Below are 54,953 nucleotides of genomic sequence, written 5' to 3' on the forward strand. Positions count from 1 at the left end.
TCCCCCCCCCCCACCCCCCCCCCCCCCCCCCCCCCCCCCCCCCCCCCCCCCCCCCCCCCCCCCCCCAGGCTGCTCCCGGCACCTCCGGGGTACGGGTCAGGCGTTGCGCTGGCCGGGGAAGACCCCGGCCCTGCTGTCGCCGCTCACCGGCTGGCCAGGCCGTCCGGCCACCGGGCGCGCCTGCGGCACACCGGGCGACAGCTGATCGGTCCGCCCGCCCTCGCGCGCGGGGCCCTGCACCTGCCCCTGCGCGGGGGCGCGGCGCGCGCCGTAGCGGCGGTGCACCGCCTGTTTGGTCACCCCGAGCGCCGAGCCCACGGCGTCCCAGGAGAACCCGAGCGAACGGTCGAAGTCCACCGCGGCCGTGACCAGGGCCTCCACGCTGTCGCGGAGTTCCTGCGCGAGCCGGACCGTCGGGGCCGGCGCGCGGCCGTAGACGACGAACCCGGCGGACGGGCCGGTGCGGCGGGGACGGTAGACATTGCCCAGCTGTGCGGTGAGCGTACGCAGCGCGTCAACCTGTCGGCGCACCCGCTCGATGTCCCGCACCAGCAGGTGCAGACTGGCCCGTGCCTGAGCGTCGGGGGTGGCGTTGTCGGCCATGAACAAGCCTCTCGAACCGGTGTCTAGGGGAAGGAACGGGCCTGACCGGGCCCGTCTCGGTCAATCTCCTTTGACCAACGCGCCATGCGTGCAGGAGTCACGCAAAGGGCGCGCTTCGTCAACCCCGTGAGGTCCGCGCCGCGTGCGCGTCCCCCGCGCGGGCGGCCGGGAGGCGCGCCGGGGAACGGACATAGACTGGCCCGCCGGCCGTCAGCCGCCACCACCGGGAAAGCCCCCTGCCCGCAGGCCGTTTCCCCTGTACGAGAGGTCGCACATCCCGATGAGGCTCGTCTTCGCCGGTACCCCCGAGGTCGCCGTCCCCGCCCTGGACGCCCTGCTCGCGTCGGACCGTCACGAGGTCGCCGCCGTCATCACCCGTCCGGACGCACCGGCGGGCCGCGGCCGCCGCCTGGTCGCCAGCCCGGTCGCCGAACGCGCCGCCGAGGCCGGGATCGAGATCCTGCGCCCGGAGCGCCCCCGCGACCCCGGCTTCCAGGAGCGGCTGCGCGCCCTCGCGCCCGACTGCTGCCCGGTCGTCGCGTACGGCGCGCTGCTGCCCAAGCCGGCCCTCGGCATCCCCCGGCACGGCTGGGTCAACCTGCACTTCTCGCTGCTCCCCGCCTGGCGCGGCGCCGCCCCCGTGCAGCACGCCGTCATGGCCGGTGACGAGGTGACGGGCGCCAGCACGTTCCTCATCGAGGAGGGCCTCGACTCGGGCCCCGTCTTCGGCGTCCTCACCGAGGAGATCCGCCCCCAGGACACCAGCGGTGACCTGCTCACCCGCCTCGCGCTCGCGGGCGCGGGCCTGCTCGCCGCGACCATGGACGGCATCGAGGACGGCACCCTCCAGGCCGTGCCGCAGCCGACCGAGGGCGTCACGCTGGCACCCAAGCTGACGGTCGACGACGCCGCCGTGGACTGGTCGGCGCCCGCCCTCGCGGTCCACCGCCGGGTGCGCGCCTGCACGCCCGCGCCCGGCGCGTGGACGACGTTCCGCGGCGAACGGCTCAAGCTGCGGCAGGTGACCCCCGCCCCCGACCGGGCGGGCGGAGCGCCCGGCGAGATCGAGGCGGGCAAGCAGCACGTCCACGCCGGCACCGGCTCGCACGCCGTCGAGCTGGAGTGGGTGCAGCCGCAGGGCAAGAAGCCGATGCGCGCCGCCGACTGGGCGCGCGGCGTCCGCGTCGAGCCGGGCGAACGCCTGGGCGGCTGACCCGCACGGCCCCCGCCGCCGTAGGCTTGACCATCCGAGCGGGACCAGCCCGCGCACCCACCGGAGTGACCCCTCACGTGAGCAGCCGGCAAAGCCGCCAGCCCAGGCCCTACCGCCGCCCCCGCCGCGACCCGGTCCGCGTCCTCGCCTTCGACGCCCTGCGCGCCGTCGCCGAACGCGGCGCCTACGCCAACCTGGTGCTCCCGCCGCTGCTCGCGCGGGCGAAGGAGGAGGCGCCTGGCGACGGCGGCTTCGACGCGCGGGACGCCGCCCTCGCCACCGAGCTGGTCTACGGCACGCTGCGCCGCCAGGGCACGTACGACGCGATCCTCGCCGCCTGCGTGGACCGGCCGCTGCGCGACGTCGACCCGCCCGTGCTCGACGTGCTGTCCCTGGGCGCCCACCAGCTGCTCGGCACCCGCATCCCGTCCCACGCCGCCGTCAGCGCCACCGTCGAACTGGCCCGCTGTGTGGTGGGCGACGGGCGCGCCAAGTTCGTCAACGCGGTGCTGCGCCGCGTCGCCGCGCACGACCTCGACGCCTGGCTCGACCGCGTCGCGCCGCCGTACGACGACGACCCCGAGGCCCACCTCGCGCTCGTCCACGCCCACCCGCGCTGGGTCGTCTCCGCCCTGTGGGACGCGCTCGGCGGTGGCCGGGAGGAGATCGAGGCGCTGCTCGCGGCCGACAACGAACGGCCACTCGTCACCCTGGCGGCCCGCCCCGGCCGCAGCACCGTGGACGAGCTGCTGAAGGAGCCGAGCGCCGAACCCGGCAGCTGGTCCCCGTACGCCGTGCGGCTCGCGGACGGCGGGGAGCCGGGCGCGCTGCCCGCCGTGCACGAGGGGCGGGCCGGGGTGCAGGACGAGGGCAGCCAGCTCGTCGCCCTCGCGCTCGCCGACGCGCCGCTGACCGGCCCCGACACCCGCTGGCTCGACGGCTGCGCCGGCCCCGGCGGCAAGGCCGCGCTGCTCGCCGCGCTGGCGGCCGAACGGGGCGCCGCCCTGGTCGCCGCGGAGCGGCAGCCGCACCGCGCCCGCCTCGTCGCGCGCGCCCTGGCGGGCAACCCGGGGCCCTACCAGGTCGTCACGGCCGACAGCACCCGTCCCGCGTGGCGGCCCGGCTCGTTCGACCGCGTCCTCGTGGACGTCCCGTGCACCGGCCTCGGGGCCCTGCGGCGGCGCCCCGAGTCCCGCTGGCGGCGGCGCCCGGAGGACCTGGACGGACTCGTCGCCGTCCAGCGGCGCCTGCTGCGCGAGGCCCTGGCCGCCGTCAGGCCGGGCGGCGTCGTCGGCTACGCGACGTGCTCGCCGCATCTGGCCGAGACCCGGTTCGTCGTGTCCGACGTGCTGGACGAGCCCGGCGGTACGGCGGCCGAACGCATCGACGCCCGGCCGCTGCTGCCAGGCGTCCCCGGCCTCGGCGAGGGCCCGGACATCCAGCTGTGGCCCCACCGGCACGGAACCGACGCGATGCACCTGACCCTGCTGCGCCGCACCGCGTGATCACCCGGCGCCGGAAGCCCACGCACTGCGGGGATACTTGGCCCATGGCACAGATCAACCCCAGCTTGCTGTCCGCCGACTTCGCCAGGCTCGCCGACGAGGCCGAGGCCGTCCGGGGCGCCGACTGGCTCCACGTCGACGTCATGGACAACCACTTCGTCCCCAACCTCACGCTCGGCGTCCCGGTCGTCGAGGCCCTGGCCAAGGCCACCGACATCCCGCTGGACTGCCACCTGATGATCGAGGAGCCCGACCGCTGGGCGCCGGCGTTCGTGGAGGCGGGCGCCGGGTCCGTCACCTTCCACGCCGAGGCCGCCGCGGCGCCGGTGCGGCTCGCCAGGGAGATCCGCGCCAAGGGCGCGCGCGCCTCGCTGGCACTGCGGCCCGCCACCCCGATCGAGCCCTACGAGGACCTGCTGCCCGAGCTGGACATGGTGCTGATCATGACGGTCGAGCCGGGGTTCGGCGGGCAGGCGTTCCTCGACATCATGCTGCCGAAGATCCGCCGCACCCGGCAGCTCATCGAGCGCCACGGACTGCCGCTGTGGCTCCAGGTGGACGGCGGCGTCTCGGCCACGACCATCGAGCGCTGCGCCGAGGCGGGCGCGGACGTCTTCGTCGCCGGGTCGGCCGTCTACGGCGCCGACGACCCGGCCGCCGCCGTCGGCGCGCTGCGGCGCCAGGCCGAGGAGGCGGCGGTCCGGGCCACCGGGGGGTGACCGGCGGACGTCGATCCGGCTGCGCGCCGCCCCCGCCGCGCCCGGTACGGACCAGGCGCCCCGCGGATCTGCGATGCCCCTCGAATCTGCGAGGATGGGGACGCGGTGTGTGAGCGGGGACACGGGAGCGGAGGACAGTGAGGTGAGTGCGGTGCCGACCGGGAGGTCAGCCCCACGGATGGGGCCCGCCGAACTGATGCAGGCGGCGGCCATGGCACGCCGCTTCTATCTGGAGGGCAAGTCCAAGATCCAGATCGCCGACGAGTTCGGCGTGAGCCGGTTCAAGGTGGCGCGGGTCCTCGAATCGGCCGTGGAGCACGACCTGGTCCGCATCGAGATCCGGGTCCCCGCCGAGCTGGACGCGGAGCGCTCCGACGCCCTGCGCGCCCGTTACGGCCTGCGGCACGTCGTCGTCGCCGAGTCCCAGGCGGACACCGCCGACGACACCCCGGACCCCGAGCACCTCGGGGAGGTGGCGGCGGAGTTGCTCGGCGAACTGGTCAGTGAGGGCGACGTCCTCGGCCTCGCCTGGGGCCGCTCCACCATCCACATGGCGCAGGCGCTGCGCTCGCTGCCGCCCTGCACGGTCGTGCAGCTGACCGGCGTGTACGACGCGGGCACCGCCGAGCGCGGCTCCGTCGAGGCGGTGCGCCGCGCGGCGGCGGTGTCCGGCGGCGAGGCGCACCCGATCTACGCGCCGATGCTGCTGCCCGACACGACCACGGCGGCGGCGCTGCGGCGGCAGACCGGGATCGCGTCGGCGTTCGAGTACTTCGACAAGGTCACCATCGCGGCCGTGTCCATCGGCTCCTGGGAGCCGGGCGTCTCCACGGTCCTCGACATGCTGGGCGACGCCGAGCGGCGGCACTACGCGTCGCTCGGCATCGCCGCGGAGATGTCCGCGCACCTCTTCGCGGCGGACGGCCGCCGCATCGGCCGGGACCTCGGCGAGCGGTGCATCACCGTCGAGGCGGAGCGCCTGCGGCGGATACCCGAGGTCGTCGCGATCGCCGGCGGGCGGCGCAAGGCGGACGCGATCGGCGCCGTGCTGCGTTCCGGCTTGGTGACCAGCCTGGTCACCGACGTCACGGCCGCCGACCGGCTGCTGGCCCAGCCGCCCGGCCGCCGCCCGGCGCTGGAACGCGTGGACCCCGACGCGGCCTAGGTGTGCTGTCCCGTGAGGTCGGGGACGCGGCCGGCGGGTGGTTGGCCGCCGATGCCGGTGTGGGTCGGTGGTAGCTGTACCGATCCGGCCAGTCGGGAAACGCTGTCTGCCGTTCGTCGTCTGAGGTGTAAGGCCGCTGGTGGGCCCATTCTTCGAGCAGGGTGCGGTGGAAGCGTTCGGCCTTGCCGTTGGTCCGGGGCCGCCAGGGCCTGGTCCAGCGGGGGCTGATGTCCAGGTCGTGGCTGGTCTGGTGCCAGGTGTTCTTGGTGGAGGCCCAGGCGGATGCGTCACAGCGCCGCGGTTCGCACTCTGCTCCGTCCGGGCGATGTGACGGCACAGCAACTGCTGCCCGGACCGAAGGGGCCGTGGCCGGGCGCCGCCGTGCCGTGTCGTGCCAAACGCCGGATCAGCTCGTGAGCCGTTCGGCGGCGGGACGGCGGTCACCGCGGCGGTCGGAGACCGCCTGCCCCGCTCCGTCGTGCAACTGCCTCGCCGGTTCCGCCGTGGACTCCGGTCGCCGCGCACAGCCCGCGCCGGTCGGTCCCCGGCAGGCGAGAGCGCCGGACCGGGGCGGTTCGGCGCGTTCCCGTGCGTCCCGGACCGGGCCCGGCCCGGCGGCCCCTGAGATGGCCGTGGCCGTGGACAGGCCGCAGACCCGCGGCAGGTGTCGCCGGCGTCCGCGCCCCGGCCGCGCGCTCCACGGCCGTGCGCACCGCGGCGACGGCGTCTCAGCCGGCGCGCGCGGGCACCGTCCGGTGCTCTGCGAGGACCGGCTCGATGATCTCCTCCGCCACCCGGTGCGCGGCGGACGCCGGGAGGGGCAGTGTCAGGCTCAGCACGATGTGGCCGAACCCGGCGTCCACCAACTCCCGCACGGTCGCGCGCGTCCGCTCGGGGTCGGCCCAGAACACATGGGTCTGGACCGAGCGCACGATGTCCTCCGGCGGCCTGCCGATGTCCGCGCAGTGCCGGTCGAGCACGGCCGCGCGCTTCCGGAGGAACGCGACGTCGTTGTGCGGCGGGCCCGGCGCGTTCCACACGTCGGCGTGCTCGGCGGCCACGCGGAGGGTACGGGTGCCCGTGCCGCCGACGAGCAGCGGCAGGTGCCGGGCGGGGCGCGGCTCGCAGTGGCCACCGGCGAGCCGGTAGTACGCGCCGTCGAAGTCCACCCGCTCCTCGGTCCACAGGCGCCGCAGGATCGCGCACGACTCGGCGAGCCTGGCGACGCCCTCGGCCGGGCCCACCGGCGTGATGCCGTACGCCGCGTACTCGTCCACCGCCGCGTTCTTCGCCGGGACGCCGCCGCTGCCGCCGGCCGCCCGCCTGGTCGCCCCGACGCCGAGGCCGACGGTCAGCCGCCCGCCCGCGATCACGTCGACGGTCGCGGCCATCTTGGCGAGCAGCGCGGGCGGCCTGACACGGTTGCCCGAGACGAGGAGACCGAGGCCGAGCCGCTCGGTGCGCGCGGCGAGCGCGGACAGCAGCGTCCAGCCCTCCAGCACCGGGCCGTCCGCCGGGCCGAACATCGGCACCAGGTGGTCCCAGAGCCAGGCGTGCTCGATGGACGGCACACGGTCGGCCTCGCGCCACACGCGCACGATGTCCTCGTACCCGATGTGCGCCGGGGTGGTCTTGATGCCGAAGCTGAGCCGGCGGGGGTGTGCCTGTGTACCGCTCATGTCGCTGCGCCTTTCCGTCCCCTGGTGCGCCGGCCGCCGTTCCACCGGCCGCCGATGCCTACCCGGCGCGTCCACGGGCCAGACTCACCCGAACGGGCGATGACGACCGGTGCCCCTTCCGCCCGGCCGGTCCCGAATCGGCCATATCAACCGTTCGTCCGTCTGTACGGTCATCGGTGATAATGGCGTAGGAGCCGCAGCTCCCCACCCGCCAGAACGAACCAGCAGCAGGTGAGAGAGCGAGCATGAAGTTCCTGAACGACTCCGTACCCCCGTACGACCTGACCTACGACGACGTGTTCATGGTCCCGCGCCGCTCCGCGGTCGGCTCCCGCCTCGCCGTGGACCTCGCCACCCCGGACGGCACCGGCACCACCATCCCGCTCGTCGTCGCGAACATGACGGCCGTCGCGGGCCGCCGGATGGCCGAGACCGTCGCCAGGCGCGGCGGACTGGCCGTGATCCCGCAGGACATCCCGCTCGACGTGGTCACCGAGGTCATCGGCTGGATCAAGCGGCGCCACCTCGTCCTCGACACCCCCATCACCCTCGCGCCGACGCAGACGGTCGGCGACGCGCTCGCCCTGCTGCCCAAGCGGGCGCACGGCGCGGGCGTCGTCGTCTCCGCCGAGCGGCCGGTGGGCATCGTCACCGAGTCGGACCTGACCGGCGTCGACCGCTTCACGCAGCTCGGCGAGGTCATGTCGAAGGACCTCCTCGTCATCGACGCGGCGCTCGACCCGCGCGAGGCGTTCGGCATCCTGGACGCCGCGCACCGCAAGATCGCCCCCGCGGTCGGCCCCGACGGCCGCCTCGTCGGCATCCTCAGCCGCAAGGGCGCCCTGCGCGCCACGCTCTACACACCCGCCACCGACGCGGGCGGTCGGCTGCGCGTCGCCGCCGCCGTCGGGATCAACGGGGACGTCGCCGGGCGTGCCGAGGCGCTGCTCGCGGCCGGGGTGGACACCCTGGTCGTGGACACGGCGCACGGCCACCAGGAGTCGATGCTCGCCACGCTGCGCGCCGTCCGCGCCCTCGACCCGGCGGTCCCGGTCGTCGCGGGCAACGTCGTGTCGGCCGAGGGCACGCGCGACCTGATCGAGGCGGGCGCCGACATCGTCAAGGTCGGCGTGGGCCCCGGCGCCATGTGCACGACGCGCATGATGACCGGCGTCGGCCGCCCGCAGTTCTCGGCGGTGCTTGAGTGCGCCACGGAGGCGCGGCGGCACGGCAAGCACGTCTGGGCCGACGGCGGTGTGCGGCACCCGCGCGACGTGGCCATGGCCCTCGCGGCCGGCGCGTCCAACGTGATGATCGGCTCCTGGCTCGCCGGGACCCACGAGTCGCCCGGCGACCTCCAGCAGGCGGCGGACGGGCGGCTGTACAAGGAGAGCTTCGGCATGGCGTCGGCGCGCGCCGTGCGCAACCGCACCAGCGACGAGTCGGCGTACGACCGGGCGCGCAAGGGCCTGTTCGAGGAGGGCATCTCGACCTCCCGCATGTTCCTCGACCCCGCGCGGCCCGGCGTCGAGGACCTGATCGACTCGATCGTGGCGGGCGTCCGCTCCTCGTGCACCTACGCGGGGGCGGCGACGCTGGAGGAGTTCGCCGAGCGGGCCGTCATCGGCGTGCAGAGCGCGGCGGGCTTCGCTGAGGGCAAGCCGCTGCACGCCAGCTGGCAGTGACCCCTCGCGGGTGAACACCTGGGCCACGCCCGGTACTTCCGTGCCGCGCGTGGCCCGTGGTGTGCTGGAGCGCATGGACGGAAACCAGCGCCCCGGGTACGGCGGGACCGGCCCGGGTGCCATCACACCGGACGGCTGCGCCGTCGAGATGTACCTCCGCGTCGCGCCGGGCGACGAGCCCGAGGTGATCGCCTCCGCCGTGCCGCCCGGCGCGACGCTCCTCGAACTCGGCTGCGGCGTCGGCCGGATCACCCATCCGCTGGTGGAACGCGGCCTCACCGTCACGGCGGTGGACGAGTCACCTGAGATGCTCGCCCACGTGCGCGGCGCCAGGACCGTGCGCTCCGCCATCGAGACGCTCGACCTGGGCGATGAACGCTTCGGCGCCGTGGTCCTCGGCTCCTTCCTCGTCCACAACGGCGACCCCGCCGTGCGGCGCGGCATGCTGCGGACCTGCCGCCGGTACGTGGCGGAGACCGGCTGCGTGCTGATCCAGCGCGAGGGCGCGGACTGGCACCTGGACGTGCCGCGCGAACGCCGCACCGGCGACGGGCTCGTCCGGGTCGCCGCGGCGGACCCGGCGGGCCCCGCCCTGTCGTCGGTCCGGGTGGAGTACGAGTTCCCCGACGCGACGTGGACGCAGACCTTCCTGTCCTACCGCTGGACCGACGAAGGGCTCGAACGGGCGCTGGCCGAGGCGGGGTTGGCACTCGACCGGTATCTCACGCCCGACCGCACCTGGCTGCGGGCGCGCCCGGCCGCCTGAGCGCGGCACGGCCCGGCGAGGGGGGCGTACCCGGTCGCGATCGCAACGGCGGTCCTGCGTACGGCGGTTGCGCGGCGTACGGCACCGGTGTCGCGCGCCCGGAGTTCTACGCGAGTCCAACTGTTGTGCACGTCCAGGGGGTTGAGCATCGGGTTACCGCCCCGTAGCTTCGGAGGCCGGAAGCGCGGCCCGTTGCGGCGGGCCGTCCCGACTCCCGGAGGTCCCCCCATGCGCGTACGCCGCCGGCTCGTCACCGCTCTCACGACCGCACTCCTCTCCCTCGGGGCCGTAACCGCCTCGACCGGTCCCGCGACCGCCGCCCCCGCCGACAAGCCGCAGGTGCTGTCCGGCTTCACCCAGACCAGCGCGGCCAGCTACAACTCCTGGCTCTCCGCCAGGGGCAGCCAGTCGTCCTGGGCGTCCTACGCCTTCGACTGGAGCACCGACTACTGCTCCACCTCGCCGGACAATCCGTTCGGCTTCCCCTTTGAAGTGTCATGCGCACGGCATGATTTTGGTTACCGGAACTACAAGGCGCTCGGCACCTTCGCCGCCAACAAATCCCGGCTCGACAGCGCGTTCTACGCCGACCTCCAGCGGGTCTGCGGCCGCTACTCGGGAGCGACCGGCACCGCCTGCGACGGACTCGCCTGGACGTACTACCAGGCGGTCCGCGCCTTCGGCTGACGCGGTACGGGGGCCGGCGCGGGCGACCGCCGGCCCCCGTTGCCGTCAGCCCGCCACCCGGCGGCCGTCGTCCGCCGCGCTCCGGTCGGACGCGACCGGGGCCCCGCCGCGCGCCCCGGTGCCCAGGACGCCCGCCGCCAGCCCGAAAACCGCCACACCCGCCGTCACCACCGCGAACGAGGCGCGCAGCGAGGCCAGATCGCCGATCATCCCCATGAGCGTGGGCGCGATCAGCCCGGTCGTGTAGGTCACCGTCGCGACACCGGCGATGGCCTGGCTCGGGTTGGGCCCGCTGCGGCCGGCGGCGGCGAAGGCCAGCGGCACGACCACCGCGATCCCGATGCCGAGCAGCGCGAAACCGGCCGTGCCCTGCACCGGGTTCCCGGCGGTGACGATCAACAGCCCGCCGGTGACGGCCAGTGCGCCGCTGAAGCGCACCGTGCGCACGGGGCCCATCCGCCGTACCGCCGCGTCTCCGGCCAGCCGCGCCAGGGCCATCGTGCAGGCGAACGCGGTGAAGCTCGCCGCCGCGATCGTCTCCGAGGCGTCGGTGATGTCCCGCAGGTAGATGCCGGACCAGTCCATGCTGGCGCCCTCGGCGAGGATGGCGCACATCCCGACGGCCCCGATGAGCAGGGCGGAACGCGGCGGCAGGGCGAAGCGCGGCGGGGGCTCCTCGTCCGGCGCCGGGCGGGTGTCCAGCAGGCTCCGGCACGCCAGGGGCACGGCCGCCGTCAGCAGGAGTGCCGCGAGCGGCAGGTGGACGCGCGCGTCCAGACCGGCGTGCACGGCGCCGACGCCGACGGCGGAGCCGAGCAGGGCGCCGACGCTCCACAGGCCGTGCAGTCCCGACATGATCGACCGGCCGAAGCGCTGCTCGACCTCGACGCCCTGCGCGTTCATCGCCACGTCGGCCATGCCGGCGGTCGCGCCGAAGGCGAACAGGGCCAGGCAGAGCGCCGGCATGTTCGGCGCGAGCGCCGGGAGGGTGAGGGCGCAGGTCCACAGGGCGAGCAGCGCGCGGACCGCCGCCCGCGCGCCGAAGCGGTGCATGACCCTGCCGGCCAGCGGCATCGCGAGGGCGGCGCCGATGGCGGGGAAGGCCAGGGCGAGGCCGAGGGCGGCGGTGCTCAGGTCCAGCTGGTCCTTGAGCCAGGGGAGGCGGGTGGCGAAGCTGCCGCTGACGGAGCCGTGGAGGGTGAACACGACGCCGACGGCCAGCCGGGCGCGGCGTGTCCGGTCCCGGTCGGGCGCGGCGAGGGGCTGCGACATGAGGCGTTCGACTCTCTCGTGAGGGCGTGGAGCGACCGGTGCGCCGGCCGGAAGTAAACTATCAGGAAGCTTTCCTGATAGAAAACCCGTTCAAGTCTGCGAGGATCACCGCATGACCGCGCACACCGCGACGCCCAGAACGGCCCGCGCCATCAACGACCGCATCGCCCTCGACCTGTTGGCCGAGGAGGGCCCCCTGACGGCGGCCAGGCTGCGGGACCTGACGGGCCTGTCACGCCCCAGCGTCGCCGACCTCCTCGGCCGCCTCGGACGCGACGGCCTGGTCCGCGACGTCGGCGAGGCGGGGGAGGAGCGCCGCGGCCCCAAGGCGCGGCTCTACGGGCTGGCGGCGGAACGCGCGCACGTCGCGGCGTTCGACGTGCGCACCGACAGCGTCGCCTTCGCCCTCGCCGACCTCGCGGGGCACACCGTCGCCCGCCGCACCCTGCCCGTGCCCCCGGACGGCGACGACCCGGGCGCGTCCACGATCGGCACCGTCCTGGCCGCGCTGGCGGAGACCCTGGACGGCCTCGGCATCCCCGCCGTCCACACCGCCGTCCTCGGCGCCCCGGGACTCGCCGACCCGGCCACCGGCGCGCCGCGCCCGTTCACCTGTCTCCCCGGCTGGCACGCCGCGCTGCTGGCCGAACTCCGCGCCCAGCTCGACGGCCCCGTCCACCTGGAGAACGAGGTCAACCTCGCGGGCATCGCCGAACACCGCGTCGGCGTCGCCCGCGACCGCGAGACCTTCGCCCTCCTGTGGCTCGGGCACGGCCTCGGCGCCGCTCTCGTCCTGCGCGGCGCCTTGTGGCGCGGCGCATCGGGCGGCGCGGGCGAGGTCGGATTCCTCCCCGTCCCCGGTACCGGCGGGATGCCCTCCGCGACCGACTGCGAAGCGGGCTTCCACGCGCTCGCCGCCGCCCCCGCCGTCAGGCGGATCGCCCGCGCGCACGGCCTCGACGCGCCGGGCGACGAGGTGACGGCCGCCGAGACCGCCGTCCGCGAGGCCGCCGCCGCGCCCGGGGGAGGACCGGCGGGCGCGTTCCTCGACGAGCTGGCCGAACAGGTCGTCACCGGCATCACGGGCCTCGTCGCCGTCCTCGACCCGGGCTGCGTCGTCCTCGGCGGCGAGATCGGCCGCGCCGGGGGCCGGGCGCTCGCCGACCGGGTGTCCCTGCGCCTGCGCGCGCTCTCGCCGCTGGAGACGGAGATCCGCCCCGCGACCGTCAGCGGCAGCGCGGTGCTCGCCGGCGGCCTCGTGACGGCGCTCGACGCGGCGCGCGACGACCTGTTCGGCCCGGCCGTCACCCGCTGACCGGGCCCGGCACGCCCACTGCCGCGCCGCCGCCCGTACGGTCTGCTCCAGCGGCACGGCGCTCGTCATCGGTCCGACACCGCCGGGCACCGGCGTGATCAGCGACGCCCGGCGCGCCGCCGACTTTTCCGGTTGACCACGGCGGCCGCGCAGGAACCGCGGCTTCCCGACCGCCGCGACGAGCACGTCCGCCTCCCGCTCGCGCGAGGCCAGGTCCGCTCCCCGCGAGTGGCGGTACGCCACCGTCGCGTCCCTGCCGAGCAGCAGCATGCCGACCGGCCTGCCCGGGATCGGGCCGCGCCCGACCACCACCGCGTGCTTCCCGGCCGGTTCCACGTCGTACCCCTCCGGCAGCCGCATGATTCCGGCGGGCCCGCGCGAGGCGAAGCCGGGCAGGCCGAGGCCCGCGGTGGCGAACGGACGGGCCGTCACCCCGTCCGCGTCCTGCTCCGGCGCGATCGCCCCGAAGCCCGCCCGCTCGTCGATCCCCGCGCCCACCGGGTGCGGGAGCAGGATGCCGTGTACCGCCGGATCACGCGACAATTCATCGATGAGCGCGATCAGTTGATACGCCGTCACCGAGCGAGCAGCGCCGCGGGCGCGCCGCATCCGCACGTATGTCACCGACATGGGTCCTCGCCGACCAGCACGGTCGCCAGGCGGGGCGCGGTACCCGTCAGGCGCGCGATCCGGGCCGCTGCCGCCGCGCTCCCGGCCACGATGCGGCGGGCCGGTCCTGCGCCGTCCACGGGACGGGCGGTGGCGGGCGCGGAATCCGGCGTCATGGCGTACTCCCGGGCCCCGTCACGAGTCGCCCAGGCGCACGGCGGCCCGGCAGGCGGATGCCGGGCCGCCTCCCGGTGGCCCACGCGCGACCTCACGAGGTCGTCTGTGACGCGGACCACACGCCCGCATGGCCGCGTGCCGCGCGTGGCAGACTGGAGGCGTACCAGTGACGAACGCGCACTCCGGGGTCGGTGAAAGTCCGAACCGGCGGTTACAGTCCGCGACCCGGCCGCTGCCAGCGGCCGGTTGACCAGGTGAGATTCCTGGACCGACGGTTAAAGTCCGGATGGGAGGCAGTGCGCGGCGGAAGCAGGTGCGGTGTCCGCCGTGACGCCCCGGGTCCGCCCGGTGGCTCCCGCGTGGCCCCGCGTCCGTTCCGTCGGTCAAGGAAGCCCCGGAGTCGTGCCCTGAGAGGCAGGAGACCCGGTGGCCGCCCCAGCAGCGCAGCCCCCCGCGGGCCCGGAGGCCGAGGCGATGCGGCGCGCCGTCGCGCTCGCCGCGCGCGGCCTCGGTGCCACCAGCCCCAACCCCGTCGTCGGCTGCGTCGTGCTCGACGCGCACGGCGTCCCGGCCGGGGAGGGATGGCACCAGCGCGCCGGCGGCCCGCACGCCGAGGTCCACGCCCTCGCGGCGGCGGGCGGCCGCGCCCGCGGCGGCACGGCCGTCGTCACCCTCGAACCCTGCGCCCACACCGGGCGTACCGGCCCCTGCGCCCATGCCCTCGCCGCCGCCGGGATCGCCCGCGTCGTCTACGCCGTGGCCGACCCGAACCCGGTCGCGCGCGGCGGCGCCGCCCTCCTCGCCGAGGCCGGGATCGACGTGCGCGGCGGCCTGCTCGCCGACGAGGCGGAGGCCGTGAACGCCGCCTGGCTCACCGCCGTCCGCCTCGGCCGCCCCCACGTGCGCTGGAAGTACGCCGCCACGCTCGACGGCCGCGTCGCCGCCGCCGACGGCACCAGCCGCTGGATCACCTCCCCCGAGGCCCGCGCCGACGTGCACCGGCTGCGCGCCGAGGCCGACGCCGTGCTCGTCGGCTCGGGAACGGCCCGCGCCGACGACCCGCACCTCGCCGTCCGCGGCGTCCCCGGCGCCCGCCGGCCGCTGCGCGTCGTCACCGACACCGAGGCCCGCGCCGTCCCGCCGGGCGCCCGCGTCCTCGACGGCGCGGCCCCGACCCTGGTCGCGGTCGCCGACGACGTGCCACGGGACCGTACGGACCACCTCACCGCGCACGCCGAGGTCGTCCGCCTGCCGCGCGCCGCCCACGGCCCCGGCCTCGACGTCACCGCGCTCCTCGCCGCGCTGCACGAGCGCGACGTCCGCGCGGTCCTGCTGGAGGGCGGCCCCACGCTCGCCGGGGCGTTCGCCGCCGCCGGGGCCGTCGACGCCGTCACCGCCTACCTCGCCCCCGCGCTGCTCGGCGCGGGGCCCACCGCCCTGAACGGCGCGGGAATCACGACGATCACCGAGGCGTTGCGCCTGCGCGTGACCGACGTCGCCCGCGTCGGCCCCGACCTGCGGGTCACCGCCGCCCCGCTCGCCGCCGCCGCTCCCACCCGCCACGAGCCCGCCAAGGAGAACTGACTTGTTCACCGGCATCGTCGAAGAACTGGGCGAGGTCATCGCCCTCGAACACATCGGGGACTCGGCCAGGCTGCGGCTGCGCGGCAGCGTCGTCACCCAGGGCAGCGGCCACGGCGACTCGATCGCCGTCAACGGCGTCTGCCTCACCGTCGTCGAGCCGGGCGAGCACGCGTTCACGGCCGACGTGATGGCCGAGACACTCCGCCGCTCCACGCTCGGCGGCCTCGCGCCCGGCGACCCCGTCAACCTCGAACGCCCCGTCGCCCTCGGCGGCCGGCTCGGCGGCCACCTGGTGCAGGGCCACGTGGACGGCGTCGCGACCCTCCTCGACCGCACACCGGGCGACCAGTGGGACAGCGTCACCGTCTCGCTCCCCGCGCACCTCGCCCGCTACGTCGTGGACAAGGGCTCCATCACGGTGGACGGCGTCAGCCTCACCGTGGTCGAGGCGGGCACCGACCGCTTCACCCTCGGCCTCATCCCCACCACCCTGGCGCTGACCACCCTCGGCCGCAGGCAGCCGGGCGACGCGGTGAACCTTGAGGTGGACGTCCTCGCCAAGTACGTCGAACGCCTCCTGGCCCACGGCGCGCAGGCGCCCGCCCACCCGTACGACGCGGCCGTGCCCGAGGGGAACGTGCGGTGAGCTTCGTCGACTCCCTCAACTCCACGGCGTTCGAGGCGTTCGGCCAGCACGTCATCTGGTCCGACATGACCGGCAACCTGGCCGGCCTCGCCGCCCTCGCCCTCGGCTGGCGCCGCTCCGTCCTCACCTGGCCCGTGCAGCTGCTCTCCGGCGTCATCCTGGTCGCCGCCTACACGTCGGCGAACCTCGGCGGCGGCGTCGGCAAGCAGCTCGTCGTCATCACCGTCGCCCTGTGGGGCTGGCGGCAGTGGCGCGCCGGACGCCGGGACACGGGCGACGGCGCGATCACCGTACGCTTCGCCACCTGGCGCGAGCGCGCGCTGCTCCTCGCCGGGGCCGCGGGCGGTACGGCGCTGGTCGGCGGCCTGTTCACCGCCTACCCCGACCTGTCGTGGAACCCGTGGCCCGACGCGTACATCTTCGTCGGCACGCTGGTCGCGATGGTCGCGCAGGCGCGCGGCCTGGTGGAGTTCTGGTTCGCCTGGCTGCTGGTCGACCTCGTCGGCGTCCCGCTGAACTTCCACAGCGGGCTCGCGTTCTCCGGCCTCGTCTACATCGTCTACTTCGTCCTCGTCCTGTGGGGCATGCGCGACTGGTGGCGGCGCTCCCGTACCGCCGCACAGCCCGTGCACGCACCGCTGGAGGGAGCCCCCGCATGACCACCGCAGCCCCGCACCCCGCCGCACCCGGCGACCCGGCCGAGGCCCCCCTCGACCCGGTGGAGCGCGCCGTCGCCGACATCGCCGCCGGACGCCCCGTCGTCGTCGTGGACCGCGCCGACCGGGAGAACGAGGGCGACCTCGTCGTCGCCGCCGAGCGGATCACGCCCGAGACCGTCGCGTTCATGATGTCCGAGTGCCGCGGCCTGATCTGCGTGCCCATGGAACCGGACGACCTCGACCGCCTCGACCTGCCGCAGATGGTCGACAAGAACACCGAGTCGATGGCCACCGCCTTCACCGTCTCCGTCGACGCGACCGCCGCCCACGGCGTCACCACCGGCATCTCCGCCGCCGACCGCGCCGCCACCATCCGCCTCCTCGCCGACCCCGCCGCCGACCCGGGCGACTTCGCCAGGCCGGGACACGTCTTCCCGCTGCGCGCCCGCACCGGCGGCGTCCTCGTCCGCCCGGGACACACCGAGGCCGGCGTCGATCTCGCGCGCCTCGCGGGGCTGCGCCCGGCCGCCGCCGTCGTGGAGATCGCGGGCGAGGACGGCACGATGCTCCGGCTGCCCGCCCTCCGCGCGTTCGCCCGCAGGCACGGCCTCGCCCTCATCTCCATCGAGGACCTCATCGCCCACCGGCGCGCCCTCGCCGACGGTGCCGAGGCCACGCCCGCCGTCCGGCGCGAGGCCGAGACGTCCCTGCCGACCGAGCACGGCCCGTTCCGCGCGTACGGCTACCGCGCCGCCGCCGACGGCGCCGAGCACCTCGCCCTCGTCGCGGGCGACATCGGCGACGGCGAGAACGTCCTCGTCCGCGTCCACTCCGAATGCCTCACCGGCGACGTCCTCGGCTCCCAGCGCTGCGACTGCGGCCCGCAGCTGCGCGCCGCCATGGAACGGGTCCAGGCCGAGGGCCGCGGCGTCGTCCTCTACCTGCGCGGCCACGAGGGGCGCGGCATCGGCCTGCTCTCCAAGCTGCGCGCCTACGAACTCCAGGAACGCGGCCGCGACACCCTCGACGCCAACCTCGACCTCGGCCTGCCCGCCGACGCCAGGGACTACGCCGCCGGTGCCCGCATCCTCGCCGACCTCGGCGTCCGCTCCCTCCGCCTGCTGACCAACAACCCCGACAAGGCCACCGCCCTCACCCGCCACGGCCTGCGCGTCACGGGCCGCGAGCCCGTGCCCGTCACCCCCGGCGAGCACAACCTGCGCTACCTGCGTACCAAGCGCGACCGCATGGGCCACGACCTCCCCTGGCTCGACCAGGCACCCGCCCCCGCATGCGCCTGCGCCAACCAGTGACCCCACCCACCCCATCCACCTCACCCAGCCCCACCCAGCCCCGAGGAGAAGCCGTGAGCGGCAAGGGAGCCCCCCAGATCACCCCCGACACGACCGGCGCGGCGTCCCTGCGCGTCGGCATCGTCGCCGCCCAGTGGCACGAGACCGTCATGGACGGCCTGCTCGCCGGAGCGCGCCGCGCCCTGGACGAGATCGGCGTCGCCGAGACCACCGTCCTGCGCGTGCCCGGCAGCTTCGAACTGCCCGTCGCCGCCGAGGCGCTGGCCCGCGGCGGGTACGACGCCGTGGTCGCGCTCGGCGTCGTCATCCGCGGCGGCACCCCGCACTTCGACTACGTCTGCCAGGGCGTCACCGAGGGCCTGACCCGCGTCAGCGTCGAGCACGCCGTCCCGGTCGGCTTCGGCGTCCTCACCTGCGACACCGAGGAGCAGGCGCTCGCCCGCGCCGGACTGCCGGGCTCCGCCGAGGACAAGGGCCACGAGGCCGCCACCGCCGCCGTCGCGACCGCCGCGCTGCTGCGCGAGCTGCCCCGACCCGCGCGCGTCGCGGCCGCCGGCAGGCCGTAGGGTTGGACCCACCATGGCCAACAAGACTTTCGACGAGCTGTACGCCGAGCTGCGGCACAAGGCCGCCACCGCGGACCCCAGGACCTCCCGGACGGCCGAACTGGTGGCCGCCGGGGTCCATACGATCGGCAAGAAGGTCGTCGAGGAGGCGGCGGAGGTGTGGATGGCCGCCGAGCACGAGAGCGCCGACCGCACCGCCGAGGAGATCTCCCAGCTCCTCTACCACCTCCAGGTCATGATGGTCGCCCGGGGCATCTCCCCGGCCGACGTATACGCTCACCTCTGAGCCGTCCGGCACCCCTCAGCACCGTTCTCGCCACGCGAAGGAAGAAGCCCGTCCATGCTGCGCATCGCCGTTCCCAACAAGGGGTCTCTCTCCGAGCCTGCGGCGGCCATGCTCCATGAGGCGGGCTACCGGCAGCGCAAGGACCGCAGGGAACTGGTCCTCATCGACCAGGAGAACCAGGTCGAGTTCTTCTACCTGCGGCCACGCGACATCGCGATCTACGTCGGCTCAGGCCGCCTCGACATCGGCATCACCGGGCGCGACCTGCTGCTCGACTCCCGCGCCGACGCCGAGGAGATCATGCAGCTCGGCTTCGCCGCCTCCACGCTGCGGTACGCGACCCGGCCGGGCGGTGTGACCGACGTCCGCGAGTTCGGCGGCCTGTCGATCGCCACCTCGTTCGCCGGGGTCGTCGCGGGCCACCTCGCCGAGCACCAGGTGGACGCGTCCGTCGTCCACCTCGACGGCGCCGTCGAGACGGCCATCCAGCTCGGCGTCGCCGAGGTCATCGCCGACGTGGTGGAGACCGGCACGACCCTGCGCAACGCGGGTCTTGAGATCATCGGCGCGCCCATCCTGGAGTCCGAGGCGGTCGTCATCCGCCGCGTCGGCGGGGAGTCGCAGGAGGTCAAGGTCCGCCAGTTCCTGCGCCGCCTCCAGGGCGTCCTCGTCGCGCGGCGCTACGTGATGATGGACTACGACATCCGCGCCGAGCTGGTCGACAAGGCCGTCTCCCTCACGCCCGGCCTGGAGTCCCCGACCGTCTCGCCGCTGCACGACCAGGGCTGGCTCGCCGTCCGCTCGATGGTCCCCGTGCAGGACGCCCAGCGCGTCATGGACGAGCTGTACGACCTCGGTGCCCGCGCCATCCTGACCACCGGCATCCACGCCGCCCGCCTGTGAACGCCCCGGCCGCCGCCGCACCGCTGCCCGTGACGTTCCGGCCGACCGTGACGCGGATCGTCCTGCTCGCCATCGGCTTCGGCGTCCTCGCCGTCATGACGCTGATCGCCTTCCTGCTGCCCGCCGAGGGCGCCGTCGTCTGGGGTACGGGGGACCGCGCCGCGTTCGTCGGCAGCGGGCTGCTCGTCCTCGGCGTGACGGCCCTCCTGGCCAGGCCGCGGGTCACCGCCGACCGCGACGGCGTCACCGTCGTCAACCTCACCACGACCCGGCGGCTCGCCTGGGCCCAGATCGTCCGCGTCACGCTGCGGCCGGGCGATCCCTGGGTGACGCTCGACCTCGCCGACGGCACGGTCCTCGCCGTCATGGCGATCCAGCCGGGCGTCTCGCGCGCACGCTCCATGGCACAGGCCCGCACCCTCCGCGCCCTCGCCGAGACCGGCGGCACGTCCTCCCGGGACTGACGGCAGCGACCGGCCGGGCGGCGGGAGTTCACCGGGACGGGCGGCACGTACTCCCGCCGCCGGTCCGACCGCTGGCCGCATGTCCCGTCACGCCGGTCCCTCCCGCGCGCACGCTGCGGACTTCCGCCGAGGCGGGCGGTACGTGCCTCCGGGACTGACGGCGCCGCCGCTGCCGGTCCGGGCTGGTCGCCCCACCGGGCCGGCGGCGCGGGACTGCTCCCTGCCGCGCACCCGGCCCGGCCGGGCTGAGCGGCGCGCATCGTCTCCGGGCGGGTGGTACTGCCGTCCGTCCCGCGCGCGTGCTCCGTGGAGCAGGCCCCCTGCACGGCGCGCTCCCGCCGAGGCAGGCGGTACGTGCCTCCGCGGTCGACGGTGCCGCCGCCGGTCCCGGCCCACGGGCGGGGGACGCCGCCCGTTCCCGTCACGCCGGGCCGAGCGGCGGGAGTTCGCCTTCGGGTGGGCGGGTGGTCCTGCCGCGCGCCGGCAGCACCTCGCCGTACGCCTGCATCAGGTCGGGCAGCCGCAGCGTGGACAGCTCCTGGCGCGTGGGCGCCCCGCCCGACTCGGACAGCCGCATGTCGCGGAACGCGCAGGACGTCTCGTACAGCGTGCGGAGGAAACGGCCGTTCCCCAGCTCGTCGATCCACCCCTCGGCCACCACGTGCCCGGCGATGCTGCGCAGCTCCTCCAGCGCCTCCGCGTCCCACACATCGCCCTGCCCGGAGGCCAGCAGCTCCCCGATCGCGGTCAGCTCGGACGGCCGGTAGCTCGGGAACTCCACCCGCGTCGAGAAGCGCGAACCGAGCCCCGGGTTCGCCACCAGCAGCCGGTCCATCCCCTCCGGGTAGCCCGCCAGGATCACCACCAGGTGCTCCCGGCTGTCCTCGGCCCGCTTCAGCAGCACCTGGAGCGCCTCGTCGCCGTACGCGTCGCCCTTGCTGTAGCCCGAGTGCGCCAGGCTGTACGCCTCGTCGATGAACAGGACGCCGCCGAGCGCCGAGTCGATCAGCCGGTTGGCCTTCACCGCCGTCTGGCCGAGGAACTCCCCGACGAGGTCCGCCCGTTGCGCCTCCACCAGCCGGTCGGACGCCAGCAGCCCCAGCGCGTGGAACACCCGGCCGAGCAGGCGCGCCACGGTCGTCTTGCCCGTGCCGGACGGGCCGGAGAACACGAAGTGCCGCTTCGGCGGCTGCACCGGCAGGCCCTGGCCCGAGCGCAGCCGCGCCATCCGCAGCTGTGCGGACAGCGCGCGTACCTGCTCCTTCACCGGATCGAGGCCCACCATACGGTCCAGCTCGTCCAGTGTCCGCGCCAGCAGCGCCGGGTCGGCGGCGGGGGACGGTCCCGCCGCCGGGACGGTCCCGCCGTGGCCGCCGTTCGCGGCCGTCCGTGACCGCTCCGCGCCCGCCGGAGTGCCCGGCGACGGCATGCGGACGGCGCCGCCGGGCGCGGGCACCTGGGCCGCGTCCGGGTCCTCCGCCGTCAGCGCGGCCAGCCGCAGCGCGGTGTCCATGAACTCGGGGTCGGCGTGGTGCACCGCCCGGTAGAGCGGTATCGCCGACGCGGTGCGCCCGGTGCCCTCGCGGGCGCGGCCGAGCCAGTAGCGCAGCTCCTTGCGCTGCGGCAGCTCGCTGCGGCAGCGCGTCAGCGCGGTGGCCAGCAGCGGCTCCGCCTGGTCGTACATCTCCAGGCGCACGCGGGCCATGCCGGCGAACAGCCCAGCCTCCACGCCGAGTTGCGGGTCCTCCGTGAGCGAGGCCGTGTAGCGGTACAGCCCCTCCCAGTCCTTCGACAGGTAGCACCGGCAGGCGTGCAGGAAGCGGGCGTACGGGTCCGACCCGGGCGGCGGGCAGTCGGTGAGCGCCTGGTCCAGCTCCGCCATCCGCCGCCCGTCGAGCAGCTGCGACGCGTGGGCGAGCAGCAGGTCGCGCTCGGTCTCCAGCACGGGCTGCACCCACCAGCCGAGCCAGTACCAGGACGTCAGGGGGCGCCCGTGCCGCCGCCGCTGCTCGCCGAACCGCGCGCGGTGCCGGTGCATCTGCCGCAGCGCCACCGGCACGTCGGTGCGCAGCGCGTGCAGCCCCAGCCAGGCGTCGGCCATGCCGGGGTCCTCCCGCACGGCCGCGCGGAACTCCTCCTCCGCCTCCGGGTAGGCCCCGGCCGCGTACGCGTCCACTCCCCGCAGCCACGCGAGGTCGGCCGCGTGGCGGGGAACGCGATCGTGAGTGTCACGTGCGCCGTGTGTGCCAGAAATCATGACGACCCCCACAACGGGTAACCACGCCTGCCCCTGGGGCCTTTCCTACCCATCCCGACCGGCTCGCGACTCCTTCGGCGGCCATCCCTCACCGGTGCGCGCGGGAGTGATCAGCATATCGGCGTGCGGACATGACGGGTCGTCGGCGAAGTGGCGCAGTTCGGCCGCCTCCCACGCGCGCCAGAAATCCGCGAGCCCGGGACCGTCCCTGCGGCGGCCCCTGGCCCATGCCGTCGCCGCCGGGACGTCCATCCACACCAGCAGCGACAGGTACGGCCGCACCGCCCGCCGCCCCGCGCCGACCCCTTCCAGGAGCACGACGGGCGCGGCGGAGCACGTCAGGTCGCGCGTGAACCCGCCGCGCTCCCAGTCGTACCCCCGGTAGCGCGCGGTCCCGCCGCGCTCCAGCGGGCCGAGCACGTCGCGGGCGAGGGTCTCCGCCCAGCCGAAGAACGACGCGTGGCTCGCCAGGTCGTCCAGGTGCACGACGGGCGCCCCGTCCAGGGCCGCCGACAGGCGCCGCGCGAGGGTGCTCTTGCCCGACCCCGCGTGCCCGTCGATCCCCACCAGCCGCACCCGGCCCAGCCGGGGTGGCGCCGCCCGTGTCCGCGCGAGGACATCCGCGAGCGGTCCCGCGGGCGGGGGAGGGGCGGCGTCGGACATCGCGGTCAGCGTAGCGGCGCCACTGGTAGACACCAATATTCTTTCCGCGCGTTCGTGGGGAATTACTGGCCGTCACGGGCCGGAACGGCGATAGTGGGGTTCGCCCGCCGCGCCGGCCCACCCCGTCCGGCGCATCCCCGCATGTCCGGAGACGACCGGGAGACCGCCTCGTGACCACGCCGCCACGCCGCACCGTACTCGCCGCCGCCGTAGCCGCCGCCGTCGGTTCGTCCGTATCCCTCGGCGGGGACGCCGGGGCCGCACCGCAGGGCCGCGGCGGAGGCCGGGGCCACCACGGCACCGACCCGGACTCGACCATCGCCTACCACGGCTGGGTGACCGCCGCCGACTGGCGCGCCGGCACCGCGCGGGGCGTCTCCGTCGTCACCACCGGCCGTACCGGTGTCGTCCTGACCCGCCCGCGCGGCACGCTGGACTACACCGACCCGCACACCGGCACCACCGCCTCCTGGCAGTACGCCACCTGGCTCTCCCCGGTCCGCAGGCCCGCCGTCCCCGCGACCGAGCTGATCGCCTCCTGGAACGCCCACACCCCCGCCGGGACCTTCCTGCGCGTCGAGGTGCAGGCCGGCTACTCGGACGGCACGCGGACGCCCTGGTGGACCCTCGGCGTCTGGGCGGCCGGGGACGAGGACATCCGCCGGACCTCGGTGGACGGCCAGGAGGACGGCAAGGCGACCGTCTGGACCGACACCCTCGCCGTGGACGACGCCGCGAGCGGCCTGCGGTTCACCTCGTACCGGCTGCGGCTCACCCTCCACCGCGCCCCCGGTTCCGGCGCGGCGCCGACGGTCTGGCGGCTGGGCGCGATGACGTCCGCCGTGCCTGACCGCTTCGAGGTCCCCGCGACGGCGCCCGGCCCGGCCGCCGGTACGGAGTTGACCGTCCCGGACTACTCGCAGAACATCCACGTCGGCCAGTACCCCGAGTACGACAACGGCGGCGAGGCGTGGTGCAGCCCCACCTCGTCGCAGATGATCATCGAGTCTTTCGGCAAGCACCCGACGCCCGAGCAACTCGCCTGGGTCAACCCGGACTTCGCCGACCCCCAGGTCTGCCACGCGGCCCGCTACACCTACGACCACCAGTACGGCGGCTGCGGCAACTGGCCCTTCAACGCCGCCTACGCCGCCACGTACGACGGCCTCCAGGGCGTCGTCACCCGCATCGCCTCGCTGGCCGACGCCGAGCGGCTCGTCGCGGCGGGCATCCCGTTGACAACGTCCCAGTCGTTCTTCGAGGCCGAGCTCGACGGCGCCGGCTACGGCACCTCCGGGCACCTGATGACGGTCGTCGGCTTCACCGCGGACGGCGACGTCATCGCCAACGACCCCGCCAGCGACAGCAACGCGGAGGTCCGCCGCGTCTATCCCCGGCGGCAGTTCGAGAACATCTGGCTGCGGACCAAGCGGTACGACGCGAACGGCGCCGTCCGCAGCGGCACCGGCGGCGTCTGCTACCTCTACTTCCCGGTCAGGCCCTCGTCCGCGCAGCGCGCCGCGCTCGCCGCCGCCGGGGTCCGGTGACCGTGGCCGCCTCCGGCCGACGGCCCTTACGGGCACTTCCGGCCTCCCTCTGCGCGGCGGCCCTGGCACTCCTGCCCGCCGGGGCCGCCGCCACCGCGCCCGCCGCCCTCACACCGGGCGGGGGCGTCACCGCGCACACGCTCGCGGAGGGTACCGCACCGCACGGCCTCGACATCCGTGCCGAAGGCCCCACCGACGTGACCGTCCGCGTGATCGTCATCGAACCGGGCGGCTCCACCGGCTGGCACTACCACGACGGCCCGCTCCTCGGCGTCGTCGTCTCGGGGACCCTGACCCGCACCCTCGACGACTGCTCGGTCGAGGTCTCCACGGCAGGTGACACGCTTGTGGAGACCCCCGGCGACGGGCACGTCCACATCGGGCGAAACCTGGGGAACGAGCCGGTCGTTCTCCATGCGACCTACGTGGTGCCCGAGGGCAGTCCCCGCTCGGTCGACGCCGACGCGCCCGCCTGCGCCCGCTGACGCCGTACCGCTGCCCCAGGCCGCCCCCATCCCGCCGCTGCGCACAGCGCCGTGCCCGACGAGTGGAGGACCCGACCATGCCCGCAGAAGCTGCCGCCGGACCCGTGAGCCGCCGCCTGCCCTCCCAGGAGGCCCGGGACCTCCTCGGCCTCGTCCGCGACCTGGCGCGGCGCGAGATCGCGCCGCACGCCGCCCGCGAGGAAGCGGAAGGAACGTTCCCCCGCGCCGCGTTCCGCCTCCTCTCGGAGACCGGGCTCCTCGGCCTGCCCTACCCGCCGGAGGACGGCGGCGGGGGCCAGCCGTACGAGGTCTATCTCCAGGTGGTCGAGGAACTGGCCGCCGCCCGCCTCACCGTGGGCCTCGGCGTCAGCGTCCACACCCTCGCCTGCCACGCCCTCGCCGCGCACGGCAGCAAGGACCAGCGCGCCGAGCACCTGCGCGCCATGCTCGGCGGCGGCCTGCTCGGCGCCTACTGCCTCTCCGAGCCCGCCTCCGGCTCCGACGCCGCGTCCCTGCGCACCCGCGCCGAACGGGACGGCGACGCCTGGGTGCTGGGCGGCACCAAGGCGTGGATCACACACGGCGGCGTCGCCGACTTCTGCACCGTCTTCGCCAGGACGGGCGGCGACGGGCGGCACGGCATCACCGCGTTCCTCGTACCGGGCGACGCCCCCGGGCTCACCGCGAGCCGCCCCGAACGCAAGATGGGCATGAACGGGTCGCCCACCGCCCAGGTCCACCTCGACGGCGTGCGCGTCCCCGACGCGCGCCGCCTCGGCGCCGAGGGCCAGGGCTTCGCCCTCGCCCTTGAGGCCCTGGACGCGGGCAGGCTCGGCATCGCCGCCTGCGCCGTCGGGCTCGCCCAGGCGGCGCTCGACGAGGCGCTCGCCTTCACCGTGGGACGGCGGCAGTTCGGGCGGCGGGTGGCCGACTTCCAGGGCCTGCGCTTCACACTCGCCGACACGGCCACCCGGATCGAGGCCGGGCGCGCCCTGTACCTGGAGGCGGCGCGGCTGCGGGACGAGGGCCGCCCGTTCGGCAGGCAGGCGGCGATGGCCAAGCTGTTCTGCTCGGACACCGCCATGCAGGCCGCGACCGACGCCGTCCAGCTGATGGGCGGCTACGGCTACACCGCCGACTTCCCGGCGGAGCGGTATCTGCGCGAGGCCAAGGTGCTCCAGATCGTGGAGGGCACCAACCAGATCCAGCGCTCGGTCATCGCGCGCCACCTCGTCCCCCCGCCACCGCACGCGGCCGCGCCGGACGTGGCCGCTCAGGACGGGGGACGGGCGGCCGCCGCTACGCCGCCTGCCGCAGGGTGACCGCCGCGGACCGCGCCGCGTGGCGCACCGCGTGCGAGAAGGGCTGGAGCCGCCAGTGCAGGCTCTCCGGCAGCGCGGCCAGGGCCACCGGCTCCACGGCGAACGACGCGGCGGGCAGCGGCAGCACGCCGTCGTCCGCCGCCGCGCGGCCCGACCCCGGGCAGACCGTCAGCCCGAACGGGTCGAACAGCGACGGGCACACCGCGTGCTGCGGCACCGGGCCGCCGGGCTCCTCCAGCGCGACCGGGCGGGCGCAGCCGGGGCACAGGACACGAGGCAGGTCGTCGTCCGCCCCGGCCTCGTCGGAGAAGAGCTGCTCCTCGTCGTCCTCGGCGGGCACCGGATCGGGCCCGGGACGGTGGAGTGCCTTCACATTGCGCATGTAATCCCCCTCGGACGGCGCAGTGGCGTTGGCCACAGCAAGCACTTCCCGCCCCTTTCCGTCGATAATCGCGCAGTCGAACAGGACACCGGTACCGGTTTGTGGCGTTCATCACAGCGCGGCCCCCGGGACGGCCCGCCGCCGCGTACGCCCCGCGCCGCGCGGGACCGTTCCGCCGGGTAGGTTACGGACCGTGGAGGAACTCGACCGGCGCATCGTGGAACTGCTCGTCAGGGACGGGCGCATGAGCTACACCGACCTCGGCAAGGCCACCGGCCTGTCCACCTCGGCCGTGCACCAGCGCGTGCGCCGTCTCGAACAGCGCGGCGTCATCCGCGGCTACGCGGCCATCGTCGCGCCGGAGGCGGTGGGCCTGCCGCTGACCGCGTTCATCTCCGTCAAGCCCTTCGACCCCAGCGCGCCCGACGACATCGCCGACCGGCTCGCGGGTGTCCCGGAGATCGAGGCGTGCCACAGCGTCGCGGGCGACGAGAACTACATCCTGAAAGTCCGCGTCGCCGAACCGGCCGAGCTGGAACTGCTGCTCGCCCGCATCCGCTCCCTGGCCGGTGTCTCCACGCGCACCACGGTCGTCCTCTCCACGCCCTACGAGTCCCGCCCGCCGCGCGTCTGACGCCCGCGCCCCCACCCCGCCGCAGGGGCCCGCCCGCCGGGCCGGAAGACTGGCCCCATGACCGACAGCACCACCCCGGCCGCCCCGGGCGAACGGCCCCGCACCGTCCTCCTGCGCCGCGGCGAGGTCCACAGCCCGGCCGACCCGTTCGCCACGGCCATGGCCGTCGAGGGCGACCGCATCGCCTGGATCGGCTCCGAGGCCGCCGCCGATTCCCTCGCCCCGACGGCGGACGAGGTCGTGGACCTCGACGGCGCCCTCGTCACGCCCGCGTTCACCGACGCACACGTGCACACGACGGCCGCGGGGCTCGCCCTCACCGGCCTCGACCTCGCGGACGCCGCCTCCCTGCCCGACGCCCTCGCCCGCGTCACCGCCCACGCCGCCGCCCACCCGGCGGACGATGTCCTCCTCGGCCAGGGCTGGGACGCGACCCGCTGGCCCGAACGGCGCCCCCCGACGCGCGACGAACTCGACCGCGCCGCCGGCGGCCGTCCCCTCTACCTCGTGCGCGTGGACGCCCACTCGGCGCTCGCCACCACGGCGCTCCTCGGCAGGATCCCCGGCATCACCGCGCTGCCCGGCTACATCCCTGACGGTCCCCTGACCGGTGACGCGCACCACGCCGTACGCCGCGCCGCCGACGCCGCACTCGGCCCCGCCCAGCGCGCCGCCGCCCAGCGCGCGGCGCTGCGACACGCCGCCTCCCTCGGCATCGGCAGTGTCCACGAGTGCGCCGGCCCCGAGATCTCCAGCGAGGAGGACCTCACCGCCCTGCTCGCCCTCGCCGCCGCCGAGCCGGGCCCCCGCGTCCACGGCTACTGGGCCGCCCTCGTCGGCGGCCCCGAGGACGCCGCGCGCGTCCGGGCGCTGGGCGCGATCGGCGCCGCGGGCGACCTCTTCGCCGACGGCTCCGTCGGCTCCCACACCGCGCACCTCCACGCCCCCTACGCCGACGCCCCCCACACCGGCACGGCCCACCTGTCCGCCGACGACGTCGCGGCCCACGTCACCGCCTGCACCGAGGCCGGGCTCCAGGCCGGGTTCCACGCCATCGGGGACGCCGCCGTGGACGCGGTCGTCCGGGGCGTGCGGGCCGCCGCCGACCGCCTCGGCACCGGCCCCGTACGGGCCCTGCGCCACCGCGTCGAGCACGCCGAACTGCTCGGCGCCGACGCCATCGCCGCCTTCGCCGACCTGGCGCTCACCGCCAGCGTCCAGCCCGGCTTCGACGCGGCCTGGGGCGGCCCCGACGGGATGTACGCGCGCCGCCTCGGCGCGGACCGCGCCCGTGCGCTCAACCCGTTCGCCGCCCTGCTGCGTGCCGGTGTCCCGCTGGCCTTCGGCTCCGACGCGCCCGTCACCCCGCTCGGGCCCTGGGCCGCCGTCCGCGCGGCGGCGTACCACCGCACGGAGGAGCACCGCGTCTCCGTGCGGGCCGCGTTCACCGCCCACACGCGCGGCGGCTGGCGCGCGATCGGCCGCGACGACGGCGGCGTCCTCGTCCCCGGCGCCCCTGCCGACTACGCGCTCTGGGAGACCGGCGCCCTCGTCGTCCAGGCACCCGACGACCGGGTCGCGCGCTGGTCCACCGACCCCCGCTCAGGCACCCCGGGGCTGCCCGATCTGGCCCCCGGCGAACCGCTCCCGACCTGCCTGCGGACCGTCGTCGGCGGCCGGACCGTGTACGACCGGCCGAACGAGTGATCCAGCACGCGCCGATACCGCCGAACGACGTGCGATCCCGCCCGCCCGCCGTCCCGCAAGCTCCGCACTGACCAGCCTTTTTGCCGGAAAGTGAGGCGAAATCGCAGGTCAGGGGACTGTTGACAGGCTGTGGTCGTCGGGAGGTAGGTTCGGCCGGGTCCACCACAGGACGTCCGGCCGGCGCTCCCCTCCGCGCAGTCGTCGAACGCCGCTGGGCCAGAGGGCGGGGCGCCGCGCAGGCGCGCCACCGGGAGCCAGGTCCAGTGCGCCTGCGGCACGGGGGCGGAAGGTTCCGTCCGGCCGGCTGGTGCGACCCGGGCCGGGCCCGGACGCTCAGTAGACAACGGCTTTCGGACGACCCGCAGCCAGCGGGCCCCGGGTCGGACCGAAGAGCGCCGGTCCCGGTCCGCAGACACCCACCCGTACGAGGTACGGTCGTTCATCATCGCCCGCTCATGCAGAGAGGCCACGACTGTGCCAACGGGCTCCGAGACGACCATGGCCGACGACGCGGCCGGCAGAGCCGACGCCCCCGGCACCGCCGCCGCCGGCACGGCCGGTCCCCCCGGCGCGCGCCGCCCCGGCCGCCTCCGCCGGATCGCCGCGTCCGGCAGGCGGCACTGGCGGGCGAGCCTGCTGGCCGCCGTGGCCGGGCTCGCGCTGACGGCCGCGTTCCCGCCGTACGACGTCTGGCTCCTGTCGCCCGCCGCCGTCGCCGCGCTCTCCCTGCTCACGCACGGCAGGACCGGACGGCAGGGCGCGTGGCTCGGCTTCGCGTTCGCCCTGCCGTTCTTCGTCTCCCTGCTCAGCTGGCTGCGCGTGATCGGCTGGGACGCCGCGGTGGGCCTGTCCGTCGCCGAGGCGGCGTTCTTCCTCCCGCTCGGCGCGGGACTCGCCGCGACGTCCCGGCTGCGGCTGTGGCCGCTGTGGGCGGCCTGCCTGTGGGTCGCGCAGGAGTGGGCGAGGGACCGTGTGCCGTTCGGCGGCTTCCCGTGGGGACGTCTCGCGTTCGCCAACACCGGCACGCCCTTCACGCCGCTCGCCGCGCTGGGCGGCGCGCCGCTGGTGACGTTCGCCGTCGCGCTCTCCGGCGCGCTGCTGGCCTGGACGGCGCTGCGGCTCGCCACGCGCCTGCGCACCCCGGCGGAGGCGCGGACCGCGCTGTCCTGGCGACCCGCCGCCGCGGCCGCCGCGCTGGCCGTCGCGGTCGGCGCCGCGGGCTACGCCGTGCCCGTCCCCACGGACGCGGACGACACCGTGTCCATAGCCGTGGTGCAGGGCAACGTGCAGCAGGCCGGGATGGACTTCCTCGGGCGCCCGATGATGATCCTCAACAACCACGTCGACGCCACGCTGCAACTGGCCGAGGACATCGACGCGGGCCGTGTCGAACGCCCCGACCTGGTGCTGTGGCCGGAGAACTCCTCCGACCTCGACCCGTACCGCGACGCCGAGGCCGCCGCCGCCATCGAACGGGCCGTGCGGGCCGTCGGCGTCCCCATCCTCGTCGGCGCCCTCGTGGACCACCCGACCAAGGACGGGTACGTCGAGAACCAGGGCATCGTCTGGGACCCCGAGCGCGGCCCCGGCGAGTCGTACACGAAGCAGCACCCCGTGCCGTTCGGCGAGTACGTGCCCTTCCGCGAGCAGCTCAGCGCCGTGATCACGCGCCTGGAGCGCGTGCCCCGCGACTTCTACCCCGGCGACCACACCGGCGTCCTCGACATCGGCCCCGCCCGCATGGGCGACGTCATCTGCTTCGAGGTGGCCTACGACGGCATCGTCCGCGACACCGTCAACGCCGGTGCCCGCGCGCTCGTCGTCCAGACCAACAACGCCACGTACGGCCGCACCGGGCAGCCCGAGCAGCAGCTCGCCATGTCGCGGCTGCGGGCCGTCGAGCACGGCCGGGCCATCGTCACCGCCGCCACCAGCGGCATCAGCGCCGTGGTCGCCCCCGACGGGACCGTCGAGCAGCAGACCGAGGAGTTCACGCAGGACGTGCTGACCGCCGACCTGCCGCTGCGCGACGGCCGGACGGTCGCGGACCGCGTCGGCGCGCTGCCCGAGTGGCTGCTGGCCGGGGCCGGGCTCGCCGCCTGGGCCCTCGTCCTCGTGCGCCGCCGCGCCGCGCGGCGGGACGTCCACCGGGCCGCCTCCGCGGGAGCGGCCGGTGAGTGACGCCGTGGACGCCCTGGGCCAGGTGCTGGTGATCATCCCCACCTACAACGAGGCCGACAACCTGCCGCCCCTCCTCGACCGGCTGCGCGCCGCCTGCCCCGCCGTGCACGTCCTGGTCGCGGACGACGACAGCCCGGACGGCACCGGCAAGGTGGCCGACGAGATCGCCGGGGACGACCCGCGCGTCCACGTGCTGCACCGCGCGGGCAAGGAGGGCCTCGGCGCCGCGTACCTGGCGGGCTTCGCCTGGGGCCTCGACCGCGGCTACGACGTGCTGGTCGAGATGGACGGCGACGCCTCGCACCAGCCGGAGGAGCTGCCCCGGCTGCTCACGGCGCTGGCGAGCGGCGCCGATGTGGCGCTCGGCTCGCGCTGGGTGCCCGGCGGGCGCATCGTGCACTGGCCGAAGTACCGCGAGCTGCTGTCCCGCGGCGGCAGCGCGTACGCCCGGCTGCTGCTCGGCGTGCCGGTGCGCGACGTGACGGGCGGCTTCCGCGCGTTCCGGCGGCATGTCCTGGAGAGCGGGCTGCTCACCGGGGTGGCGTCGCAGGGCTACTGCTTCCAGGTCGACCTGGCCCACCGGGCGGTGCGTGCCGGGTACCGGGTGGCCGAGGTGCCCATCACCTTCGTCGAGCGCCGGGCGGGCGACAGCAAGATGAGCCGGGAGATCGTGGTGGAGGCGCTGTGGCGCGTCACCGTGTGGGGCGTCGCCGCCAGGCTCGGGCGGCCCGCCGCACGCCGCCGGCCGGCTCAGGGCAGACTGGGGTCATGACGACCGGCTCCCCGAACCCGTACCGAGGCGGCGGCCGGCGGCCGTCACCGCCACCGCGCCGCCGTGCGCGTCCGCTGCTGCCGCTCGCCGTCGCCGCCTGGGCGGTGCTGGAGATCTGGCTGCTGATCCTCGTCGGCCGCGCCGCGGGCGGGCTGACCGTCTTCCTGCTGCTGGTCGCCGGTGTCGTCGTCGGCGCGATCGTGATCAAGCAGGCGGGGCGGCGTGCCTGGGCCCGGCTCACCGAGGGCCTGCGGCCCCCGCCGCCGGACGGCGCGGGCGGCGCCACGGCGACGCGGGGCGGCAACGGGCTGACGATGCTCGGCGGGCTGCTGCTGATGATCCCGGGGCTGATCTCCGACGTGGTCGGGCTGCTGTGCGTCTTCCCACCCACGGCCGGGCTGCTGCGGCGCCGGGCGCGGCGGTACGTGACGCGCGGGAGCGGGCCGCTCGGCGCGGCGTTCCAGGACGCCCAGGGCCTCCGCGACCAGATGCGCGCCCGGCGTCCCGACGGGAAGGTCGTGGAGGGCGAGGTCGTCCGCGAGGACGACCGGCCGGAGGGGGACGGGCCCCGCGGGCAGGACGGCGGCCGGTAGGGCGGCGGAGCACGGGAAGACGGAGAAGACGAAGGGGCCGGGACACCACAGGTGTGGTGTCCCGGCCCCTTTCCGTCCGGGCGGGCGTCCGGCCGGGTCAGGCCGTCTTGCGGCTGTCGCGCGGATGCACCGCGATGTTCATCGCACCGGAGCGCAGGACGGCGAGCCGCTCGGCGAGCACCTCCTCCAGCTCCTCGCGGGTACGCCGCTCCATGAGCATGTCCCAGTGCGTGCGCGCGGGCTTGCCCTTCTTCTCCTCCGGCCCCTCGCCGTCCACCAGCAGGGCCTGGGAGCCGCATACCTTGCACTCCCACTCCGGCGGGATCTCTGCCTCCACCGAGAACGGCATCTCGAACCGATGCCCGTTCCCGCATGCGTACTCCACCGCCTGACGCGGCGCCAGGTCGATGCCGCGGTCCGTCTCGTAGCTGGTCACCACGAGCCGCGTGCCGCGAAGAGCTCGCTCACTCATGAATCGTGCCTCCCGGGCTGGTCGCCCACAGGACATGTGTCGCTGTCGTCATCAATCGGGTCAACGTCCGGTCGGCGGTGAAGATTCCCGAGGGGGTTCCGCGTCGCCCGTCGCGCCGCCCCTCCTTGTACCCACCGGCGTCCGGTTTGTCACGTCTGGTAGGAGATGTCACCCGGCGTCCGCGCGGGATGGCTCGGGGTAACGGTCCGTCCGGCGGGACCGAAGGCGAAGGATACCCGCCATGCGCCGCTCCTCGAAATCCATTCCGGATTCCCCTCCCGGTTCCACCCTGTGTCTCTCCGGATACCCTGCGTCCGGGACGGCGAACAGTCTGAGGAAGAACTGGCTCAGCGGTCCGATGGCGAGGGCGTACACGACCGTACCGACTCCCGCCGTGCCGCCGAGCACCACCCCCACCACCAGCACCGTGACCTCGATGCCCGTGCGCACCAGGCGCACGGACCTGCCGGTGCGCCGGTGCAGCGCGGTCATCACCCCATCCCGGGGTCCGGGGCCGAAGCGGCCGGTGATGTAGAGGCCCGTCGCCACCCCGTTCAGCAGCACGGCCGCGAGCATCAGCGCCACCTGCGCCACCGGTTCGGACGGGTGGGGGAACAGGGGCAGGGCGAGGTCCATCGTGGTCCCGACGAGCAGCACGTTCGACACCGTGCCCAGTCCCGGGCGCTCCCGCAGGGGAATCCACAGCAGGAGCACGGCGAGGCCCGTGAGGTTGGTCACCATGCCCATCGAGAGGCCCGTGCGCTCGGCCATGCCCTGGTGGAAGACGTCCCACGGGTCGAGGCCGAGTCCCGCCCGCACCATCATGGCCATGCTCACCCCACAGAGCACCAGACCGCAGTACAGCTGGGTCAGGCGGCGTGGCAGCCGTTTCATCCGGTGGTCTCCTCTGGCGCGTGCGGCCTGGTCCGTGACAGCCTGTGGCCTGGAACGCGACGCGGCACAGGGCCAATTCGCGGAAGGTGGATCGGAATCATGAGCGAGTGGACCTCCACGGTCGGGGCCGGCCAGCTCGCCCGGCTCCTCGGCTCCCAGGAGGCGGCGTCCGGACGGCGGCGCGGCCCCGCGTACCGCGCGCTCGCGGACGGCATCCGGCTGCTGGTCCTCGAAGGCAGGCTGCCCGTCGCCGCCCGGCTGCCCGCCGAACGCGAACTGGCCGCCGCCCTGGCGGTGAGCCGCACCACCGTCGCCACCGCGTTCGAGAGCCTGCGGGCCGACGGGTTCCTGCGGTCACGGCGCGGCTCCGGCAGCTGGACCGCCGTCCCGGCCGGACGCGCCCTGCCCGCCAGAGGGCTCGACCCCCTCCCGCCCGAGGCGGGCGGCACCACGATCGACCTCGGCTGCGCCCAGCTCCCGGCCCCTGAGCCGTGGCTCAGCCGCGCGTTCCAGGCCGCACTGGGCTCGCTGCCCCAGGCCGCCCGTACCCATGGCGACTTCCCCGCCGGGCTGCCCGCGCTGCGCGCCGCCCTGGCGGACCGCTACACCGAGCGCGGTGTCCCGACGATGCCCGAGCAGATCATGATCACCACCGGGGCGATGGGCGCGGTCGGGGCGATCTGCCGCATGTTCGCCCCGGCGGGGGAACGCGTCGCCGTGGAGCAGCCCTCGTACGCCAACGTCCTCCAGCTCTTCCGCGAGGCGGGCGCGCGGCTCGTCCCCGTCCCGATGGGGGACGGGCTGAGCGGCTGGGACCTCCCGGTGTGGCGCCACGTGCTGGCGGAGGCGTCGCCCCGGCTGGCGTACGTGGTCGCGGACTACCACAACCCGACCGGCGCGCTCGCCGACGACGAGCGGCGGCGCGGCCTGATCGCCGCCGCGCGGGCGTCGGGGACCGTGCTGATCGCCGACGAGACCATGGTCGACCTGGGGCTCGATCCCGTGCCCGGCGGGCGGCCGAGACCGATGGCGGCGTTCGACCACGGCGGGTCCACGGTGATCACCATCGGGTCGGCGAGCAAGGCGATCTGGGCGGGCCTGCGGATCGGGTGGCTGCGGGCCGCGCCCGAGGTGATCCGGCGGCTGGTCGCCGCGCGGGCGTGGGCCGACCTGGGCAGCCCCGTCATGGAGCAGCTGGCGGTCGCCTGGCTGCTGACGGAGGGCGGCTGGGCCGAGGCGCTGGACGAGCGGCGCGCCGAGCTGCGGGGACACCGCGCCGATGTCGTGGCCGCGCTCCGCGACCGGCTGCCCGGCTGGGAGTTCGCCGTGCCCTCTGGCGGGATGACGCTGTGGGTGCGCACGGGCGGGCTGTCCGGGTCGCGGATCGCGGAGGCGGGCGAACGGCTCGGGGTGCGGGTGGCGTCCGGTCCGCGCTTCGGCGTGGACGGCGCTTTCGAGGGCTATGTGCGGGTGCCGTTCGTCGTGGGCGGACCGGTCGCCGCGGAGGCGGCGGACCGGCTCGCGGCGGCGGCGGACCTGGTCGCCGGGGGAGCGGCGGGCATCGGCCTGGCCACCCCGGCGGGCTACATCTCCTGAGGGGACGGTTCAGCCGCCGGCGCGCGCGGCGTACTGGCGGCACTCGCCGGTGAAGACGGCGGCCAGTGCGGCGTCGAGGACCGACGCGACCAGCTCGGCGGCCGGTACGCCTTCCACGCCGCCGGGGTCGCGGTAGACCTGGAGCGCCAGCCCCTCCGTCACGGCGGTGAGCCGGACGGCGGCCGGCCAGGCGGCCAGGCCGGCCGCGACCTCGCCGCACTCCTTGCCGTTGTGCTCGGCGGCGCTCTTCCTGCTGCCGGAGCAGGACACCGCGCTCGTCCTCCAGCAGAACCTCTACGGCCTCCTCACGGACGAGGCCGTCCTCCAGGCCGCCTTCGGCGCGGCCCCCGCGGACGCCCCCTCCGCGTCGTTCTACCGTGCGGCGGTCTGGGGCAGCGCCGTCCTCGCCCTCGCCCTCCTCCTCGCCGCCGTCCGCTCCGCCCTCCTGCTGCGCCGCCCGGCGCCTGCCACGCTGCCACGCCGCAACACGCTCACGTTCCTGTGGTGCCTGGCGGGCGCCCTGCCGTGGGGGATCGCCGTGCCGTTCCTGAGCCGGATGAGCCGCGACCAGCTCATGACCTGGGTGCCGGACGTCACCCTCGCCCTCTGGTCCGCCGTCCTCCGTCTCGTCCTCGCCTTCCGCGCCCCGCTGCTCCGGCGCGGCGGGACCGGGCGGCGGACGGCCGGCCGTGCGCGTCAGTCCTTCGCGTCGGCGTAGCACTCGACGACCGCCGTGGTGCAGGCAAAGCGGACGGGGGTGGGGCCGAACGCCGTCTCCCCGGCCGAGTCGGCCGCCGCGGTGATCGCCGCGGCGACCGCCGCCGCCTCCTCCGCCGGGCAGTGCACGATCACCTCGTCGTGCTGGAAGAACACCAGCTCGGCCCGCATGCCGCGCAGCGAGCGGCGCAGCGCGGCCAGCATCAGCAGGGCCCACTCGGCGGCGCTGCCCTGGACGACGAAGTTCCGCGTGAAGCGGCCCCAGGCGCGGGCGGCCGGTGTCGTCCCCGCGCGCGGCGGGTCGGCCGTCCCGCCGTCCGGCACCTCGTCGGGGTCGCCGCCGACCGTGCCGGAGCCGGGGGCAGGTGACGTACGCCCCAGCCAGGTGCGGACGAGGCGGCCCTGCTCGCCCGCGCGCGCGGCGTCGTCCACGTACGCCACGGCGCGCGGGAAACGGCGGCGCAGGTCCGCGAGCTGCGCCAGGCCGTCGCCGGACGTCTGCCCGTAGACCGCGCCGAGCAGCGCCAGCTTGGCGGCGGCCCGGTCCCCGGAGAAGCCGCGCCGGGCGAGCGACGTGTACAGGTCGCCGCTGTCCCCGGCCGCCGTCATCAGTCCTGGGTCGCGGGAGATGGCGGCGAGCACGCGGGGTTCCAGCTGGTCGGCGTCGGCGACCACCAGGCGCCAGCCGGGGTCGGCGACCACGGCCCGCCTGATCACGCGCGGGATCTGGAGCGCGCCGCCGCCGTTGGTCGTCCACCGCCCGGACGGCGCGCCGCCCGGGACGTACTCCGAGCGGAAGCGCCCGTCCCGCACCCACGAGCGGAGCCACGCGCGGCCGTGGGCGGTGTGGATGCGGTAGAGCTTCTTGTAGCGGAGCAGCGGTTCGACGGCAGGGTGGTCGATCCGCCGCAGCTCCCAGGCCCGCGTCGAGTTCAGCCTGATGCCCGCGCCCGCGAACGCCTTGAGGACGTCGGCCGGCTGGTCGGGCCGCACGTGGACGCCGGGGCCGAAGGCGGCCGAGATCTCCGCCGCCAGCTCGCCGAGCCGCCGGGGCGGGGCGCCGCCGGGGAAGCGTTCGCCGAGCAGTTCGTCCAGCAGCCGTTCGTGCAGGTCGGCCCGCCAGGGGAGGCCCGTGCGGCCCATCTCGGCGGCGACCAGTGTGCCCGCCGACTCGGCGGCGAGGAGCAGCCGCATGCGGCCCGCCTCGGCGACGGCCGCCGTACGGGCGAGCTGGGCCGCGTAGACGTCCAGCAGCGCCGTGAGCGGGTCGGCGTCGCCCGGCAGGGGTGCGGGGGCGGCCTCGAAGAGCGACGGCTGGCCCGAGTCGGGGACGCCGGCCGGCAGGTCGGGGGGCACGGGGAGGCCGTGCAGCCTGGCGTAGGCGGCGCCGAGCGAGCGGGGGAGGTGGTGCGCGCCCTCGTGGCCCAGCAGCAGCGCCTCGGCGGCCTCGACGTCGTAGCACCGGTCCACGTACCCGCCGTCGTCCAGGACGCGGGGGAGTGCGGCGGCCGTGGACCGCCAGACCCACCGTGCCACCCACGGCCTGGCGCGTACGGCGGCGCCGGGTCCTGGCTCGGCGGTGACGGGACCGGCCTGCCGCCCGTGGGCGTCGAGCGGGCACACGCGGACCGAGCCGTCGGGGTGGTCCGCCATGGCCCAGCGCCCGGAGCCGGCACCTGAATCGCTCATGCGTGCGATTCTCGCATCGGGCACTGACATCTCCTCCGGCCGGAGGCGTACTCCGCCGGGCGGGTCAGGCGTGGGCTGACCACGGCAGCCGCAGGCCGCGGGCCTCGGCCGGGCCTTCCGGCACCGGCACGGGGACGGTCAGCCACAGCGTGCGGCCCGACTCGTCCTGGAAGGTCCGCACCCCGCCGCTGTCCCTCACCCCGGCCACCCCGTCCTGGCCCGCCGGGCCGCCGCCCGTCCTGCCGCAGACGTCCGGCGGGTGGTCGCACACCGACAGCGCCAGCCGGTCCCACAGGAGAACCAGCTGGACCCGGCAGCGCGGCGCCGCGTCCGCGTGCCGCCGCATGGCGGCGAGCAGGAGGCCCATGCCCTCCTCCGCCGCCTCGACGACCTCGGGGACCCGCCAGTAGCGGAGCTGGGCGGAAACGATCCGCCGCGCCCGCTCCTCGCGGTCCGGCGGCACGTGGAAGGCGACTGCTCGGTGGTGGCCGGGCTCGGCCGGGGGACGGGTCACGGGGCGCCTCACCGATCTGCCGGCTCGCGGCGGCTCGAAGGACGGGTGAAGTGTCCGATTATGGCACCGCTTGCGCCCTTCGGGGCGTCCTGTCACACGAACGTGTGGTTCTTCCCGAAGGCAGGCTTCAGCGCCCCGCGCCCTCGCCCGGCCCCGCGATGATCAGCTCCGCCAGGTGCTCGGCGATCTCCTCGCGGTCGGCGCCCGGCAGCCCCGAGTCCGTCACCAGCGTGTCCACCTCGTCCAGCGAGGCGAACGAACTCAGGCCCGTCGTCCCCCACTTGGTGTGGTCGGCGACCACCACCACCCGGCGCGCCGAGCGGATGAAGTGCCGGTTCGTCTCCGCCTCCGCCAGGTTGGGCGTGGACAGCCCCGCCTCGACGGAGATCCCGTGCACCCCCAGGAACAGCACGTCGAAGTGCAGCGACCCGATCGCCGCGTCGGCCACCGGCCCCACCAGCGCGTCCGAGGGCGTACGCACCCCGCCGGTCAGCACCACCGTCGCCGTCTGCGGCGCCCCGGCCGCCGCCGGGTCCGCACGCCGCGCGTCGTGGAAGACGTCCGCGACCCGCACCGAGTTGGTGACCACCGTCAGACCCGGCACGTCGAGCAGCTCACGCGCCACCGCGTACGTCGTCGTCCCGCCGGAGAGCGCCACCGCGCTGCCCGGTGACGCCAGGGCCGCCGCGGACCTGGCGATCGCGCTCTTCGCCGACGGTTCGAGCGACGACTTCGCCTCGAACCCCGGCTCGTGCGTCCGCTGCTCCGCGACCGGCACCGCGCCGCCGTGCACCTTCTCCAGCGCGCCCTGCCGTGCCAGCACGTCCAGATCGCGGCGCACCGTCATGTCCGACACCTGGAGCATCCGCGTCAGTTCGCTCACCCGGATACCGCCGCGCCGCCGCACCTCCTCCAGGATGAGCGCCCGCCGCTGCCCGGCCAGCAGATTCTGGTTGTCGCTCACAGGGCCTCCCTCGTCTCCGGAAGGGTCATCCTCGCACGCCCCAACTTCCACCGGCCGTGGACGGTTCACCCCGCCCGGCAACGGAGAGACACAGACGTGGGACAGCACGCGACCCCGGGGGAGCGGACCATGACGACCGATCACACGGCGACCGGCGGCCACACGGCCGGGCCCGCGCCCGAGCCGCGCCACGCGCCGCCGGAACCCGCCCTCGAACTCCTCGTCCACGGCGTCGGCGGCACCACCCCGCAGGAGATGCTGGAGTCCACCTGGACCACCCGCGTCACCGGCGACGGCACCGCGAGCATCCACCGCCGCGCCGACGACCTGGCGGAACGGCCCTGGGACGACGACGACCCGCAGCGCGAGGCCTACTGCTGGTCCGGACTCACCTCCGGCAACGGCGCCCGCGCCCTCTGGCTGCTCCTGCTGCCCTTCATGATCGTGAACCTCGCCCACTGGATGCGCCCCACCGCGCCGGGGGGCGCCCGGCACGCGCAGGACGTCCACGCCGTCCTCGTCCGCCTCGTCGCCCTCACCCTCACCGTGCTGTTCACCGCGGGGGCGTGCGCCGTCGCGCTCGACCTCATCGCCTGGCAGTGCGCCGGCTCGGAAGCCTGCGCCCGGCGCACGTCCTGGCTCGAACCGCTCTCCGGCGACAGCTGGTGGGCCCAGCCGGGACGCCGCCTGGCCGTCGCCGCCGCCCTGCCCGTCGCGCTCACGGCCCTGCTGTGGTGGCTCTCCCACCGCACCTGGAGCAGCTACGAATCCGCGTCGCCCCCCGTGCGCCCCCGGCCCGACGGCGGCGAACGGGCCGCGCTCAGCCTGCCCGGCTTCTGGTACGGGCGGCGCTCGGTGGCCCGGCTGCGCGCCACGCACACCGCCGCCGCGCTGTTCACCGTCACCACCGCGCTGCTGCTGGCCACCGCCCCCTTCGACCAGAGCGGACGCGGCAGCGCGGCGCTCGACGCCACCGGCCGCGCCCTGCTGGTCCTCACGGTCCTCGGCTGGGGCGTCGTGCTCGTCCAGCAGATCCTCCACGGCAGGACCGAGCAGGAGCCCGACGAACGCCCCGACCCGCCGATGACCCGCACGCTGCCCTGGGGCGCGGTCGCGCTGCTGGCCGTTGTCGTACTCCACACCGCGTGGAGCCGCCCCCGGTGGACCAGCGGCGGACGGCTCCCGGCGGGCGGCGGCACGTTCCCCTCGCTGATGATCCTCCAGGGCTTCCTCGTCGTCGGCCTCGCGCTGACCGCCTACTGGCTGCACCGCCACACCCCCCGGCGCGAACGCGGCGCGCTGCTCGGCCTCGGCGGCCCGGCCGTCGCCATGCTGGCCTGCGGCATCGGCGGCGTCTTCACCGGCGGCGTCGCCGACCGCGTCGCCGACTGGCTCGACCCCTCGGCCGCGCCGGGCGAGGAGGGCGCCACGATCACCGGGCCGCCCGTCGTCCTCAGCTGGGAGGCCGCCGTGATCCCCGCGCTGCTCGCGGTCGTCCTCGTCCTCGCCGTCGCCGCCGCCGTGCGCACCCGGCGCCTCGCCGCACGGCTGGCGCCCGGCGTCAGGAGCGGCTACCCGGACGAGAGCTGCGCCCCGCTGCGCGAGCGCAGCGCCCGGATCGCCGCCTCCGTCGCCCGCGCGCGGCTCACGGACTCGGCGCCCGCCCTCGTCGGCTGGATCGCCGGCAGCTGCCTCCTGCTGGGCCTCGTGGTCGTGGGCGGCTCCCTCACCGGCGAGTCGCCCGCCGAACTCGTGCAGGGCGCGCCCGCCCTCGTCACCGCCGTCACGGACATCAGCCAGGTGCTCGGCTCGTGGCTGATGGGCATAGGAGTCGTCGTCCTGCTGGCGGTGGGGCGCCGGGCGTACGCGGACAGCGGGGCCAGGCGGACCGTCGGCATACTGTGGGACGTCGGCACGTTCTGGCCGCGCGCCGCCCACCCGTTCGCGCCGCCCTGTTACGCCGAGCGCGCCGTGCCCGACCTCTCCTGGCGCATGGGCACCTACATCGACGCCACGGCGGGGCGGCTCATCATCTCGGGGCACTCCCAGGGCAGCGTCCTCGCGGCGGCGGCCGTCTGGCAGCTCGACGCCGCCACGCGCAGCCGCATCGCCCTGCTCACGCACGGCTCGCCGCTGGAACGGCTCTACGGCCGCTGGTTCCCCGCCTACTTCGGGCCGACGGCGCTGCGCTCCCTCCACCAGGACGTGCCCTGCTGGCGCAACCTGTGGCGCGCCACCGACCCCATCGGCGGGCCCGTCCTGGTGCTCGGCGGCCCCGGCATGGCGCCCGTCGACCGGGGGCCGCTGTCCGACCCGCTGTTCTACGGCCGCAACCTCCTGCGCCCGCTGCCCGAACCGGTACTCGGGCACGGCGACTACCCCGAGGACCCCGCCTTCGCCGAGGAGCGCTCCGCGCTGTTCCGCCGGCTCCTGCGCGGCCAGGCCGCCGCGCCCATCGCCCTGCCGGGGCAGGCCGCGCCGGCCACGGGGCGGAAGGCGCGGCGGACGGACGCGGGCGGCGGCGCGTGAGGGCGGCGCGGCCGCCTCAGCGCAGCGGCGGCAGGTCGTCCGGGTAGAGCACGGACAGGTCGGCCGTGCTGGGGTCGGCGAGCCGGGCGACGCGCCCGGCGTGCCGCTCGACCATCGCCTCGAACGTCTGGCGCGCCGTGCGCCCGTTGCCGAACGACGGGCCGCGGTCGAGCGTCGTGAAGTACTTCAGCAGCGCCTCGCGCGTGCCCTCGCCCAGCTCGTACTGCTGCTCGCCGGCCTGCTGCCCGACGATGCTGAGCAGTTCCTCCGGCGAGTAGTCGCCGAAGCTGATGGTGCGGGAGAAGCGCGAGGCGACACCCGGGTTGACCAGCAGAAAACGATCCATCTCCGCCGTGTAGCCGGCCACGATGACGACGACCGCGTCCCGGTGGTCCTCCATCAGCTTCACGAGTGTGTCGATCGCCTCGCGCCCGAAGTCGCGCCCGGCGTCCTCGGGCGAGAGGGCGTACGCCTCGTCGATGAACAGCACGCCGCCGCGCGCCCGTTCGAACGCGTCCTGGGTGCGGATCGCCGTCGAGCCGATGTGCTCGCCGACCAGGTCGACGCGCGACACCTCGACCAGGTGGCCGCGCTCCAGCACGCCGAGCGCGGCGAGGATCTCCCCGTACAGCCGCGCCACGGTGGTCTTGCCGGTGCCGGGCGAGCCGGTGAAGACGAGATGGCGGCGCGGCGAGGCGGCCTTCAGCCCGGCCGCCTCGCGACGCCTGCCGATCTCGATCATGTCGATGAGCGATCTGACCTCGCGCTTGACGGTGTCCAGGCCGACCAGCGACTCCAGTTCGGCGAGCACGTCGTCGGAGGAGCGCGCGTCGGGCGCCGGGGGCGGCGGGGCGGCGGGCGTGACCGGCGCGGTGGCGCGTGCCGGGGACGCGGCGGCCGTCGACCGGGCGACTGCCGTGTCCGCGACGGGCGTGGGCGCGGGCTCCGGCGTCTTGAGCCGCACGTCCGCCCCGGGGGCCGTGGACTCGTCGCTGTGGCAGCCGGTCAGGACCGGGCTGTCCTCCGTGAACACGTAACCGCCGCGCGCGCACCGCTCGGTGCGGCAGCGGTTCAGCTCGGTGCGGCAGCCGTCGATGATGTGGAAGCCGTAGCCGCCCGAGCCGGAGATCCGGCAGCGCGTGAACCGCCCCCTGCCGCCCGCCGACACGTAGACCCCCGCCTCGGACGGGCCCGTGACCGTGCAGTCCTCCACCGAGGGGTCGGCGCCCTTCGTGACGATGAAGCCCGTCCTGGCCTCCTCGACGGTGCTGCCCGTCACCGTGCCGCCGCTGCCCTCGTCGCGGAACCAGGCGCCGGTCCCCACCCGCCGTATGCGGCAGGCGTCGAGGCGCGCCGTCGCGCCGTCGCTCACCGAGACCGCCGAGCCGCGCACGTCCTCCACCCGGCTGTCCACCACGTCCGCCCGGGACCCGGCGTCCAGGACGAACAGCGCGTCCGGCACGTCGTGCACCCGGCAGGACTCCAGGACGGCAGTCGCGCCGTCGCTGACCCACACCGCCGGGTAGTCGCCGGTGCTGCCGTGGATCTCGCAGTCGTGCGCGTCCGCGTGCGTGCCCGGGTCCCAGACGGACATGCCGTTGCGCCCGAAGCCGTGCACCGCCGTGCGGACCAGGGTCAGCACCGAGCGGGACCGCAGGTCGAGCGCGTTCTCCGGGATGTCGGTCACCGCGCTGTCGGTGAGCGTGAGCACGGCCTCGGTGTCCAGCGTGATGCCGTCGCCCGTGGTCGCGGCGACCCGGCACTCGGTGAGGTGCGCCGTGGCGCGGTCCGCGAGCCGCACGCCGGGGCCGCGCACCTCCTCGAAGACGCACGCCAGCGCGTCCACCGCCGAGCCGTCGCCGGTCACCGAGAGACCCGCCCCGCGCGAACGCCGCACGGCGCAGCGTTCGAGGCGCAGGTGCGCCGGGCCGCGCACCGCGATGCCAGGCTGCCCCGACTCGGTGACCTGGCACTCCTCGAACAGGCCGCCCGCGCCGTCCGTGACGCTGATGCCGGTGCCCGTCGGGTTGCTCACCGTGCACTGCCGCACGGTCGGCCGCGCGCCCCCGCGCACCTCCACGCCGGACGCGGAGGAGGTGTGGATCAGGAGGCCCGTCAGCTCCGGCATGCTGTTCTCGACGAGCACGGCGGGCGCCGTCGTGTCCTGGCCCTCGATCCGCAGCCCCTGCACCGTGGCGGAGCCGCGCACGGTCAGCGGCACGCCGTCCAGCGGGGCGACGCGGGCCGGGCCGTCCCGGTCGTCGGCGGGGCCGCGCAGGGTGACGGCCTGTTCGACGACGAGGTTCTCGCGGTACGTGCCGGGCGCCAGGACCAGCACGTCCCCGTCGGCCGCGGCGGCGAGGGCTTCGGTGACCGTGCTGTAGACGGCGGTCCGCCGCCGCCAGCGTCCCGTACCGGTGTGCGTCACCTGGACCGAGCCCTTAGTCATGGACCGCTGTGCCCCAACCTCGTGCGATGACCGCGCTTTTTACCACGCGAATTGGCGTCTTGGCCGCTCCACCGTAGCGCGCCGCGGGCTGCCGGTATGACCGGAGCGACAGCACTGGGCGTGCGCCCCGCGCGTGCCTCCGCGCTCCGGAAGTGCGCCTGCGCGCCCTCACACCCTAGCCCGTCACGATGAGTCATCAATTCGTCGCTCTGTGTGGAGACGTGCAGGAAGGGCGCGCCGGGATACCCCGCAATTCCTTTGGGAAATCCAGTAGTTGGCCGCTCTTTCGAGTGATTGCCGCGTCTCCCCGCACCCTCTAGTTTCTTCGCGGGATCTCCCCCGATTGGCCCTTGAACGGAAAGGGCGAAAGCACCGTGGATTGGCGACACGACACATGACGACTGCAACCGGTAACGCGCCGGAGAACGCGGCGCGGAACACCGCGCCGAACGGCCCGTCGAGCCTGACGACCGCCGCGGCGCGGAATCTGGCGACCACCACCAAGACGCCGCCGCAGATGCAGGAGATCAGCTCCCGCTGGCTGCTGCGGGTCCTGCCCTGGGTGCAGGTGTCCGGCGGCACGTTCCGCGTGAACCGGCGCCTCACCCACACGCTCGGCAACGGGCGCGTCGAATTCGTCTCGACCGGCACCGAGATCCGCGTCATCCCCGCCGAGCTGGGCGAACTGCCCGCCCTCGCCGGCTACGACGACACCGCCGTGCTCGAACGGCTCGCCTCGGCCTTCACACAGCACGACTTCCGCCCCGGCGACGTCCTCACCCGCGCCGGCGACCCGGCCGACCAGGTGGTGCTCGTCGCGCACGGCAAGGTCAGCCGGCGCGGCCCCGGCCGCTACGACGGCGAGACCGAGCACGGCGTCCTGGCCGGCGGCGACTTCGAGGGCGACCGGCTGCTGACCGAGGACGACCCCGGCGGCTGGCCGTACAGCCTGGTGGCGCTCACCGGCGGCACCGTGCTCACCGCCGACGCCCAGACGCTCCGGGAGGTCGTGGACGGCGCCCCGGGGCTGGCCGCCCACCTGGACGCCGCACGCGCCACCGCGGCCGCGCCGCGCAACGCCGCGGGTGAGGCGGTGATCGAGTTGGCGTCGGGGCATGTGGGTGAGCCGGTGTTGCCGGGGACGTTCGTGGATTACGAGTTGTCGCCGCGTGAGTACGAGTTGAGTGTGGCGCAGACGGTGTTGCGGGTGCATTCGCGGGTGGCTGATCTGTACAACGAGCCGATGAACCAGGTGGAGGAGCAGCTGCGGCTGACGATCGAGGCGTTGCGTGAACGGCAGGAGCACGAGCTGGTGAACAACCGGGAGTTCGGGCTGCTGCACAACGCCGACGTGCGCCAGCGCATCCACACCCGCACCGGCCCGCCCACCCCCGACGACCTCGACGAACTCCTCGCGACCGTCTGGAAGGAGCCGAGCGTCGTCCTGGCCCATCCCAGGGCCATCGCCGCGTTCGGCCGTGAGTGCAGCAGGCGCGGCCTGTACCCGGACACCGTCTCCCTGGGCGGCCACGCGGTGCCGGCCTGGCGCGGCGTGCCGGTGCTGCCGTGCAACAAGATCCCCGTCACCGCCGAGGGCACCAGCTCCGTGCTCGCCCTGCGCACCGGGGAACGGCAGGGTGTCGTGGGACTCCACCGCACCGGCATCCCCGACGAGTACGAACCCGGCCTGTCCGTCCGGTACATGGGGGTGAACGACCAGGCGGTCATCTCCTACCTGGTCAGCGCCTACTACTCCACCGCCGTCCTCGTCCCCGACGCCCTCGGCATCCTGGAGGACGTCGAGATCGGCCACTGAGCCGCGGCCGCCTCCTTTTCCCGGCAGGCATTCCGCCGTTCCGCCCGCATTTCCGTCCGGCGCACCCCTGTTCGGATTCCGACGAGTCCGCCGCCGGGAATTCCCGGGTCCGTTCCGCACGGCGCGAAGAATGCATTCTTCGCGCCCCGGATCACAGCACGTCGTCACACAGCACAGCACAGCTCGGCACAACACAGCACAGCACCGCGCATCCGGCCGCCGCGCACCGCCGCGTACCGGCCCGCCCATGGAAGGCACATCCCGTGAACGCCCAGCAGAACCCGCCGCTGTCCAGCCTGGACACAGCCGCCGCACGCAACCTCGCCACCACCACCAAGACGCCGCCGCAGATGCAGGCGGTCTCCTCCCGGTGGCTGCTCAAGATCCTCCCGTGGACGCAGGTGTCCGGCGGCACGTTCCGCGTGAACCGGCGCCTCACCCATACGCTCGGCAACGGCCGTGTCGAGTTCGTCACCACCGGCCGCCAGGTCTCCGTCATCCCCGCCGAACTGACCGAACTTCCCGCGCTCCAGGGCTTCGACGACGAGGAGGCCCTGGCCGCGCTCGCCGAGCGCTGCGTCCAGCGCGAGTACGCCGCGGGCGACGTCGTCGTCGCGGGCGGCACCCCCGTCACCGAGGTCCTGCTCATCGCGCACGGCAAGGTGCAGCAGCTCGCCCCGGGACCGTACGACTCCGAGCGCAGCCTCGGCATCCTCGCGGACGGGGAGTACGACGGCGACCGCGCCCTCACCGGCGGCCCCGCCGAGTGGCCGCACGGCCTCACGGCCCGCACCCGCTGCACCGTCCTCGCGCTGCCCCTCGACGCCGTCTCCGCCGTCGCCGACCGCTCCGCCGCGCTCCGCGCGCACCTCGACGGCGTCGCGTCGCGCCCCGTCCCCCGCCAGAACCGGCGCGGTGAGGCGGTGATCGAGTTGGCGTCGGGGCATGTGGGTGAGCCGGTGTTGCCGGGGACGTTCGTGGATTACGAGTTGTCGCCGCGTGAGTACGAGTTGAGTGTGGCGCAGACGGTGTTGCGGGTGCATTCGCGGGTGGCTGATCTGTACAACGAGCCGATGAACCAGGTGGAGGAGCAGCTGCGGCTGACGATCGAGGCGTTGCGTGAACGGCAGGAGCACGAGCTGGTGAACAACCGGGAGTTCGGGCTGCTGCACAACGCGGACGTGCGCCAGCGCATCCACACCCGCACCGGCCCGCCCACCCCCGACGACCTCGACGAACTGATCTCCCGCCGCCGCAAGACGCAGTACCTCCTGGCGCACCCCAGGACCATCGCCGCCATCGGCCGCGAGTGGAACGCCCGGGGCATCTACCCCACCCCGGCCGAGATCGACGGGACCGTCCTGCGCGCATGGCGCGGCATCCCGATCCTGCCGTGCAACAAGATCCCCATCACCCCCGAGGGCACCAGCTCCGTGCTCGCCCTGCGCACCGGCCAGGAGAACCAGGGCGTCGTCGGGCTGCACCAGACCGGCATCCCGGAGGAGTACGAGCCCAGCCTCAACGTCCGCTTCATGGGCATCGACGACCAGGCGGTCATCTCCTACCTGGTCAGCGCCTACTTCTCGGCGGCCGTCCTCGTCCCCGACGCCCTCGGCGTCCTGGAGGACGTCGAGATCTGACGGCCGCCCGTTCCTCCCACCGCCCGCCGGGCGCGGTCAGTGGCCCGCGCCCGGCTCCGACCAGTAGCCGGGCGACTGGTACTGGTGCTGCTGCGTCCGTTCCTGCGCCGGGTACGGGTTCTGCCCGCCGCCCTGCCCCTGGTAGGGCGCGTTCTGGGGCTGCTGGCCCTGGAACGCGCCGGGGTACGGGCGGGGGGCCGCCGGACGGGGCGCCGCGGGCCGCATCTGCTGCGGCGCCGGGGCCTGCGGCATGTGCGACGCGTTCCCCGGGAACGCGGGGCGCGGCGCGGCGGCCTGCTGCGGGAAGTAGCCCCCGGGGGCCTGCGCCGCGGGCGCGGGCAGCTGCTGGCGCGGGGGAGCGGCCTGGTAACCGGGACCGCCGCCCTGCTGCGGGAAGGCGGGGAAGGACTGCCCCGACGGCACGGGGTGCATGCCGGGCGAGGACTGCTGGAACGGCTGGAAGGGCTGCGACGGCGCCGACGGGAGCGCGGGGAGGGCCGGCAGCGCGGGCTGGGGGGACGGGTGCGGGAACCCCACGGGGTCGTAGGCCGCGGGAACGCGGATGGGGGCTATCTGCGGGGTTCCCCGCTCGGCCACCAGCCTGTCGTAGATCGGGGTGTCGGCGAACGACGGTGAGGAGTACCCACCACCGTAGGGGCGCGGGGAGGTCATACCCCATAAGTTAAGCCCACCGTGTGCTTGTTGGGGAGTCCGATGAGAAGCTGATTTGGCCGGATGCGGGCGAGCCGCCCGGTCCCCATGCGAGGCAATTCCGGTGAAAGGCCGGAAAAGGCGCAATACCCCCGCTCGCGCGGCCGCTTCCCCCGCCGCTCCGAGGGGTCTCCCCGAGGCGGGATGGCATAGTGGGCGGTGGCTGCGGAACACGTGGCGTGACGACGCCCCACGACGGAGGAAACCCCGATGCTCAAAGGTGCGAATGTCCCGGTGGCCGCGCGAACGGTGCGCGTCGAGATCGGCTGGGCAGCCGCGCCGGGGACACCGGACGTGGACGCCTCGGCGCTCCTCCTCGTCGGCGGCCGGGTCCGCTCCGACGCCGACTTCGTCTTCTACAACCAGCCGGCCCACGCCTCCGGCGCCGTCCGCCACGAGGGCAAGCAGCCGCAGGGCGGCGCCGTCACCGACCGGCTCACCGTCGACCTCGGCGCCGTCGAGCCCGCCGTCGAGACCGTCACCCTGGCCGCCTCCGCCGACGGCGGCACGTTCGGCAGCGTCCCCGGCCTGCACATCCGCCTGAGCGACGCCGACGGCGGCGCCGAGATCGCGCGCTTCGACAGCACCGACGCCACGACGGAGACCGCCTTCGTCCTCGGCGAACTGTACCGGCGCCAGGGCGCCTGGAAGTTCCGCGCCGTGGGCCAGGGGTACGACAGCGGCCTCGCCGGCCTGGCCACCGACTTCGGCATCAGCGTGGACGACACGCCCCCGCCCGCCCCGCAGGCCGCCGCGCCCGCGCCCCCGTCGACCGCTCCCGCCCCCGCCCAGGCACCCCTGCCCCCGCCCCCGGCGGGCGCCGTCCCCGCCGCCATGCCCCCGCCGCCCCCCGGCGCGGCCCCGCAGCCGCCGGCGGCCCCGGTGCGGCTGAGCAAGGTCACGCTCACCAAGGCGTCCCCGACCATCTCGCTCGCCAAGCAGGGCGCCACCTCGGGCCAGATGCGTGTCAACCTCAACTGGGAGCAGCGCCAGACCGGCGCGGCCAAGAGCGGCTGGAAGGAGCGGCTCAACAAGGCCATGGGCGGCGGCCTCGACCTCGACCTGTGCGCGCTCTTCGAGCTGACGGACGGCCGCAAGGGCGTCATCCAGGCGCTGGGCAACGCGTTCGGCTCCCTCCACCAGGCGCCGTACATCCACCTGGACGGCGACGACCGCACCGGCGCCGTCGCCAAGGGCGAGAACCTGACCATCAACCTGGACCACGCCCGCGAGCTGCGCCGCGTCGTGATCTTCGTGACGATCTACTCCGGCGCCGCCAGCTTCCAGGACATCACCGCCACCGTCACGCTCACCCCGGAGAAGGGCGCGCCGGTCGACTTCTCCCTCGACGAGTGCACCGTCCCCTCGCCGGTCTGCGTGCTCGCCGAACTGACCGGGCAGGGCGGCGAGCTGACCGTCAAGCGCGAGGCGCGCTACCTGGTGCCCGACCGCGGCGTGAGCCCGCAGCGCACGGTGGACCACGCGTACGGCTTCGGGCTCCAGTGGACACCGGGCCGCAAGTGAGGATCGCGCTCGTCGACTCAGGGCTCGGGCTGCTGGCCGCCGCGGCCGCCGTGCGCGGACTGCGGCCCGACGCCGACCTCGTGATCTCGGGGGACCCCGCGGGCATGCCGTGGGGCCCGCGCACCCCCGAGGACATCACGGAACGGGCCCTCGTCTGCGCGCGCGCCGCCGCGGCGACCGGCCCCGACGCCCTGATCGTCGCCTGCAACACCGCCTCGGTCCACGCGCTGCCCGCCCTGCGCGCCGAACTGGAGCCCGCGATCCCCGTCATCGGGACCGTCCCGGCGATCAAGCCCGCCGCCACACGCGGTGAGCCGTTCGCCGTCTGGGCCACCCCGGCGACCACGGCCAGCCGCTACCAGCAGCGGCTGATCGCCGACTTCGCCGCCGGGCTCCCGGCGGCCGGCGTCCCCTGCCACGGCCTCGCCGACGCCGTCGAGCGCGCCGACGACGCCGCGATCGGCGCCGCCGTCAAGGCCGCGGCGGGCCTGACACCCCCCGCCACCCGTACGGTCGTCCTCGGCTGTACGCACTACGAGCTGGTCGCCGACCGCATCCGCGACCACCTCGCGGCGGCGTACGGCATCACCGCCACCCTCCACGGATCGGCCGGCGCCGTGGCCGCGCAGGCCCTGCGCCGCGCGCGCTCCGCGCCCGACCCCGCCGCGCCCCCCACCGGCCGTCTGACCGTCTTCGCGGCCGGCCGGTCCGCCGCGCTGCCGGAGGCCGCCCTCGCCTACCCGGAGGGGCGCCTGCTCGCGGTGGCGTCCGCGTAGGCTCGCCGCCATGGCAACTCCCGACTTCATCCTCCGCCTCCGCCGCCACATCGGCCACGACCTGCTGTGCCTGCCGGGCGTCAGCATGGTCGTCCACGACGACGCGGGCCGCGTCCTCCTCGGCCGCCGCGCCGACACCGGCCGCTGGTCGATCCCCGGCGGCATCCCGGAACCGGGGGAGCAGCCCGCCCTGGCGGCGGTCCGCGAGGTCCTGGAGGAGACGGCGGTGCGCTGCGTCGCCGAGCGCATCCTGCTGGTGCAGACGCTGCCGCCCACCCGGTACCCGAACGGGGACCAGGTCCAGTTCACCGACATCGCCGTCCAGTGCCGGGCGGTCGGCGGCGAGGCGCGGGTGAACGACGACGAGTCCCTCGAAGTCGGCTGGTTCGCGCTGGACGAGCTGCCGCGGCTCGACCCGTTCGCGCTGGAGCGGATCAGGCTGGCGGGCGAGGAGGGGCCGACCTGGTTCGAGCCCGCCGGGCCCGTCCCCGCCGTGGGCGGCTGACGCCGCCCGTCCTCAGAGCTTCCTGAAGTCGTACGCCTCGGCCGCCGCGTCCGCCACGGCGTTCAGGTCGCCCCCGGCCGAGGCCGTCACCAGCGCCGCCACCGCGCCCTCCACGAACGGGGCGTCCACCAGCCGTGTCCCGGCGGGCAGTTCGTCGCCCTCGGCCAGCATCGCCTGCACGGTGAGCACGGCGCTGCCGAGGTCGGCGAGCACGGCGACACCGGCGCCGCCGTCCACCCGGCGCGCGGCCTCCGCGATCAGCTCGGCGCTGGTCCCGAGCCCGCCGTCGGGCGTGCCGCCCGCCGGTTCCACGGGGGCGAGGTCGCCGCCGCCCGCCAGACCGCCCGCGAGCACCGCCACGGACGCGGCGACCTCCGCGCTGTGCGACACCAGCACGATCCCCACGCGCGCACCGTCAGCCATCGCCGTCCACCGTCCCGTTCCCGTGCGTACCGTCCGTGCCGTGCGCCGCCTCGTCGAGGGCCCCGATCAGCAGCGCGGAGGAGGCCGCCCCCGGGTCCATGTGCCCCTTGCTGCGCTCGCCCAGGTAGCTCGCCCTGCCCTTGCGGGCCTGGAGCGGGACGGTCGCCTCCGCGCCGCCGAGCGCCGCCGTCCGCGCCGCCGCCGTGTCGGGGAGCGCGTCCACGGCGGGCAGCAGCGCGTCGAGCATCGTCTTGTCGCCCGCCGCCCCGCCACCCAGCCGGGCCACGGCCTCCACGCCCTCGCGCAGCGCGTCGCGCAGTTCCTCGCCGCCGACCTCGGGCGCGTCGCCGAGTGCCTTGCCCGTACGCCGCAGCAGCGTGCCGTAGAGCGGCCCCGAGGCGCCGCCGACCTTGGAGACCAGCGTGCGGCCCGCGAGCTGGAGGACGGCGCCGGGGGTGTCCGGCTCCTGCTCGTCCAGCGCGGCGGTGACGGCGGCGAAGCCGCGCCGCAGGTTGCTGCCGTGGTCGGCGTCGCCGACGGCGGAGTCCAGGTCGGTCAGCCGCCCGGCGTCACGGTCCACCGCGGCGGCGGCCAGGGCGAGCCAGCGCCGGAAGAACCCGGCGTCCATCGCAGCCACTTCGCGCTCCTCTCAGCGGCCCCAGCGCAGCCCCGCCGTGCTCACCGGCGCGTCCCACAGCCGCAGCAGTTCGTCGTCCACCTCGCACAGCGTCACGGAGCAGCCCGCCATGTCCAGGGACGTCACGTAGTTGCCGACGAGGGTACGCGCCACCGTCACGCCGCGCTCGCGCAGGACGCGCTGGACCTCGGCGTTGAAGCCGTACAGCTCCAGCAGCGGCGTGGCGCCCATGCCGTTGACGAGCGCGAGGACGGGGCCGCCCGGCTTCCGGTCGGCCAGCAGGACGTCGACCGTGTAGTCCGCGATCTCCGCCGACGTCATGACGGCGCGCCGCTCGCGGCCCGGCTCGCCGTGGATGCCGATGCCCAGCTCCAGCTCGTCGGCGGGGAGGTCGAAGGTCGGACCGCCCTTGGCGGGCGTGGTCGGCGCGCCGAGCGCGACGCCGAAGCTGCGCGACGCGTCCGCCACCCGCTGCGCGACCGCCGTGACGCGGTCGAGCGGCGCGCCCGCCTCGGCCGCCGCCCCGGCCAGCTTCTCGACGAAGAGCGTGCCGCCCGTGCCGCGGCGGCCCGCCGTGTAGAGGCTGTCGGTGACGGCGACGTCGTCCTCGACCAGTACGCGGGCGACGCGGATGTCCTCCTCGTCGGCCAGTTCGGCGGCCATGTCGAAGTTGAGGACATCGCCCGTGTAGTTCTTCACGATGAACAGGACGCCCTCGCCGCCGTCCACCAGGGAGGCGGCGCGGACCATCTGGTCGGGCACCGGGGAGGTGAACACCTCGCCGGGACAGGCCGCGTCCAGCATCCCGGGGCCGACGAAGCCGCCGTGCAGCGGCTCGTGGCCCGAGCCGCCGCCGGAGACCAGCGCGACCTTGCCGGTGACCGGCGCGTCCCGGCGGGCGACCACCCGGTTCTCCACGTCCACGGTCAGCTCGGGGTGGGCCTCGGCCATCCCGCGCAGCGCGTCGGCGACGACGGTCTCCGCCGAGTTGATCAGCATCCGCATGACTACCTCCAGCAGGCTCCGGCCGGGGCCGGGCGCGGCCACGGCGCCGCGCACCCGCCAGTATCGGCCGGGCGGCGGCCCCTGGCGCGTCCGCCGGGCCGGGGATTCGGGGGGTGGGGGGCGGAGAGCGTACAGTTCCGGCGGGCGGACCGGCCGTACGCCCCGAAATGTGACGCAGATCACAGAGGTCCGGTGTCCCGTCATAGCGGTCGAACGGGTGATCTATCGTCATCGCCTGCTCTTCCCCCGGGGCCGGGAGGCGCTGCCACCATGGCGCGCATGGGAGCCGGACCCGCACTCCGCCTCGCCCACGCCGCGCTGTACGCGACGGTGTGCGTCGCCGTGTCCGGGCTTGGCCATGTGCTGTCCGCCGGGAACGGTCTCCCGCCCGCGAGCGTCGCCCTCGCGTTCGCCGTGATGTGCGTCGCCGGCTGGTGGCTGGCCCACCGCGAGCGGGGCATCCGGCTGATCACCGGGGCGAGCGCCCTGGGCCAGGCGGTGCTGCACGCCGTCTTCAGCGGTCTGCACCCCATGCGCCCGGCGGCGAGCGGTACCGACTGGCCGGCCCAGCTGCCCGTGGGGCACGGGGCGTACACCGGCCACGTCCACCATCACCACACCCCGAACCCGGCACCCGGCCCGGACCTCACCGCCCTCGACGCCTTCACCCCCCTGTTCGGCGGGGCGTACGCGGGCGTCGCCATGGCGGTCGCCCACGGGATGGCCGGGCTGCTGTGCGGCTGGTGGCTGTGGCGGGGTGAGGCCGTCGCACGGCAGCTCGCCCGCTGCGTCGCGCTCCTGCTGTGCGCGCCCCTCCGGGTGGCCGGACGGCCGGGAGCCGGTGTTCCGCCGCTGCCGCGCGTACCCCTGCCGCCCGCTCCACGCCGGGCGCGCAGGCCGCGTGACCTGCTGGCGCTGCACCGGGGGTCGCGCCGCGGCCCGCCCGTGCCGTCGTCCTGAGCCGACCTGTTCCCCCGTCACACGGCGGCGCGCCGCCGTGTGACGGTCGCCGAGGGGCCGCTGCGGCGTGCCGACGGCTCCGCGAGAACACCGAGGACCAGTGGCGATGAACGCTGCCCACGACACGATGGCACCACCCGCACCACCCGCACCACCCGTATCCACCCGGCCGCGCCGCCGGACCGCCGCCGGGCGGTCGGGCGCGGCCGACGCCGACATCACCCTCTGGGCGCTTGCCGCGGGCGACGGCGACCGGGACGCGGCGGAACGCTTCGTCCGGGCCACCTACGACGACGTCCGCAGGTTCGTCGCGCACCTCAGCGCGGACGGTCCCGGCGCGGACGACCTGGCGCAGGAGACGTTCGCCCGCGCCCTGGGCAGCCTGCCGGGCTTCGCCGGGCGGTCGTGCGCCCGCGCCTGGCTGCTGTCGATCGCGCGCCGGGTGGTCGTCGACCGCTACCGGCGCGCGGCCGTGCGCCCGGCGCTGGCCGACACGGCCGACTGGCTCGCGGCGGCCGACCGCGCGCAGCCGCGCAGGGCGCCCGGTTTCGAGGAGCGGATCGCGCTCCTCGACGCGCTGCGCGCCCTCGACGGCGGGCGGCGGCAGGCGTTCGTGCTGACGCAGCTGCTCGGCCTGTCGTACGCGGAGGCCGCCGAGATCACCGGCTGCCCGATCGGCACGGTGCGGTCGCGCGTGGCGCGGGCGCGGCGCGACCTGGCGACGGTCTGGCTGGCCTGAGGCGGCCGGTCACGCCCGCGGCGCCCCCGAGCTC

Annotated in this window: 50 protein-coding genes, 3 pseudogenes and 1 riboswitch; of the genes and pseudogenes, 34 read left to right on the plus strand and 19 right to left on the minus strand. The window is 75.5% G+C overall.

Going from position 1 to position 54,953, the window contains the following annotated elements; genetic code table 11:
* Nucleotides 1–96: 96 nt before the first annotated feature.
* On the minus strand, nucleotides 97–603 hold the full coding sequence (locus ACL02R_RS23845; RefSeq protein WP_412799021.1) for a hypothetical protein: 507 nt from the start codon (nucleotides 601–603) through the stop codon (nucleotides 97–99).
* 280 nt (nucleotides 604–883) lie between these two features.
* Between ACL02R_RS23845 and fmt the strand changes: the two genes are divergently transcribed.
* The 4 genes from fmt to ACL02R_RS23865 all read left to right on the plus strand — a co-directional run bounded on the left by fmt (nucleotide 884) and on the right by ACL02R_RS23865 (nucleotide 5,205).
* On the plus strand, nucleotides 884–1,816 hold the full coding sequence (fmt, locus tag ACL02R_RS23850) for a methionyl-tRNA formyltransferase (protein ID WP_412799022.1): 933 nt from the start codon (nucleotides 884–886) through the stop codon (nucleotides 1,814–1,816).
* A 77-nt stretch (nucleotides 1,817–1,893) separates the two neighbouring features.
* Entirely contained in the window at nucleotides 1,894–3,321 is a 1,428-nt protein-coding gene (locus ACL02R_RS23855) for an RsmB/NOP family class I SAM-dependent RNA methyltransferase (protein WP_412799023.1), read from the plus strand.
* A 44-nt stretch (nucleotides 3,322–3,365) separates the two neighbouring features.
* On the plus strand, nucleotides 3,366–4,040 hold the full coding sequence (gene rpe, locus ACL02R_RS23860) for a ribulose-phosphate 3-epimerase (protein ID WP_412799024.1): 675 nt from the start codon (nucleotides 3,366–3,368) through the stop codon (nucleotides 4,038–4,040).
* Between the two features lie 178 nt (nucleotides 4,041–4,218).
* Nucleotides 4,219–5,205, plus strand: a complete 987-nt coding sequence (locus ACL02R_RS23865; RefSeq protein ID WP_412799025.1) for a sugar-binding transcriptional regulator — start codon at nucleotides 4,219–4,221, stop codon at nucleotides 5,203–5,205.
* Here ACL02R_RS23865 and ACL02R_RS23870 read toward each other — a convergent pair.
* Together ACL02R_RS23870 and ACL02R_RS23875 are read right to left on the minus strand one after the other, a co-directional pair.
* Nucleotides 5,202–5,437: pseudogene (locus ACL02R_RS23870) on the minus strand (integrase core domain-containing protein); the annotation flags it as partial. The gene ACL02R_RS23865 and the pseudogene ACL02R_RS23870 sit on opposite strands and share 4 nt — an antisense overlap.
* Nucleotides 5,438–5,933: 496 nt before the next feature.
* Nucleotides 5,934–6,884: an LLM class flavin-dependent oxidoreductase gene (locus tag ACL02R_RS23875; RefSeq protein WP_412799026.1), complete on the minus strand. Its 951-nt coding sequence runs from the start codon at nucleotides 6,882–6,884 to the stop codon at nucleotides 5,934–5,936.
* Nucleotides 6,885–7,129: 245 nt separating this feature from the next.
* Between ACL02R_RS23875 and ACL02R_RS23880 the strand changes: the two genes are divergently transcribed.
* The 3 genes from ACL02R_RS23880 (at nucleotide 7,130) to ACL02R_RS23890 (ending at nucleotide 10,022) form a co-directional block, all read left to right on the plus strand.
* Nucleotides 7,130–8,569, plus strand: coding sequence for a GuaB1 family IMP dehydrogenase-related protein (locus ACL02R_RS23880; RefSeq protein WP_412799027.1), 1,440 nt, complete (start codon nucleotides 7,130–7,132; stop codon nucleotides 8,567–8,569).
* A gap of 73 nt (nucleotides 8,570–8,642) precedes the next feature.
* On the plus strand, nucleotides 8,643–9,335 hold the full coding sequence (locus ACL02R_RS23885; RefSeq protein WP_412799028.1) for a class I SAM-dependent methyltransferase: 693 nt from the start codon (nucleotides 8,643–8,645) through the stop codon (nucleotides 9,333–9,335).
* Nucleotides 9,336–9,563: 228 nt separating this feature from the next.
* Entirely contained in the window at nucleotides 9,564–10,022 is a 459-nt protein-coding gene (locus ACL02R_RS23890) for a phospholipase (RefSeq protein ID WP_412799029.1), read from the plus strand.
* 45 nt (nucleotides 10,023–10,067) lie between these two features.
* Here ACL02R_RS23890 and ACL02R_RS23895 read toward each other — a convergent pair whose 3' ends face one another.
* Complete coding sequence (locus ACL02R_RS23895; protein WP_412799030.1) at nucleotides 10,068–11,294, minus strand: MFS transporter; 1,227 nt, start codon at nucleotides 11,292–11,294, stop codon at nucleotides 10,068–10,070.
* A 112-nt stretch (nucleotides 11,295–11,406) separates the two neighbouring features.
* Here ACL02R_RS23895 and ACL02R_RS23900 point away from each other — a divergent pair, with 112 nt between their 5' ends.
* On the plus strand, nucleotides 11,407–12,609 hold the full coding sequence (locus ACL02R_RS23900) for an ROK family transcriptional regulator (RefSeq protein ID WP_412799031.1): 1,203 nt from the start codon (nucleotides 11,407–11,409) through the stop codon (nucleotides 12,607–12,609).
* Between the two features lie 9 nt (nucleotides 12,610–12,618).
* Here ACL02R_RS23900 and ACL02R_RS23905 read toward each other — a convergent pair.
* Nucleotides 12,619–13,394, minus strand: a pseudogene (locus ACL02R_RS23905) (tetrahydrofolate dehydrogenase/cyclohydrolase catalytic domain-containing protein); the annotation flags it as partial.
* Between the two features lie 174 nt (nucleotides 13,395–13,568).
* Nucleotides 13,569–13,699: riboswitch (FMN riboswitch) on the plus strand.
* Between the two features lie 170 nt (nucleotides 13,700–13,869).
* Between ACL02R_RS23905 and ribD the strand changes: the two are divergent.
* Genes ribD through ACL02R_RS23945 form a run of 8 tightly spaced genes read left to right on the plus strand, consistent with a single transcriptional unit; the run spans nucleotide 13,870 to nucleotide 19,816 of the window.
* Nucleotides 13,870–14,979, plus strand: a complete 1,110-nt coding sequence (ribD, locus tag ACL02R_RS23910; RefSeq protein WP_412799065.1) for a bifunctional diaminohydroxyphosphoribosylaminopyrimidine deaminase/5-amino-6-(5-phosphoribosylamino)uracil reductase RibD — start codon at nucleotides 13,870–13,872, stop codon at nucleotides 14,977–14,979.
* A gap of 1 nt (nucleotide 14,980) precedes the next feature.
* Complete coding sequence (locus tag ACL02R_RS23915; protein WP_412799032.1) at nucleotides 14,981–15,625, plus strand: riboflavin synthase; 645 nt, start codon at nucleotides 14,981–14,983, stop codon at nucleotides 15,623–15,625.
* A complete protein-coding gene (locus ACL02R_RS23920) occupies nucleotides 15,622–16,284 on the plus strand; it encodes a nicotinamide mononucleotide transporter family protein (RefSeq protein ID WP_412799033.1) in 663 nt (220 codons plus the stop codon). The genes ACL02R_RS23915 and ACL02R_RS23920 overlap by 4 nt, the downstream gene beginning before the upstream one ends.
* Nucleotides 16,281–17,597 carry a bifunctional 3,4-dihydroxy-2-butanone-4-phosphate synthase/GTP cyclohydrolase II gene (locus ACL02R_RS23925; protein WP_412799034.1) on the plus strand — a complete coding sequence of 439 codons (1,317 nt, stop codon included), beginning with the start codon at nucleotides 16,281–16,283 and terminating at the stop codon, nucleotides 17,595–17,597. The genes ACL02R_RS23920 and ACL02R_RS23925 overlap by 4 nt, the downstream gene beginning before the upstream one ends.
* Before the next feature lie 53 nt (nucleotides 17,598–17,650).
* Nucleotides 17,651–18,163: a 6,7-dimethyl-8-ribityllumazine synthase gene (ribH, locus tag ACL02R_RS23930; RefSeq protein ID WP_412799035.1), complete on the plus strand. Its 513-nt coding sequence runs from the start codon at nucleotides 17,651–17,653 to the stop codon at nucleotides 18,161–18,163.
* Between the two features lie 13 nt (nucleotides 18,164–18,176).
* Nucleotides 18,177–18,449: a phosphoribosyl-ATP diphosphatase gene (locus ACL02R_RS23935; RefSeq protein ID WP_412799036.1), complete on the plus strand. Its 273-nt coding sequence runs from the start codon at nucleotides 18,177–18,179 to the stop codon at nucleotides 18,447–18,449.
* Nucleotides 18,450–18,503: 54 nt separating this feature from the next.
* Nucleotides 18,504–19,352, plus strand: coding sequence for an ATP phosphoribosyltransferase (gene hisG, locus ACL02R_RS23940; RefSeq protein ID WP_412799037.1), 849 nt, complete (start codon nucleotides 18,504–18,506; stop codon nucleotides 19,350–19,352).
* Nucleotides 19,349–19,816: a PH domain-containing protein gene (locus ACL02R_RS23945; RefSeq protein ID WP_412799038.1), complete on the plus strand. Its 468-nt coding sequence runs from the start codon at nucleotides 19,349–19,351 to the stop codon at nucleotides 19,814–19,816. The genes hisG and ACL02R_RS23945 overlap by 4 nt, the downstream gene beginning before the upstream one ends.
* A 421-nt stretch (nucleotides 19,817–20,237) precedes the next feature.
* Here the strand turns inward: ACL02R_RS23945 and ACL02R_RS23950 are convergent, their stop codons facing one another.
* Together ACL02R_RS23950 and ACL02R_RS23955 are read right to left on the minus strand one after the other, a co-directional pair.
* Entirely contained in the window at nucleotides 20,238–22,085 is a 1,848-nt protein-coding gene (locus ACL02R_RS23950) for an AAA family ATPase (protein WP_412799039.1), read from the minus strand.
* 33 nt (nucleotides 22,086–22,118) lie between these two features.
* Nucleotides 22,119–22,736 (minus strand): uridine kinase, encoded by a 618-nt coding sequence (locus ACL02R_RS23955; protein WP_412799040.1) that lies wholly within the window; start codon nucleotides 22,734–22,736, stop codon nucleotides 22,119–22,121.
* Between the two features lie 170 nt (nucleotides 22,737–22,906).
* Between ACL02R_RS23955 and ACL02R_RS23960 the strand changes: the two genes are divergently transcribed.
* The 3 genes and pseudogenes from ACL02R_RS23960 to ACL02R_RS23970 form a co-directional block, all read left to right on the plus strand.
* On the plus strand, nucleotides 22,907–24,283 hold the full coding sequence (locus tag ACL02R_RS23960) for a peptidase C39 family protein (RefSeq protein ID WP_412799041.1): 1,377 nt from the start codon (nucleotides 22,907–22,909) through the stop codon (nucleotides 24,281–24,283).
* Nucleotides 24,284–24,285: 2 nt separating this feature from the next.
* A complete protein-coding gene (locus ACL02R_RS23965) occupies nucleotides 24,286–24,768 on the plus strand; it encodes a cupin domain-containing protein (RefSeq protein WP_412799042.1) in 483 nt (160 codons plus the stop codon).
* 77 nt (nucleotides 24,769–24,845) lie between these two features.
* Nucleotides 24,846–26,009 (plus strand): annotated as a pseudogene (locus ACL02R_RS23970) (acyl-CoA dehydrogenase family protein); the annotation flags it as partial.
* Nucleotides 26,010–26,067: 58 nt separating this feature from the next.
* Here ACL02R_RS23970 and ACL02R_RS23975 read toward each other — a convergent pair.
* Nucleotides 26,068–26,472, minus strand: coding sequence for a hypothetical protein (locus ACL02R_RS23975; RefSeq protein ID WP_412799043.1), 405 nt, complete (start codon nucleotides 26,470–26,472; stop codon nucleotides 26,068–26,070).
* Between the two features lie 193 nt (nucleotides 26,473–26,665).
* Between ACL02R_RS23975 and ACL02R_RS23980 the strand changes: the two genes are divergently transcribed.
* The 5 genes from ACL02R_RS23980 (at nucleotide 26,666) to fxsA (ending at nucleotide 32,359) form a co-directional block, all read left to right on the plus strand.
* Nucleotides 26,666–27,106, plus strand: coding sequence for an Lrp/AsnC family transcriptional regulator (locus ACL02R_RS23980; protein WP_129838285.1), 441 nt, complete (start codon nucleotides 26,666–26,668; stop codon nucleotides 27,104–27,106).
* Nucleotides 27,107–27,163: 57 nt separating this feature from the next.
* Nucleotides 27,164–28,813, plus strand: a complete 1,650-nt coding sequence (locus ACL02R_RS23985) for an amidohydrolase (RefSeq protein WP_412799044.1) — start codon at nucleotides 27,164–27,166, stop codon at nucleotides 28,811–28,813.
* A 498-nt stretch (nucleotides 28,814–29,311) separates the two neighbouring features.
* Entirely contained in the window at nucleotides 29,312–30,994 is a 1,683-nt protein-coding gene (lnt, locus tag ACL02R_RS23990) for an apolipoprotein N-acyltransferase (RefSeq protein WP_412799066.1), read from the plus strand.
* The gene (locus tag ACL02R_RS23995) at nucleotides 30,987–31,766 is read left to right on the plus strand and encodes a polyprenol monophosphomannose synthase (protein ID WP_412799045.1); all 780 of its coding nucleotides are present in this window, start codon (nucleotides 30,987–30,989) and stop codon (nucleotides 31,764–31,766) included. Before lnt ends, ACL02R_RS23995 begins: the two co-directional genes overlap by 8 nt.
* The gene (gene fxsA / locus ACL02R_RS24000) at nucleotides 31,763–32,359 is read left to right on the plus strand and encodes an FxsA family membrane protein (RefSeq protein ID WP_412799046.1); all 597 of its coding nucleotides are present in this window, start codon (nucleotides 31,763–31,765) and stop codon (nucleotides 32,357–32,359) included. The genes ACL02R_RS23995 and fxsA overlap by 4 nt, the downstream gene beginning before the upstream one ends.
* Before the next feature lie 97 nt (nucleotides 32,360–32,456).
* Here fxsA and ACL02R_RS24005 read toward each other — a convergent pair whose 3' ends face one another.
* Both ACL02R_RS24005 and ACL02R_RS24010 read right to left on the minus strand, forming a co-directional pair.
* A complete protein-coding gene (locus tag ACL02R_RS24005; protein ID WP_052850867.1) occupies nucleotides 32,457–32,831 on the minus strand; it encodes an RNA polymerase-binding protein RbpA in 375 nt (124 codons plus the stop codon).
* A 168-nt stretch (nucleotides 32,832–32,999) separates the two neighbouring features.
* Nucleotides 33,000–33,725, minus strand: a complete 726-nt coding sequence (locus ACL02R_RS24010; protein ID WP_412799047.1) for a YczE/YyaS/YitT family protein — start codon at nucleotides 33,723–33,725, stop codon at nucleotides 33,000–33,002.
* Nucleotides 33,726–33,824: 99 nt separating this feature from the next.
* Here ACL02R_RS24010 and ACL02R_RS24015 point away from each other — a divergent pair, with 99 nt between their 5' ends.
* Nucleotides 33,825–35,321, plus strand: coding sequence for a PLP-dependent aminotransferase family protein (locus ACL02R_RS24015; RefSeq protein ID WP_412799048.1), 1,497 nt, complete (start codon nucleotides 33,825–33,827; stop codon nucleotides 35,319–35,321).
* A 9-nt stretch (nucleotides 35,322–35,330) separates the two neighbouring features.
* On the opposite strand, the gene ACL02R_RS24020 is transcribed toward ACL02R_RS24015, so the two are convergent.
* Entirely contained in the window at nucleotides 35,331–35,591 is a 261-nt protein-coding gene (locus ACL02R_RS24020; protein ID WP_412799049.1) for a hypothetical protein, read from the minus strand.
* Between ACL02R_RS24020 and ACL02R_RS24025 the strand changes: the two genes are divergently transcribed.
* Nucleotides 35,551–36,039 (plus strand): hypothetical protein, encoded by a 489-nt coding sequence (locus tag ACL02R_RS24025; RefSeq protein WP_412799050.1) that lies wholly within the window; start codon nucleotides 35,551–35,553, stop codon nucleotides 36,037–36,039. The genes ACL02R_RS24020 and ACL02R_RS24025 overlap by 41 nt on opposite strands.
* Here the strand turns inward: ACL02R_RS24025 and ACL02R_RS24030 are convergent.
* The 3 genes from ACL02R_RS24030 to ACL02R_RS24040 form a co-directional block, all read right to left on the minus strand.
* Nucleotides 36,018–37,727, minus strand: coding sequence for a bifunctional 3'-5' exonuclease/DNA polymerase (locus ACL02R_RS24030; RefSeq protein WP_412799051.1), 1,710 nt, complete (start codon nucleotides 37,725–37,727; stop codon nucleotides 36,018–36,020). The genes ACL02R_RS24025 and ACL02R_RS24030 overlap by 22 nt on opposite strands.
* A 64-nt stretch (nucleotides 37,728–37,791) precedes the next feature.
* Nucleotides 37,792–38,241 (minus strand): hypothetical protein, encoded by a 450-nt coding sequence (locus ACL02R_RS24035; RefSeq protein WP_412799052.1) that lies wholly within the window; start codon nucleotides 38,239–38,241, stop codon nucleotides 37,792–37,794.
* Between the two features lie 127 nt (nucleotides 38,242–38,368).
* On the minus strand, nucleotides 38,369–39,205 hold the full coding sequence (locus ACL02R_RS24040; protein WP_362958814.1) for a DeoR/GlpR family DNA-binding transcription regulator: 837 nt from the start codon (nucleotides 39,203–39,205) through the stop codon (nucleotides 38,369–38,371).
* Between the two features lie 129 nt (nucleotides 39,206–39,334).
* Here ACL02R_RS24040 and ACL02R_RS24045 point away from each other — a divergent pair, with 129 nt between their 5' ends.
* A complete protein-coding gene (locus ACL02R_RS24045; protein ID WP_412799053.1) occupies nucleotides 39,335–41,734 on the plus strand; it encodes a hypothetical protein in 2,400 nt (799 codons plus the stop codon).
* Between the two features lie 16 nt (nucleotides 41,735–41,750).
* Here the strand turns inward: ACL02R_RS24045 and ACL02R_RS24050 are convergent, their stop codons facing one another.
* Nucleotides 41,751–44,183 (minus strand): right-handed parallel beta-helix repeat-containing protein, encoded by a 2,433-nt coding sequence (locus ACL02R_RS24050; protein ID WP_412799054.1) that lies wholly within the window; start codon nucleotides 44,181–44,183, stop codon nucleotides 41,751–41,753.
* Nucleotides 44,184–44,577: 394 nt separating this feature from the next.
* Here ACL02R_RS24050 and ACL02R_RS24055 point away from each other — a divergent pair, with 394 nt between their 5' ends.
* Together ACL02R_RS24055 and ACL02R_RS24060 are read left to right on the plus strand one after the other, a co-directional pair.
* A complete protein-coding gene (locus ACL02R_RS24055) occupies nucleotides 44,578–45,999 on the plus strand; it encodes a family 2B encapsulin nanocompartment shell protein (protein ID WP_412799055.1) in 1,422 nt (473 codons plus the stop codon).
* Between the two features lie 263 nt (nucleotides 46,000–46,262).
* Nucleotides 46,263–47,639 (plus strand): family 2B encapsulin nanocompartment shell protein, encoded by a 1,377-nt coding sequence (locus tag ACL02R_RS24060; protein WP_412799056.1) that lies wholly within the window; start codon nucleotides 46,263–46,265, stop codon nucleotides 47,637–47,639.
* Between the two features lie 36 nt (nucleotides 47,640–47,675).
* On the opposite strand, the gene ACL02R_RS24065 is transcribed toward ACL02R_RS24060, so the two are convergent.
* Nucleotides 47,676–48,311, minus strand: a complete 636-nt coding sequence (locus ACL02R_RS24065) for a DUF6643 family protein (protein WP_412799057.1) — start codon at nucleotides 48,309–48,311, stop codon at nucleotides 47,676–47,678.
* Between the two features lie 249 nt (nucleotides 48,312–48,560).
* Between ACL02R_RS24065 and ACL02R_RS24070 the strand changes: the two genes are divergently transcribed.
* The 3 genes from ACL02R_RS24070 to ACL02R_RS24080 are packed head-to-tail and all read left to right on the plus strand — an operon-like array spanning nucleotide 48,561 to nucleotide 51,155.
* The gene (locus tag ACL02R_RS24070; RefSeq protein ID WP_412799058.1) at nucleotides 48,561–49,874 is read left to right on the plus strand and encodes a TerD family protein; all 1,314 of its coding nucleotides are present in this window, start codon (nucleotides 48,561–48,563) and stop codon (nucleotides 49,872–49,874) included.
* Entirely contained in the window at nucleotides 49,871–50,650 is a 780-nt protein-coding gene (locus ACL02R_RS24075; RefSeq protein ID WP_412799059.1) for a glutamate racemase, read from the plus strand. The genes ACL02R_RS24070 and ACL02R_RS24075 overlap by 4 nt, the downstream gene beginning before the upstream one ends.
* A 10-nt stretch (nucleotides 50,651–50,660) precedes the next feature.
* Nucleotides 50,661–51,155, plus strand: a complete 495-nt coding sequence (locus ACL02R_RS24080) for an NUDIX hydrolase (protein ID WP_412799060.1) — start codon at nucleotides 50,661–50,663, stop codon at nucleotides 51,153–51,155.
* Nucleotides 51,156–51,167: 12 nt separating this feature from the next.
* On the opposite strand, the gene ACL02R_RS24085 is transcribed toward ACL02R_RS24080, so the two are convergent.
* The 3 genes from ACL02R_RS24085 to dhaK are packed head-to-tail and all read right to left on the minus strand — an operon-like array spanning nucleotide 51,168 to nucleotide 53,220.
* Entirely contained in the window at nucleotides 51,168–51,578 is a 411-nt protein-coding gene (locus ACL02R_RS24085; protein WP_412799061.1) for a PTS-dependent dihydroxyacetone kinase phosphotransferase subunit DhaM, read from the minus strand.
* Complete coding sequence (dhaL, locus tag ACL02R_RS24090) at nucleotides 51,571–52,206, minus strand: dihydroxyacetone kinase subunit DhaL (protein WP_398844346.1); 636 nt, start codon at nucleotides 52,204–52,206, stop codon at nucleotides 51,571–51,573. The genes ACL02R_RS24085 and dhaL overlap by 8 nt, the downstream gene beginning before the upstream one ends.
* A 21-nt stretch (nucleotides 52,207–52,227) precedes the next feature.
* On the minus strand, nucleotides 52,228–53,220 hold the full coding sequence (dhaK, locus tag ACL02R_RS24095; RefSeq protein ID WP_412799062.1) for a dihydroxyacetone kinase subunit DhaK: 993 nt from the start codon (nucleotides 53,218–53,220) through the stop codon (nucleotides 52,228–52,230).
* A gap of 279 nt (nucleotides 53,221–53,499) precedes the next feature.
* On the opposite strand from dhaK, the gene ACL02R_RS24100 reads away from it, so the two are divergent.
* Nucleotides 53,500–54,180, plus strand: coding sequence for a hypothetical protein (locus ACL02R_RS24100; RefSeq protein ID WP_412799063.1), 681 nt, complete (start codon nucleotides 53,500–53,502; stop codon nucleotides 54,178–54,180).
* 106 nt (nucleotides 54,181–54,286) lie between these two features.
* Nucleotides 54,287–54,919 (plus strand): sigma-70 family RNA polymerase sigma factor, encoded by a 633-nt coding sequence (locus ACL02R_RS24105; protein ID WP_412799064.1) that lies wholly within the window; start codon nucleotides 54,287–54,289, stop codon nucleotides 54,917–54,919.
* The last annotated feature ends 34 nt before the right edge of the window (nucleotides 54,920–54,953 follow it).

Source organism: Streptomyces sp. MS19, from assembly GCF_047200595.1.
Classification (GTDB): domain Bacteria; phylum Actinomycetota; class Actinomycetes; order Streptomycetales; family Streptomycetaceae; genus Streptomyces.

Excerpts from the sequence above, each read along its gene's own strand:
- ACL02R_RS23845 (WP_412799021.1), bottom strand. The coding sequence starts at position 603 with ATGGCCGACAACGCCACCCCCGACGCTCAGGCACGGGCCAGTCTGCAC.
- fmt (WP_412799022.1), top strand. The coding sequence starts at position 884 with ATGAGGCTCGTCTTCGCCGGTACCCCCGAGGTCGCCGTCCCCGCCCTG.
- rpe (WP_412799024.1), top strand. The coding sequence starts at position 3,366 with ATGGCACAGATCAACCCCAGCTTGCTGTCCGCCGACTTCGCCAGGCTC.
- ACL02R_RS23865 (WP_412799025.1), top strand. The coding sequence starts at position 4,219 with ATGGGGCCCGCCGAACTGATGCAGGCGGCGGCCATGGCACGCCGCTTC.
- ACL02R_RS23875 (WP_412799026.1), bottom strand. The coding sequence starts at position 6,884 with ATGAGCGGTACACAGGCACACCCCCGCCGGCTCAGCTTCGGCATCAAG.
- ACL02R_RS23880 (WP_412799027.1), top strand. The coding sequence starts at position 7,130 with ATGAAGTTCCTGAACGACTCCGTACCCCCGTACGACCTGACCTACGAC.
- ACL02R_RS23885 (WP_412799028.1), top strand. The coding sequence starts at position 8,643 with ATGGACGGAAACCAGCGCCCCGGGTACGGCGGGACCGGCCCGGGTGCC.
- ACL02R_RS23890 (WP_412799029.1), top strand. The coding sequence starts at position 9,564 with ATGCGCGTACGCCGCCGGCTCGTCACCGCTCTCACGACCGCACTCCTC.
- ACL02R_RS23895 (WP_412799030.1), bottom strand. The coding sequence starts at position 11,294 with ATGTCGCAGCCCCTCGCCGCGCCCGACCGGGACCGGACACGCCGCGCC.
- ACL02R_RS23900 (WP_412799031.1), top strand. The coding sequence starts at position 11,407 with ATGACCGCGCACACCGCGACGCCCAGAACGGCCCGCGCCATCAACGAC.
- ribD (WP_412799065.1), top strand. The coding sequence starts at position 13,870 with ATGCGGCGCGCCGTCGCGCTCGCCGCGCGCGGCCTCGGTGCCACCAGC.
- ACL02R_RS23925 (WP_412799034.1), top strand. The coding sequence starts at position 16,281 with ATGACCACCGCAGCCCCGCACCCCGCCGCACCCGGCGACCCGGCCGAG.
- ACL02R_RS23935 (WP_412799036.1), top strand. The coding sequence starts at position 18,177 with ATGGCCAACAAGACTTTCGACGAGCTGTACGCCGAGCTGCGGCACAAG.
- hisG (WP_412799037.1), top strand. The coding sequence starts at position 18,504 with ATGCTGCGCATCGCCGTTCCCAACAAGGGGTCTCTCTCCGAGCCTGCG.
- ACL02R_RS23955 (WP_412799040.1), bottom strand. The coding sequence starts at position 22,736 with ATGTCCGACGCCGCCCCTCCCCCGCCCGCGGGACCGCTCGCGGATGTC.
- ACL02R_RS23975 (WP_412799043.1), bottom strand. The coding sequence starts at position 26,472 with ATGCGCAATGTGAAGGCACTCCACCGTCCCGGGCCCGATCCGGTGCCC.
- ACL02R_RS23985 (WP_412799044.1), top strand. The coding sequence starts at position 27,164 with ATGACCGACAGCACCACCCCGGCCGCCCCGGGCGAACGGCCCCGCACC.
- lnt (WP_412799066.1), top strand. The coding sequence starts at position 29,312 with ATGGCCGACGACGCGGCCGGCAGAGCCGACGCCCCCGGCACCGCCGCC.
- fxsA (WP_412799046.1), top strand. The coding sequence starts at position 31,763 with ATGACGACCGGCTCCCCGAACCCGTACCGAGGCGGCGGCCGGCGGCCG.
- ACL02R_RS24005 (WP_052850867.1), bottom strand. The coding sequence starts at position 32,831 with ATGAGTGAGCGAGCTCTTCGCGGCACGCGGCTCGTGGTGACCAGCTAC.
- ACL02R_RS24010 (WP_412799047.1), bottom strand. The coding sequence starts at position 33,725 with ATGAAACGGCTGCCACGCCGCCTGACCCAGCTGTACTGCGGTCTGGTG.
- ACL02R_RS24015 (WP_412799048.1), top strand. The coding sequence starts at position 33,825 with ATGAGCGAGTGGACCTCCACGGTCGGGGCCGGCCAGCTCGCCCGGCTC.
- ACL02R_RS24030 (WP_412799051.1), bottom strand. The coding sequence starts at position 37,727 with ATGAGCGATTCAGGTGCCGGCTCCGGGCGCTGGGCCATGGCGGACCAC.
- ACL02R_RS24045 (WP_412799053.1), top strand. The coding sequence starts at position 39,335 with ATGACGACCGATCACACGGCGACCGGCGGCCACACGGCCGGGCCCGCG.
- ACL02R_RS24050 (WP_412799054.1), bottom strand. The coding sequence starts at position 44,183 with ATGACTAAGGGCTCGGTCCAGGTGACGCACACCGGTACGGGACGCTGG.
- ACL02R_RS24055 (WP_412799055.1), top strand. The coding sequence starts at position 44,578 with ATGACGACTGCAACCGGTAACGCGCCGGAGAACGCGGCGCGGAACACC.
- ACL02R_RS24065 (WP_412799057.1), bottom strand. The coding sequence starts at position 48,311 with ATGACCTCCCCGCGCCCCTACGGTGGTGGGTACTCCTCACCGTCGTTC.
- ACL02R_RS24070 (WP_412799058.1), top strand. The coding sequence starts at position 48,561 with ATGCTCAAAGGTGCGAATGTCCCGGTGGCCGCGCGAACGGTGCGCGTC.
- ACL02R_RS24080 (WP_412799060.1), top strand. The coding sequence starts at position 50,661 with ATGGCAACTCCCGACTTCATCCTCCGCCTCCGCCGCCACATCGGCCAC.
- ACL02R_RS24085 (WP_412799061.1), bottom strand. The coding sequence starts at position 51,578 with ATGGCTGACGGTGCGCGCGTGGGGATCGTGCTGGTGTCGCACAGCGCG.
- dhaL (WP_398844346.1), bottom strand. The coding sequence starts at position 52,206 with ATGGACGCCGGGTTCTTCCGGCGCTGGCTCGCCCTGGCCGCCGCCGCG.
- dhaK (WP_412799062.1), bottom strand. The coding sequence starts at position 53,220 with ATGCGGATGCTGATCAACTCGGCGGAGACCGTCGTCGCCGACGCGCTG.
- ACL02R_RS24100 (WP_412799063.1), top strand. The coding sequence starts at position 53,500 with ATGGGAGCCGGACCCGCACTCCGCCTCGCCCACGCCGCGCTGTACGCG.
- ACL02R_RS24105 (WP_412799064.1), top strand. The coding sequence starts at position 54,287 with ATGAACGCTGCCCACGACACGATGGCACCACCCGCACCACCCGCACCA.